Source organism: Williamsia sp. Y853, from assembly GCF_056786495.1.
The window spans coordinates 287,632-344,509 of sequence record NZ_JBXCJC010000003.1 but is presented as its reverse complement, the minus strand read 5'-3'; the positions used below and the strand labels follow the sequence as shown (position 1 = coordinate 344,509).

Sequence of the window (56,878 nt, the reverse complement as noted above, 5' to 3'; positions counted from 1 at the left end):
GTGTCGCCGATGATCTGGGACATCGCCCGACCTATCCCGACACCCGGATCGGCCAGCATCGGCCGGTCGGCGGGATGGATGTAGGCCGGAATCGCGAACTCGTCGCAGAGCTCGGCGGCATTCCAGGTGTGATCGAGGTGACCATGGGTCAACAGGACCGCCACCGGGTTCAGCTGATGCTCGGAAAGTATCTCGCGGACGCCTGGAGCCGCGTCCTGACCTGGGTCGATGATGATCGCATCGCTGCCGGGCCCGTTCGCCACCACGTAGCAATTGGTGGCGAACATACCGGCGGGGAAACCCGTGATCAGCATGGTCTGTTCTCCTGGGTCGTAAGGACGTGTTCGACCATCATCCCAGCACCGCCAAACCTCATGTGCCACGGCCACGTCATATTGTCCGGCGCGCCGGGGCAGCGCCCATATAACGTGCTCTCAGCAAGTGCTGGCAGACTCGCATCGGTGTCCCGCACCCGGGGCGCGGTCAGACGTACGACTTGACGGAGGTTCTCTGCAGTGTCGAGCAGCAACAACGAGCAACGCCGGCTAGCGGCCAAACGCAAGCTGGAGACGCGGTTGGAGCGGCAGCAGCAGGCCGCACGCAAGCGGAAGCTGATCATCATCGGCAGTTCGGTGGCGGTGGTTGTCATCGTTGCCGCGAGCGTGACCGCCTTCGCCGTCAAAAAGGTGTCCGACGACAACGAGAAGGCACGCTGGACCGCCTGCGCATACACCCCGAACGACGCCGACCCGCTGGCATCGCTACCGCCGATCGAACAGGTCCCGGCCGAGCAGCAGGCGGAGTACCTGAAGTACAAGGACGAGCTCACCGCGGGGATGGCAAACAAGCGCACCACCCCGATCCCCGGTGACAAGCAACTCAAGAACGGCATCGTCGACGCGTTGTTCACCACCAACCAGGGTGAGCTGCCCATGACGCTCGATCGTAAGGACGCGCCCTGCAACGTCGGCGCCTTCGAGACGATGATCAAGGCGGGCTACTACAACGACACCACGTGCCACCGCCTCACCACCGAAGGCATCAAGGTGCTGCAGTGCGGCGATCCGACGGCCACCGGCGCAGGCGGCCCCGGTTGGCAGAGCCCCGACGAGGCGCCCACGACCCTTGCGCCTGCAGCAGGCGACACGACCGGCCAGTCCGTCGTCTACCCTCGCGGCACGATCGCCGTCGCGAACAGTGGTCAGGAGAACACCGGCGCCAGCCAGTTCTTCATGGTCATCGAAGACAGCACGTTGGCACCGAGCTACTCGGTCATCGGCACGGTCGATCCCGCCGGACTCCAGGTCCTCGACAAGGTCCTGGCCGCCGGAGTCGAACCCGGCGCCGACGGTGCACCTTCCGCCGACGGCAAGCCCGTGCTGCCGGTCGAGATCCTCACCGCGACCGTCAAGAGCTGATCCACCGTCACGAACTGAGCAACAAAAAGACCCGGCCGCCCCGTTTGGGAGCGGCCGGGTTTTTTGTTCGGTTGATTCCGGACTGCAGGATCTGAGCACTGCAGGATCTGGGCAACGCCGAGATCTATACGGCCGAGATCTAAGCGGCCGAGGTCACCCGGTAGACGTCGTAGACGCCTTCGACATTCCGTACGACATTCAGAACATGTCCGAGATGCTTGGGATCGCCCATCTCGAACGTGAACTTGCTGATGGCCACCCGATCGCGACTGGTGGTCACCGAGGCGGACAGGATGTTCACCCGTTCGTCCGCGAGGACCCGCGTCACATCCGACAGCAGCCGCGACCGGTCGAGCGCCTCGACCTGGATCGCGACCAGGAAGACCGACGACGGTGACGGTGCCCATTTGACTTCGATGATCCGCTCGGCCTGCTCGCGCAGCGACCCCGCGTTGGTGCAATCGGTGCGGTGCACGCTGACACCGCCACCACGCGTGACGAAGCCCATGATCTCGTCGCCCGGTACCGGGGTGCAGCATTTGGCCAACTTGGCCAGAACACCATCGGCGCCGGGAACCACCACACCGGCATCACCGGTCTGACGGACCGGCGACGGCATGGTCGAGGGCGTCGACCGCTCGGCCAGCGCCTCCTGTGCGTCTTCGAGTCCACCGAGCTGGGCAACCAGGCGGCTGACCACATGTCGTGCCGACACATGGCCCTCACCGACGGCCGCATACAGCGCCGAGACGTCGGCGAAGCGCAATTCGCTTGCGATCGCACTCATCGAGTCACTGTTGAGCAGGCGCTGGATCGGAAGCCCGCCGCGGCGAACCTCTTTGACGATCGCGTCCTTGCCGGACTCGAGTGCCTCTTCGCGCCGCTCCTTGGCAAACCACTGCCGGATCTTGGCCGTGGCCCGGGGGCTGACCACAAAACTCTGCCAGTCCCGCGACGGACCGGCCGTTGCGGCCTTGGAGGTGAAAACCTCGACCACTTCACCGTTTTCGAGCTTGCGTTCGAGCGCGACAAGCCGTCCGTTGACCCGTGCGCCGATGCAGCGGTGACCGACCTCGGTGTGCACCGCATACGCGAAGTCGACCGGCGTCGACCCCATCGGCAGGGTGATCACATCACCCTTGGGGGTGAAGACGAAGATCTCCTTGACCGCGAGGTCGTACCGCAGCGATTCGAGGAACTCGCCGGGATCGGCTGCCTCCCTTTGCCAATCGAGCAGCTGGCGCATCCAGGCCATGTCGTCGATCTCGGCGGCTTCTGATCCAGGCTTGGTGCCGTTCTTGCCTCGCGTCTCCTTGTACCGCCAGTGCGCCGCGATGCCGAACTCTGCGGTCCGGTGCATGTCACGGGTCCGGATCTGGACTTCCAGCGGCTTGCCCTCGGGACCGATCACCGTGGTGTGCAGCGACTGGTACACGCCATACCGGGGCTGGGCGATGTAGTCCTTGAAACGGCCCGCCATCGGCTGCCAGAGCGAATGCACAACGCCCACAGCGGCGTAACAGTCGCGGAGGTCGTCACAGAGAATGCGCATGCCGACCAGGTCGTGGATGTCGTCGAACTCGCGCCCCTTGACGATCATCTTCTGATAGATCGACCAGTAGTGCTTGGGCCGGCCCTCGACCGTTGCCGTGATGCGCGAACCCTCGAGCGACTTGATGATGTCGGCCCGCACGCGCGCCAGGTAGGTATCGCGTGACGGCGCCCGGTCGGCGACGAGACGGACGATCTCTTCGTATCGCTTCGGGTGCAGGATCGCAAAGGCCAGGTCCTCGAGCTCCCACTTGACCGTTGCCATACCCAGGCGATGTGCCAGCGGGGCGATGACCTCCAGGGTCTCGCGCGCTTTTCGGGCCTGTTTCTCGGGCGGCAGGAAGCGCATCGTCCGCATGTTGTGCAGCCGGTCGGCCACCTTGATCACCAGCACCCGCGGGTCGCGGGCCATCGCGATGATCATCTTGCGGATGGTCTCTGCCTCCGCGGCATTGCCCAGTGTGACCTTGTCGAGTTTGGTCACACCATCGACGAGATGCGCCACCTCTTGCCCGAAGTCGTCGGAAAGCTCCTCGAGCGAATACCCGGTGTCCTCGACGGTGTCGTGCAGCAACGCCGCCACCAGGGTGGTGGTGTCCATCCCGAGGTCGGCGAGAATCGTCGCCACCGCCAGCGGGTGGGTGATGTACGGGTCGCCGGATTTACGAAACTGGCCGCTGTGGCGCGCCTCTGCGGTGTCGTAGGCCCGCTGCAGCACATGAACGTCGGCTTTGGGGTGAACATCGCGATGGAGAGCGACCAGGGGCTCCAGAACGGGCCTGATGGAACTCTTCGTCGCAGTCATCCGCCGGGCCAGGCGGGCACGCACCCGCCGAGAGGCAGACGTCGATACCGCTGCACCGCCGGTCTTCGCTTCGGACTCTTTCTCACCGGTGGTCACCGATGCAGCCCTGGGAGCCTCGTCAGCCATCTGTCACCTCCGTTTGTCGAATCAAGCCTAGTCGTCTCGGCCAGAACCCAGTCGCCTCAGCCCGGAGCCAGCGCCGAGAGTTCGACACCGGCGCAGGCCGCGCTGACGGCTTCGCGGCCGCCCAGTCCTTCGAGTTCCATCACCACGGCGATCGACACGGGGATCGCACCGGCCTGCCGCAGCAATTTCACCGCTGCGATGACCGTTCCACCGGTGGCCAGGACATCGTCGATCACGAGCACGCGGCGTCCGGTCAGATCCAGCCCATCGGCCGGGATCTCCAGGCTCGCGGAGCCGTATTCGAGTGAATAGCTCTCGGTGAGCACGGGCGGCGGCAGTTTGCCTGCCTTGCGCATCGCCAGCACACCGGTACCGAGGTGAAGTGCTACACCTGATCCCAACAAGAAACCGCGGGCATCGATTCCCGCAACCAGGTCGACGCCGTCGGCGCCACCAGCGGCCAGCCCGGCGATCACCGCACGCAATCCCTCCGGATCAGCCAGGACCGGTGACAGGTCCTTGAACTGGATTCCAGGAGAGGGGAAGTCGGCCACCCTGCGGGTGAGTCGCTCGATCGCCGCGAGAGCGTCGTGGCCGATCGGGGTCTTGCTGTCCATCTGGTATTTCCTCAATCTTGTTCGTTCAATTGTCGGTCAACAGCCAACGGTCGATGTTCCAGCCCGAGCCCGGTCTGGACATCCCCATCACCACATTGTTCACATTGTCCCCCGCGAGCCGAGTACGCGCCTCCGCAAACAGCGGCAGAACCGGCATGTCGCGCCACAGCAATGTCTCGATCTCCCGTAGCAGCGGAAGCCTTCCGGCAGACGGAACCGTCACCGCGAGCTGACCGATCAAAGCGGACACCCGACTGTTGTCGTAACCCCCGACGTTGATCGGTTCACCGCGCACGAACGCGTAGCTGTCCCGGGTCGGGTCGGCGGCCCCGGTGGCCGCAAAACCGTTGCCCGAGGCTGTGATCAGCACATCGACGTCGCGTCCGAGGCTTCCCGGACCGATGTCCGGACCCGCCGTATCGGTGACGGTCACATCGGCACGACCACAGCTCGCGGCGATGGCGGCGACCATCTGCGCCCGGCGACTGTCCGGCGCGACATAGCCGACCCGGACGACCAGCGGTGGCATCCCGGCGCGGGCGGCAGCCAATTGCGCTCGGGCCCGTTCGGGATCGGCCTGTAGGTACTGGCTGCCGAACTGTGCGTTCACCGCGTCGGACAACAGATCGTCCGGACCGAGTATGTGGTTGTTCACCACCGATGTTCCGCGGCCGAACTCGCGGGCCATGCTGTCTCGTGGGACGCAGGCGGCAAATGCCCGGCGGACGGCGGGATCAGCGAACACGCCACCACCGGAGAAGACGAGACGTTCGACACCCAGTGACGAGACGGGCGCCCGCCCGCCCGATGGAATCGGTACGGCCTCGCGCTGTTCGCGTGGCGCCGGGTCGACTCCGTAGGTCCCGGCCGCGATGTCGAGAACATCGATGGAACCGGCATCACCGGCGGCGATCTTCTCCGTCATCTCGGTCTGCCGTGGCCAGACGGTCAGCCGTGGCATGGCGGGCGGATCCCCCCACCAGCGGGTGTTCGCCACCAGGACCAGCCCGCCGTCGCGGGTGTACTCCTCGACACGCAGTGGTCCCAGCGCCGGATATCGATCGGCCGCGCCCTCGCCGGGCACCAACGTCCACGCCGTGTTCCATACCCGCGCGAGTTCGGCTCTGGCCTGCGGGTCGGACCCGGTGATGACGTCGACGACGGACGATATGCCCATCTGCTGGGTGATCACCTGCGGCGGCAGCAGCGTGCCTGCGCCGAAGAGCGCCTTCCAATCCTTGTATGCGCGACCGTGTTTGAACGTGACCATCGCGGTCCGCGCACCGGGTCGGCAATCGATGTCCTCGATGTCGCGGTACCCGGCGGTGCTGGCCACGTCGAAGCCGCCGACCGCACCGCTGTGCGCCGCCCAGGCCAACGTCAACGCGTCACACGTCAGCGGCACCCCGTCGCTGTACACGGCCTTGGGGTTGATCTGGTAGCGGACGACCAGCCCCCCGCCGTCGCTGTCCGTGACAACGGAGGTGCCGATGTCGGTGTCCGCAAGGGCGCCGCCGTCCGGCCCCAGGTAGCTGAAACCTGGTAGGACTCGCGACAGCGCCATCAGCGCACCCTCGGTGGACCCACCCAGCGAACTCGGGTTGTAGGTCGTCACCGCGCCATCGATGACGTAGTTCACGGCCTCCGCAGGCGGATCGGAGCAGGCGCTGACCGACCCGAGTACACACATCCCGGCGATTGCCATCGCCAGGTGCCCGCGGATTCTCATCAACCGTGAGGTTAGTGCTTGCGCCTGCGCTTACCCGACGGACGCACCCCGGGTTCCGGAGTGCTTCCGGGACGGGACGCACGCTTGGTGACCGGCGCGGTCTTGGTCAGCGTGGTCTTGGACCCTGCAGTTGCAGATCCAGCGGCCTCGGACCCGGCAGCGTCGGAGACGCTCGCGCGCTCTTCACGCTCCGCGCGGCGACCAAGGACCTTGCGGGTGTGCGCCCCGATGTCTTTACGACGCTCCTTGAGCGTGACCAGCAACGGTGTGGCGAAGAAGAGCGACGAGTACGTTCCGGTGATCACACCGACCATCTGGACCAGGGCCAGATCCTTCAGTGTTCCGACCCCGAGCAGCCAGACCGCGATGATCATCAGCGCCAGCACCGGCAACACCGAGATCACCGTGGTGTTGATGGACCGCATCAGTGTCTGGTTCACCGCAAGGTTCGCCTGCTCCGCGTACGTGCGGCGCGACGTGTGCATGACGCCTCGGACGTTCTCCTCGACCTTGTCGAAGACCACGACCGTGTCGTAGAGCGAGAAACCCAGAATCGCAAGGAAGCCGATGACGGTCGCCGGGGTCACCTCGAATCCGACCAGCGAATAGATACCAGCGGTGGTGATGATGTCGAAGATAAGGGCGGCCATCGCCGCCAGTGCCATCTCTCGGTCGAATCGGATGGCGATGTACACCGTCACGATGACCAGGAAGACAATCAGGGCGATGATCGCCTTCTTGGTGATCTCACCACCCCAGGTGGAGCTGACCTCGGACGAGCTCACGTCGTTCGGCGCCAGGCCGAATGCTTCTGCCAGCGCCGAGTTGACCTTGACCACTTCTTGCGCATTCAAGGTCTCGGTGCGGATCTGCACCGTCTTGCTCGAACCGGCACCGGCGGTCTGCACCGATTCGGGGGCACTGCCCATGGCCTGGGTGTATACGTCCTCGACGTCTCCGGTGCTCACCTCACTCGACATCGGGAGCGAGATCTGGGTGCCGCCCTCGAAGTCGATCCCGAGGGTGAAACCTCTGATACCGATACTGGCCAGTGAGATGACCACCAACGCCAGTGTGATGAGGTACCACATCTTGCGCCTGCCGACGATTTCGAAGGCACCGGTACCGGTGTAGAGACGTGAAAACAACGAACGATTGGTGGCCGCGACAAAGTTCGCGTCACTCGTGGGTGCCAGGCGATCGACCTCAGCCATTGCGCACTCCTCCTGAGGTCGAGGTCGGACGATCCGCCGCTGCCGCGTTGCGCCGCTCGCGCGCCACATCGGTGACAGCGCCCAGTCCGTTGACGTTGGGCTTGGACAGGAACTTCGAACGTGATGCGTAGACCACCAGCGGGTACGTCACCATGAAGACGACCGCGACGTCGAGGATGGTCGTGAGGCCGAGTGTGAAGGCGAATCCGCGGACGTCACCGATCGCCAGGAAGTACAGCACCGCAGCCGAGATCAAGCTGACCGCGTTGCCGGACCAGATGGTCCGTTTAGCGCGCGCCCAGCCGCGAGGCACGGCGGACCGGAAACTTCGGCCCTCGCGCATCTCGTCCTTTATTCGTTCGAAGTAGACGACAAACGAGTCGGCGGTCATACCGATACCGATGACCAGACCGGCAATACCAGCGAGGTCGAGCGAGAAGCCGATGTACCTGCCGAGCAGGACCATGATCCCGTAGACCATGATCCCGGACATCACGAGCGAGACGACCGTCAGGATTCCGAGCATGCGGTAGTACAGCAATGCGTAGATGAAGACGGCGATGAGCCCGACCAGACCCGCGATCAGACCTGCCTTGAGCGAGGACCAGCCGAGTGTTGCCGACACCGTCTCCGCATCGGAGGCCTCGAACGACAACGGCAACGATCCGTATTTGAGGACGTTGGCGAGGTCTTTCGCCTCGGTCTGGGTGAAGTCACCACTGACCTCGGTGGTGCCACTGATGGCACCGTTGATCTGGGGAGCGCTGACGACCTTGGAGTCGAGCGTGAATGCGGTTGCCTTGCCGATGTTCTGGGCCGTGTAACTCGCCCAGCGATCGCTGGCGCCACCCTTGTAGTCCAAGCGCACGATCCATGCACCGGCCCCCTGGGTGGTACCTGCCTCGGCCTTGTCGATGTCGCTGCCCTTGAGGATCTGCGGTTCCAGCAGATAGACCTGCGTCCCGTCCTCGGAACAGGTCACCAGGTACTGATCGGGATCGTCGTTGCCCTGCAACGGATCCGGAATCGAAGGATCACAGTTCATCTGGGACATGTACTCGGTCAGGGCGGTGGTGTCGGCATCGGCGGGAGCCTGCCGCAACCTCTTCGCCTCGGCGATCGCCTCTTCCGGCGTCTGGTTCTCGGGGGTGGTTGCCGCCGGCTGAGGTGTCGCCGCCTGAACGGTGGCGACGGGCCGTACGTACAGCAGGGCGGTCTGCCCGAGGGTGCGCGCCTGCTGACCGTCGTCGCCGGGCACCGTGATGACCAGGTTGTCACCGGTGATGACCACCTCGGACCCCGAGACACCGAGCCCGTTGACGCGCTGCTCGATGATCTGCTTTGCCTTGTCGAGCTGATCATTGCTCGGCGCGGCGCCATCGGGAGTACGCGCGGTCAGTGTGACCCGGGTACCACCTTGTAGGTCGATACCCAGTTTGGGTGTCGGATCTTGGTTGCCGGTGAAGAACACCAACCCGTACACCACGATCATCAATAAGAAAAAGACGATCAAAGACCGTAGAGGCGGTGCCTCACGGTTCGACGACGATGCCACGCTGCCTACGTCTCCTCGGTTGTCCTAGATACCCCATGCACACCGCAGGGGCGCCCGCCACGGTACGTGCCGCGACCACAGTTGTGTCGCGGCACCTCCATGGAGGCGCCCCGGTACGGGCTTCGTAATTATGCTTTGTCTTGGTCTTCGTGCGGCTTCTCCAGGCTGACATTTTTGTCGCCGCCGTCGGAGCTGCCCAGGTCTACGTCGTCATCGTGGATGCCGTTGTATTCGATCTCGGCATCGTTGTTGCCGATCAATCCGACACCCGGGTAGCTGTCGGCGAGGTCATCGGATTGAACGACCTCGCGAATGGCGAGGCGGTTCCAACGAGAGACGCAACCGTCGGTGATCTCGAGATCGACGGTGCCTTCGGCCAGTCCGGTCACGGTGCCGTAGACACCGGACGTGGTCTGGACGCGGACGCCGACCTGCAGGGATTCCTGCATGGTTTTGGCTGCTGCCACTGCCTTCTTCTGGCGGCGGACAGACAGGAACATCATGCCGACCAGGAAGACCAGCAGTAGGGGAAATAGCAATTCCATGAGGTGTGTTCAGTCCTTGGTTGTAATTCGTGGTCGCGAGAAGTGCTCGCAATCACTGACCAGTGTGCCATCTTCGCCGCGCTGCGCCAGATTCGGCGTCGAACGGCTGCTTGTCAGATCTCGTTCTCGCCGGAGGGATCGATGAGCGAAACCACCTCGGGGCCATCGTCCCGGGCGCGCACGCCGAAGCCCGCGCTGAGCGCTCCCGCAGGCGGGTTCAGCCCGAGGTGATGCCACGCGGCGGCGGTCGCAACCCGGCCGCGAGGAGTCCTGGCGATCATCCCGGCACGCACCAGGAACGGTTCACACACTTCTTCGACGGTGGCGGGTTCTTCTCCGACCGCCACCGCAAGCGTCGAAACACCCACCGGCCCGCCGCCAAAACCCCTGATCAGGGCCGCGAGCACAGCGCGGTCGAGGCGATCGAATCCGAGTTCGTCAACGTCGTACACGGCCAGTGCCGCGCGTGCAACGGCCAGGTCGACCACACCATCGGCCCGCACCTCCGCGTAGTCGCGGACGCGCCGCAGCAGCCGGTTGGCGATCCGGGGCGTGCCCCGGGACCGGGAGGCGATCTCGGCACCGGCGTCGGGGTGCATGGTGATCCCGAGAATCCCCGCCGCCCGGTTCAGAACCCGCTCGAGTTCACCGGTGTCGTAGAACTCCATGTGCGCGGTGAAACCGAATCGGTCACGCAGTGGTCCGGTGAGGGCTCCCGACCGCGTGGTCGCGCCGACCAACGTGAACGGCGCGACGTCGAGCGGGATCGACGTGGCACCGGGTCCCTTGCCGACGATCACGTCGACGCGGAAGTCTTCCATCGCCAGGTACAGCATCTCCTCGGCGGGCCGGGCGATCCGATGGATCTCGTCGATGAACAGCACATCACCCTCGACGAGGTTGGAGAGCATCGCTGCAAGATCGCCTGCCCGTTCGAGCGCCGGACCCGACGTCACACGCAGCGCCGCACCCATCTCGCTCGCGATGATCATCGCGAGCGAGGTCTTACCGAGTCCGGGTGGACCCGAGAGCAGGATGTGATCAGCTGTCCCGCCGCGTCCGCGGGCGGCTTGCAGCACGAGTTCGAGCTGTTCGCAGACCCGTGGCTGTCCGATGAAATCGCCAAGGCTCCGTGGCCGCAGGCTGTTGTCGAGATCACCGTCGGCCGTGATCCGACCGGCGTTGACGGTACGACTGGACGAGTCATCAGATCCGGCCTCGAAATCGTCGCCCTCACCGAAATCGTCGTTCCCGAAGTTGTCGTCCCCGAAGTTGTCGTCCCCGGCGCCGATCATGGCGACTCAGCCATCACTTGGTCTTACCCAGTGACGCCAGCGCGGCTCGCAGCACGGTTGCCGAATCGGCATCGGGCCGGTCGGCGAGGACCGCGATGACGGCCTTCTCTGCCTGCGGGGCGGCGAATCCGAGCCCGACGAGGGCCTCGGTCACCTGATCGCGAATCGTGAAACTCGACATCGAGGAATCACCCGCGGAGGCGGCATGTGGCCGCTCGACCTTGTCGCGCAGTTCGACGACGAGACGCTCGGCGACCCGTTTGCCGATGCCCGGCACGGTGATCAACGCCTTGGTGTCGCCACCGGCGAGTGCCTGACGCAATGCGTCCGGCTCGAGGACCGCAAGGGTGGCCATCGCCAACCGCGGGCCGACCCCGGTCACTGTCTGCAACAGCGTGAACAGCGATCGGGCGTCGGGTTCGGTGAAGCCGTACAACGTCATCGAGTCCTCGCGGACGATCATCGTCGTCAACAAGATGGCCTCGACGCCACGGCGTACCGATCCGGCGGTACTCGGGGTCACCAGGACCTGATATCCGACGCCGCCGCAATCGATGACCACATGGTCGAGCGCCACGTCGACCACCGGACCACGAACCGATGCGATCATCGCGCCGCCGCCTTCTTCGCCTGGGCGACTCGCTCGCGATACGCCTTCTGCTGGGCCAATGCCTTTGCCTGGGCCGCTTCCATGCGCTCGGCGATCGGCCCACGCCAGCAATGACAGATCGCCAACGCCAGGGCGTCGGCGGCATCGGCCGGTTTGGGAGCCTGCTGCATGCCAAGGATGCGGGTGACCATCGCGGTCACCTGTGCCTTGTCGGCACGACCGCTGCCGGTGACAGCGGCCTTCACCTCACTCGGCGTGTGAAATCGCACCGGGACACCCCGTTTGGCCGCGGCCAGCGCGATCACTCCCCCGGCCTGAGCGGTACCCATGGCGGTGCTGACCTGATGCTGCGCGAAGACCCGCTCGATCGCCACCACGTCCGGGCTGTGGACATCGAGCCAGTGCTCGGCGGCCGTGTGGATGGCGAGCAACCGGTTCTCCAACGGCATGTCCGGGGGCGTGCGGATCACGTCGACGTCAAGTGCCGTCACAGCGCGACCGGAGCCGGATTGAACCAGCGCGATCCCGCACCGGGTCAACCCTGGGTCCACACCCATCACACGCATGCATCTCCACCTTCGACAACGACCCACCAGAAACGAACAACTGTTCGATATCCTAGCGGCCGCGTCGAACAAGCCGAGGCAGCAACACGCCGGGTCAGTCGTCCTGTTCGAGTTCGGCGAGCACGTCGTCGCTGATGTCTACGTTGGAGTAGACGTCTTGCACATCGTCGGAGTCCTCCAGTGCATCGATCAGGCGAAAGACTTTCCGGGCGCCGTCGGCGTCGACCGGTACCGCCACTGATGCACGGAAGCTGGCATCAGCTGATTCGTAATCGATTCCGGCTTCCTGCAGCGCAGTTCGGACGGCAACAAGATCCGTTGGCTCACTGACTATCTCGAAACTCTCGCCGAGGTCGACCACATCTTCGGCACCTGCCTCGAGGACCGCCATCAATATGTCGTCCTCGGTTTGGCCGGCCTTCTCGAGTGTCACCACACCCTTACGGGTGAACAGATACGCCACCGAGCCCGGATCAGCCATGTTGCCGCCGTTGCGACTCATCGCGGTACGCACCTCGGTGGCAGCCCGGTTTCGGTTGTCGGTGAGGCACTCGATCAGAATTGCCACGCCATTGGGGCCGTAACCCTCGTAGGTGATGTTCTGCCAATCGGAGCCGCCGGCCTCTTCGCCGCCACCACGTTTACGGGCGCGTTCGATGTTGTCGTTGGGCACCGACGACTTCTTTGCCTTCTGAATGGCGTCGTACAACGTGGGATTACCAACCGGATCGCTGCCACCCATGCGCGCGGCAACCTCAATGTTCTTGACCAGCTTGGCAAAGTTCTTGCTGCGCTTGGCATCGACCACCGCCTTCTTGTGCTTGGTGGTGGCCCATTTGGAGTGGCCGCTCATTGGCGCAAGCCCCTTTCGTACAACTCTGGTGTTCTGGCGTGGAGGTGCGGATCGATCCTACTCGCAGTATCAGCGGGTATTTCTGACCATCTCGGCAAAATACTCATGGACCCGTAGATCGCCCGTCACCTCGGGATGAAATGAGGTCGCCAGGACATTGCCCTGACGTACCGCCACCACCCGACCGGCGGCCGGACCGTCGGGGACTGTTCCGAGCACCTGCACGCCCTCCCCCGTCGACTCCACCCACGGCGCGCGGATGAAGACCGCACGCATCGGACCGCCGGGGATGCCGACGAGTTCGAGGTCGGTCTCGAACGAGGCGACCTGACGTCCGAATGCGTTGCGGCGCACGGTGATGTCAAGGGCGTCGAGGTGCTGGGCATCGGGACGCGTATCGAGGATGTTGCTGGCGAGCATGATCATCCCGGCACAGGAACCGTAGGCGGGCAGTCCCCCGGCGAGCGCCTTGCGCAGCGGTTCGAGCAGGTCGAGGATCACCAGCAGCTTGCTCATCGTCGTCGATTCGCCACCGGGGATGACGATCCCGTCGATCTGGTCGAGCTCACCGGGCCGGCGGATCGAGCAGCTCTCGGCCCCCGCCTTGGTCAGCGCGTCGTGATGTTCACGCACATCACCTTGCAGTGCGAGGACGCCGATCCGGGGTGCGCCGCTCAACTCGGCCGCTTCGCATGCTGGTCGGCCGGTACCGGACGTCCGGTCCTGGTGAGGCCCTCCTGCGTCACCGCGGCCACCATCACGCCCCGATGGTCATAGATCCGGCCCTGGGTCAACGAGCGACCACCACTGGCCGAGGGTGACGTCTGGTCGTAGAGCAGCCACTCGTCGGCGCGGAACGGGCGCAGGAACCACATGGCGTGGTCGAGTGAGGCGAACTGCGCGTCTTCGTCCGGATGCGGGACCTTCGCCGAACCCAGCAACGTCATGTCGCTCATGTACGCGAGTGTGCAGACGTGGAAGACCTGGTCATCGGGCAACGGCGTGCGGTAGCGGAACCACACCTGCTGCTGCGCCGCGAGATCCCGGCTGCCGATCAGATCCTCACGCGGAACGATCCGGACGTCGAAGTTCTGCCATTCGCGGTAAGGCGCCTTCAATTCCGGATCGTCAACCGTCAGCAGGTCGACGAGTTCTTCGGGCCGCTTGACCCGCGGCATCGTGTCCTGGTGTTCGTAACCCTGGTCATCGACATGGAACGAGGCCGACATCGTGAAGATCGCCAGACCATCCTGGATCGCGGTGACCCGTCGGGTGCAGAACGACCGGCCGTCGCGGATCCGGTCGACGAGGTACACCGTCGGCTCGAGCGGATTGCCCCCGCGGAGAAAGTAGCCATGTAGGGAGTGCACCTGGAAACGGGACTCGACACTCCGGGTGGCCGACACCAGCGCCTGACCCGCGACCTGCCCGCCGAAGGTGCGTACGAGAAAGCTCTCGTGGACGCGCCCCCGGTAGATGTCCTTCTCGATCTCCTCGAGCTGGAGGATCTCTTCGATCATCGCCATGTGGTTGACCCCTTTCTGACCACGATTATTGCCCACGTGTCGTCAGAGACCGACCACCCGCTCCCGCGGGCGACTACTTCACAGATCGTCGATGGAGACGATCCCGTCCTGGATGGCCCGCGCCACCAGAGCCGCCTTGGTCGATGCTCCGCGCCCGACCTCGTTGTACTTCACACGGATTCGCGCGAGGTGCGTGTTGACCGTGCCGAGCGAGATGAAGAGCGATTCGGCGACAGCCGATTTCGAGTCGAGGTTCAGCCACGCCCGGAGCACCTCGATTTCACGTTGCGACAACTTGGGCTTCGGGTACGCCCGGGTGGCGACCGAATCGGCCTGGCCCGCCGCCGGTCGGGCCGGTGACATCGGAGCACCCGGTGTGGTGCAGGTGGTCGGCTGCCGGCCCGGAAGCGGCATCGTGCGCTGCGCCAGCCGGGCCAACGCCTCTTCACGGGTCAGCCGGGCCGGGGTCGCCGGCCGGTAGCCGATGCGGGGACGGGTCGGCGCGTGAAAAGTGTTGTGCAATACGGTCATCACGGTCTCCTACTAGGTGTTGGGCCAACTCACTGCGCTGCGGCGCGGCTGTGGAATGTCACAACACTAAAACCGCTGCGAGCGAAGTGTCGATGGGGAGAACTACCCACCTCATCGATGCAGGTAAGACCACCTTTTCACGACGACCACCCGGAGCGCGTGCCCCATCGGGCACACTTGCGGGCGTTCAGCTGCCCGTCACACCACTGCGCCGGGCCTCTGCCTCGATCATCGGGAGGTCGGCGCGGGTCACCACCCGGGAGGCGACGGCGTACTCGACGAGTTTGACCCGGCGATTGCTGGCGAGCCGACCCGAGCCGCCCCGCATCCCGGAGACACCGATCTGATCGAATTTGTCGCAGACGTTGTCGAGTTTGCGATTGAACTTGGTGAGCGACCAGCCGAGCCGGTGCGCGGCCCGCGCGGATGACGGGATCGAACTCGCTCCGGTGCCGTTGCGGCGCAACACCTCTTCGGCGAGTACGACGATGAGCAGCTTCTGGCTCTCCGTCAGGGATACGACACCGATGGTCGTCTCACCACTGCCCGTCGGTTCGCCAGGCGGTTCCAGGGTCACCAGAGGGGTTGTGCCCGAATGGATGTCGAGTTCATACGTGGTGGGCCCGGCGGTGAACACGACCGCGGTCACCCCGGATGTCAACGGCACCCTGGCGCCAGGTGCCAGGGTCGCCTGGAATCCCGCCTCACCGGCGACAACACCCGCCGACAGATGCGAGCCGACATTGGACAGCCACCAGAGACCCTGTTCGAAATGGATCATCAGGAACTTGCGATGCAGATACGGGTTGTCGTCGACGTCAAGGTCGGCGTCACGGCCGATGTGGAAGGGTTCGTCCGGATCCAGCGGGTGCCGCTCGCCGCAATAGTCGACGAACGACTCCGGCGGCGCACTCATCGGAACGCTCACCGAATGGGGGGTTCGACAAGTTCCGGAACCGCGGTGACATCGGCAATCGCCACGGTCACGTTGTCGCGGCCGCCCGATTCGAGTGCGGCCGCGACCATCGTGGTCGCGGCCAGTGTCGGATCGGGGTTGTCGGCGAGGATCTGCGCGATCACGCTGTCGGCGAGCTCTCCGGTCAGACCGTCCGAGCACACCAGGATGCGATCACCGATCGCGACCGGGAACGTGAAGAAGTCGGCCTCTTGTTCCATGCCGGCACCCAACGCCCGCGTGATCACATTGCGCCGCGGGTCAACTCGGGCCTGTTCGGCGGTCAGATATCCGGCGTCGACAAGTTCTTGCACCTGAGAGTGGTCGACGGTGACCTGTTCGAGCTTGCCTGCGGAGAACCGGTACGTCCGCGAATCGCCGATATTCAGCACCAGCCAGTGCGGCACACCGTCGTTGTCGGCCAGCAGCGCACCGGTGACCGTTGTGCCCGCATGGCGGTTGGACTCGGTGTCGATCCGCTCGATCTGCCGTTGCGCCTCGGTGAGGAGTTCGATGACGGAATCGCGGGTGCGGTTGATCCCGCTGATGGCGGTGGCCGACAACGCGGTCAGCGCCGCCTCACTGGCCAGCTCGCCACGGTCGTGTCCGCCCATGCCGTCGGCGACAAGGACCATCCCGGGGGCCACCAGTACCGCGTCCTCATTGGTCTCGCGCATCAGGCCGACGTCGCTCACAACCGCCCAGGAGATCGAGACCTGGCCGAACTCACCTGTACCGCTGCGGGTTACATCCCGAACCGCCCCGGTTGTCTCCATGCTCATCGAGCTCCGCCTTCAGGTCTTTTGGTCGAACGCGCCAACACGTATCAATCTGCCACGTCAAAGCTTCTTTCGCCCAGCGCAGCAACCTTGCCCGGTCTGATCATCCACAATCGACCCGCCGGGCGCAGTGAATTGGATATGCGTGTCGGCAGAAACCAAAGAGGCCACCGGGCCCGCACGTGCGGGCCCGGTGGCTCCTGAGGTGTGAGCAACACCCGGACGATCGCAGACGCAGCCCTGGCAGCGCTCGATCAGTCAGCGGACGTGATCACCAGCCGCGCTCTGCGAGGCGGTGCGGCTCCGGGATCTCGTCGACGTTGATACCGACCATCGCTTCGCCGAGTCCGCGGGAGACCTTGGCCAGCACATCGGGATCGTCGAAGAAGGTGGTGGCCTGCACGATGGCGGCGGCACGCTGCGCCGGGTTGCCGGACTTGAAGATGCCCGACCCGACGAACACGCCCTCCGCGCCGAGGTGCATCATCATCGCGGCGTCGGCCGGGGTGGCGATACCACCGGCGGTGAACAGCGTGACCGGCAACTTACCGGCCTCGGCGATCTCGACAACCAGGTCGTACGGCGCTTGCAGCTCCTTGGCCGCGACGAACAACTCGTCCTTGGGCAGCGAGGTCAGCCACCGGATCTGGTCACGCATCTTGCGCATGTGGGTGGTGGCGTTGGAGACGTCACCGGTTCCGGCCTCACCCTTGGACCGGATCATCCCGGCACCCTCGGTGATACGGCGAAGCGCCTCACCGAGATTGGTGGCACCGCAGACGAACGGGACGGTGAACTGCCACTTGTCGATGTGGTTGGCGTAGTCGGCCGGGGTCAGGACCTCGGACTCGTCGATGTAATCGACGCCGAGGCTCTGCAGGATCTGCGCCTCGACAAAATGTCCGATACGGGCCTTGGCCATCACCGGGATCGACACCGTGGAGATGATCGCATCGATCATGTCCGGATCGCTCATCCGGGACACGCCGCCCTGAGCGCGGATGTCGGCGGGAACCCGCTCGAGAGCCATCACGGCAACCGCACCGGCGTCCTCGGCGATCTTGGCCTGCTCCGCGTTGACCACATCCATGATCACGCCGCCTTTGAGCATCTCGGCCATACCGCGCTTGACCCGCGCAGTGCCGGTGCCGGAAGCGTCCGGAGTCACCGAAGAACCAAGGTCTGAAGCACTGCTCACGTCAATTACTCCTACACAACTAGTGGATACACAGTCAGTAAAGTCCTGGACTTTCAGTCTATGCTCTGGGCTTTTGGCGTGCATACACGCCTCGGCGAGAGGTCAGCGTCCAGTCCGTCGACAGGGGGTCGATCAGGCCGCTGCGCGTTCGACGATCTCGAAGTAGGTCGGGAGTGGCGCGGTACCACCGAGGTGAAGCCACCGCACCGGGCGCCGATGTCGCAGCGCCAAGGTATCGCGGACGGCGTCGTTGTAGAACCGCCTGGCGATCATCACCCTGGTCTCGGCGTCCGCGAGCTCGGTGACCAGTTGTGAACGCAGCGAGCCACTGTCGACCTGGGCCAGCGCAGCAGACACCACGTTCTCGGCGTCTTCGCGTTCGCCGGGCGATGCACCTTCGGCCCGGTCGGCGGCCGCGATCAGCGCTTTGCCGTCACCACCGAGGCCTGCCCCGATCGACCGGGCAACCACGGCCCGGCGGGCCAGCGCCGCATCAAGTGCCTGCCAGGACAGATCGACCCGCACGTGCAGGCGATCGAGCCGGTTGGCCGTCTTGTACGACCAGCCGAGCCCGGCCAGCACCACCACCGCGACAATTCCCAGAATCAGAATTGTCAGAGCTGAAATCGTCATTCTTCGACTACCACCTTGCCGGCCCCGATTGTGACCGCGTCATAAACCCGCAGGATCTGGTCAGCGACATGCGACCAGTCGTATCGCGCCGCGCGCTGCTCTGCGCGCTCCACCATGGCGGAGCGACTCGCGTCGTCACCGAGGGCCGCGATGATCCCGAAGGCGAGCTCCTCCGAATCACCGACCTCCACCAGGACTCCGGAGCGTCCGTCGTCGAGTACCCGGCGGAAGGCGTCGAGCTTGCTCGCCACCACCGCAGCGCCTGCGGCCATCGCCTCGACGAGCACGATGCCGAAACTCTCGCCGCCCAGGTTCGGCGCGCAGTACACATCGGCCGACCGCAGGGCCCGGGCCTTGGTCTCGTCGTCGACCTGTCCGAGTAACACCAGACGATCGGCGAACTCCCCGGCCTTACCGCGCAGCGTGCGTTCGTGACCGCCCCCGACCACCAGGACGCGGACGTCGGGATACCGGGCGACCACCGCGGGCAGCGCGCCGATCAGCACGTCCATCCCCTTGCGGGGTTCGTCGTAGCGACCCAGGAACAGGATCGTCTTGCCCCGTCGCGGATAGCCTTCGAACGGCTCCGCGTCGGAAAAGGACCGCACATGGACACCGTTCGGGATCTCCACCGCGTCGGAACCGAGGGATTCCATCTGCCACCGGCGGGCCAGTTCGGACACGGCGATCTTGCCGGCGATCCGTTCGTGATAGGGACGCAAAATACCCTGAAAGAGACTGAGCCACAACGACTTCGTGGTCGCGGCATGGAATGTGGTGACGATCGGGCCCTGCGCCACCATCAAGGAGAGCATCGAGATACTCGGCGAATTGGGTTCGTGGACGTGCAGTACGTCGAACTTTTCTTCCCGCAACCAGTTCCGCAGGCGCCCATACGCTTTCGGACTGAAGTTCAGGCGGGCCACCGAGCCGTTGTACGGAATCGCAACTGCCTCACCGACCGACACCACATAGGAGGGCAATACGGTGCCCCGGCCGGCGGGCGCGAGCACACTGACGGTGTGTCCACGGTTGATGAACACCTGCGCGAGTTCCATCACGTGGGCCTGGACGCCGCCTGGGATGTCGAACGAGTACGGGCAGATCATGCCGATCTTCACTGGCTTCTCCCCTCCTCGATCATGCGACGCCGGTTGTGCGACCAGTCAGCCTCCCACAGCGGTTGCAGCATGTGCCAATCTTCGGGATGGGCAGCGATATTGGCCTCGAACACCGTCGCCATCGCCTGCGTGGTCGCCTCGACCCCGCCCGCGGTGTCGATCACCTCGCTGCAGGAGAGCTCTGAGGTGTCGGGTCCGGTGAACCAGTGGTGGACCGCGATCAGCGCGGCACCGGTGTCGATCGCCAACTTGGCAGGCCCGGCCGGCATGCGGGTCTGTTCCCCGAAGAACGTCACCGGGACGCCGCGTTTGGCGAGATCTCGCTCACCGAGCAAGCAGACCACACCTCCGGACCGCAGGCGCGCCGCGAGCTGTTGAAAGGGCGGTGCCTCTCCACCGCTGAGCGGGAAGATCTCGAAGCCCAGGCTCTCCCGATACCGGACGAACCGCTCGAACAGCGATTCGGGCTTCAGCCGCTCGGCGACGGTGGAGAACTCCCCCAGCAAGTCGACAAGCCAGACACCGGCCATGTCCCAGTTGCCGGAGTGGGGCAAGGCCAGGATCACGCCGTTGCCCTTGTCGAGGGCGGTCTGAATGCGGCCACGGTCGATGTCGGGCATATGTACCCGCGAGGCCGCGGCGGCCAGATCCATGGACGGAAGCCGGAACGACTCCCGCCAATAGCGCGCATACGACCGCATTGCGGCCTTCATCACGTCGTCGGGGACCTGTTCGGGTTCGCAATGCAGGACCCGGGCCAGGTTCTTGCGCAACTGATCGGGACCGCCTTTACGACCGCCCACCACCGTGCCGACGCCGTCGAAGACACTGCGGGCGACACCTTCCGGGAGATGCCGGACCAGAGACCAGCCGGCCGCGTAACCGAGGTCCGCGAGCCGTTCTGCGGCCCCGGTCACTCCGTCGGCCCGCCGGGGTCCGGTGTCGGCGACGGGGCTGCGATCGGGAGCAGATCGGTGGCGCCGGGCGACTTGTACACCGACCACATCCGCTGGAAGACCGTGATCACGCTGCCCGCGGCCAGTGCCCACATCGCGATGTGGATGGCCCACGGCAATCCGAGGCCGGTCAGACCGGTGCCGGCCAACACGATGACCAGGCGGTCCGGACGTTCGATCAGCCCGCCATCGCCGTTGAGACCGCTGGCCTCCGCACGCGCCTTGGCGTAGGAGATCACCTGCGAGGTGACCAGGCAGATCATCGTCGCGATGAACAGGGGCTTGCTCGGTTCCTCCACCAGGGCCCACCAGGCGAGTCCGGCGAAGATGGCACCGTCGGCGAGCCGGTCGCAGGTGGAGTCGAGCACGGCACCGAACTTGGTGCCACCACCGCGGGCCCGGGCCATCGCACCGTCGAGCATGTCGAACATGACGAAGAGCCAGATCGCCAGTGTCCCGACGAACAGGTAGCCCATCGGGAACAGCGTCACCGCCGCCGCGATCGTCGCGACGGTGCCGATGATCGTCATCGCATCAGGGGTCAGACCGGTCTTGATCAGCACTTTCCCCAGCGGCAGGGTGATCTTGGACACCGATGCCCGCCCCAGCACACTCAACATAGATTTAGCACGCTCTCCATTGGAAACATCTTCATCATGTCGTCAGCCGTCAATCCTGCAGCTTCAGCCAGGCTTCTGCCAGCAGAGCCCTGGTGTCGCGGAGCAATTGCGGCATCACCTTGGTCTCGCCGATAACCGTGATGAAGTTGGCATCACCACCCCATCGGGGCACAACGTGCTGGTGCAGGTGCTCGGCGAGCGAGCCACCCGCGGCGGTCCCGAGATTGAGACCGACGTTGAACGCATCGGGATTGGAAACCGACTTGATGGCGCGGATCATCTTCTGCGTGAACACCATCAGTTCACGGCTTTCGGCCTCGGTGAGATCTTCGAGATCTGCGACCTGACGGTAGGGCACGATCATCGCGTGGCCGGGGTTGTAGGGATACAGGTTCAGGACCGCGTAGACCGTCTCACCGCGGGCGACCATCAGGCCGGCCTCGTCGGACATCCTGGGGATGTCGATGAAGGGATGGACCGATGCCGCCGACGACTCGGAGTCGTCGCCGTTGCCGGACGCGGTGCGCGGGGCGGCGGTGATGTACGACATGCGGTGTGGGCTCCACAACCGCTGCAGGCGATCGGGTTGCCCCGGCCCCACGTCGCGGATCACGCCGGCGCCTCGATCAACCCTGAATCCTCGATCAAGCCTGCAGTCGGCGACTCGTTGCGGCGATCACGGACCCACTCGGTGATGATGCGGACCGCATCGGCGACCGGCACACCGTTGACCTGGGTACCGTCCCGGAACCGGAAGCTCACCGCGCCCGCCTCGACGTCGCGCTCACCGGCCAGCAACATGAACGGCACCTTGCCCGTCGTGTGGTTACGGATCTTCTTCTGCATCCGATCGTCACTCTGATCGACCTCGGCGCGGACACCGTTCGACTTGAGTTGCGCCACAACATCTTCCAGATGTGGAACGAACGTGTCGGCGACCGGGATACCCACCACCTGCACCGGCGAGAGCCAGGCCGGGAACGCGCCCGCGTAGTGCTCGGTCAGCACGCCGAAGAACCGTTCGATGGATCCGAACAGCGCCCGGTGGATCATCACCGGACGATGCTTGGAACCGTCGGGACCGGTGTACTCCATCTCGAAACGCTCGGGCAGGTTGAAGTCGAGCTGGATGGTCGACATCTGCCAGTTGCGGCCGAGTGCATCCTTCACCTGGACGGAGATCTTCGGGCCGTAGAACGCGGCGCCGCCCGGATCGGGCACCAGGCGCAGGCCGGACGCCTCACCGACCTCGGCGAGGGTGGCCGTCGCCTCTTCCCAGATCTCATCGGACCCGACGGACTTGTCCGGGTTGCGGGTCGACAGTTCGAGGTAGAAATCGTCGAGGCCGTAGTCGTTGAGAAGGCCGAGCACGAACTTCAGCGTGCTGGTCAGCTCGCCGCGCATCTGCTCTTTGGTGCAGTAGATGTGGGCGTCGTCCTGCGTCATGCCCCGCACCCGGGTCAATCCGTGGACGACACCGGACTTCTCATACCGGTAGACCGAACCGAACTCGAACAACCGCAGCGGCAGTTCGCGGTACGAGCGACCCCGGGCGTTGAAGATCAGGTTGTGCATCGGGCAGTTCATCGGCTTGAGGTAGTAGTCCTGGCCGGGTTTGCGCACCTCACCGTTCTCGTCGAGTTCGGCGTCGAGGTGCATCGCCGGGAACATCCCGTCCTTGTACCAATCGAGGTGGCCGGAGATCTCGTAGAGATTGCTCTTGGTCACGTGAGGGGTGTTGACGAAGTCGTAGCCCTCTTCGATGTGGCGTGAGCGCGAGTAGTCCTCGAGTTCCTTGCGGATGATGCCACCCCTGGGGTGGAACACCGGCAGGCCGGAACCGAGCGCGTCCGGGAAACTGAACAGGTCGAGTTCGGCGCCGAGCTTGCGGTGGTCGCGGCGTTCGGCCTCGGCCAGCAGTTCGAGATAGCCGTCCATCGCCTCGGCCGACTCCCAGGCGGTGCCGTAGACCCGCTGCAGGTCGGCGTTGTCCTGGTTGCCCCGCCAGTAGGCCGCCGAGCTGCGGGTCAACTTGAAGGCGGTGATGTATTTCGTGGTCGGCACGTGCGGGCCGCGGCACAGATCGCCCCAGATCTTTTCGCCCGTGCGCGGGTTGAGGTTGTCGTAGGCGGTGAGCTCTCCCCCACCGACCTCCATGACCTCGGGGTCGTCGGCCGAACCCTTGTCTTCGACGAGTTCGAGCTTGTACGGCTCGTCGGCCAGTTCGGCCTTGGCCTGATCGACCGATTCGTAGACGCGACGCGAGAAGCGCTGACCCGACTTGATGATCTGCTTCATCTTCTTCTCGAGCGCGGTCAGATCCTCCGGCGTGAACGGTTCTTCGACGTCGAAGTCGTAGTAGAAGCCGTTCTCGATGGGCGGTCCGATGCCCAGCTTGGCCTTCGGGTTCAGGTCCTGGACGGCCTGGGCCAGTACGTGGGCCGCCGAGTGCCGGATGACGCTGCGGCCGTCTTCGGTGTTGGCGGCGACGGGCTCGACCACGGTGTCGGAGTCAGGGGCCCAGGACAGGTCACGCAGGGTGCCGTCGGCGTCGCGAACGACAACAATCGCCTCGGGACCCTTGTTGGGGTGCCCGCTCTCGCGTAGCGCCGCACCCGCGGTGGTCCCGGCCGCCACCGTGATCGTGGCTGATGGTCCGGGAACGGGATTTTCTGGCACCTGGGCACTCCTTGTCGAATGAAACCACCCGACCGAGGCCGGCCGGGTTCCATGTCAATCCATGATCGTAATGCCGACCACCCGGCCGACCCACGTCCGGTTGCCTGCGGCGGGAGCAGACGCGGTCAGAAAACGGGGCTCGCCAACCACGTCCACTCGATGCCAACCCAGCCGGCGGCCATCGCCAGGGCGCCGAGCACCCACAGGGTTCCCACGACGATGGCACAGGTCAACAACCAAAATATGGCCTGAACAGACCAATGCTGCGCCGAGATCCAGTCCATCCATTTGTCGTACTTGCCCTTGGCAAACGTCAACAGACGGTGGGCCCACGCGAACTCCGTCGCCAAGATGCCCAAGCCGGCGAAGACGATCAGCCAGCCCGGACCCGGATACGGGATGGCCACGATCCCCAGTGCCAACACTGCGGCGCCGATGACCCCGACCGCGCAGCGATAGACCAGGTTGAGCGTGCGCCGATGCCGAATGTCTTTGCGCTTGTTCGATATCGCCTGCAGGAAGCCCTTGGCGTCACGTTGCTCCACAGTGCCCCCACTTCGATCCATGGTGACAGCTTACGTAAGCAGTTGTGCGCCGGTTCAGCTGCCGGAGCGACCCCTCGGCACGTCGCGGAATGCCAGGTTGACGTCGTGAGTCTGCTCACGCGGCATCCCGAGCAGTCGCTCGCTGATCGCGTTGCGGGCCATCTCGGTGGTGCCGCCTGCGATCGTGGAGACCTGCCGCATGAGGTTGTCCACGCCGCGTTCGGCGACGGCGCCGTCGTCGCTGTCCCACGCGGCACCGGAGGCATCGGTCAGCTCGTATCCGATAGACGTGGAGCGTACGGCGGCCACACCGGTCATCAACCGGGCGATGCTGGCCGCCTGATCCGACACGGTCTTCTTGGCAATACCGCGCGAAATACGCTGTTGCAACGCATCTTTGACCACATCGAACATCCGCGCCTCGCCGATCAGATCGCGACTGATCGGATCGTCGGCCCGGCCGGAATCCTGCAGCACCTCGACCAGCTCGGGCACGCGCGAACCACCGCGGGCCGAACCGGCAGGCATCGTCGTATACGGCGAGTGATGGGCCATCCGCTCATGGAACATCCAGCCGGTGCCGACCTTCCAGCCGTTGTCGATGTCACCGACCCGGTCGCTGTCCGGGACCCTGACGTCGGTCAGGTATTCCTGGCAGAACTCCCGCGACCCGTTCAGGAGTTCGATGCGATGCACCTCGATGCCGGGCTGGCGCAGCGGCAGCATGAACACCGTCAGACCCCGATGCTTGGGGACGTCCCAGTTGGTGCGGGCCAGGCACAACGCCCAGTCCGACCACCAGGCGCCGGTGGTCCAGATCTTCGACCCGTTGAGCACCCACTCGTCACCGTCACGCACCGCGGTGGTCAACGCGCCTGCCACATCCGACCCACCGCTGGGTTCGGAGAGGAACTGCATCCAGATCTCCTCGCCCTTCAAGATGGCGGGGATGTGCTGCTTCTTCTGCTCTTCGGTGCCGTAGTCGAGGATGACACCCACACAGGGCGCAAACGTGGGCGACTGCAGACGGGCCGGATACTCGTAACCGCCGAGCGCGTCGTCGAGGGCTTTCAGGTGGGCCCGGGTGAGTCCGCGCCCGCCGTACTCGCGCGGGATGCAGATGCCGGCGAATCCGGCGTCGTAGAACATGCGCTGGACCTCACGCTCGCGCGCGACGAGGGCGACTTCCTCTTCGTCGCTGCCCTCATTACGCATGACTCCGATGTGGGCGGCGGGGTCGGAACGCTTGAGATTGTCCTGAACCCAGGCCCGCGCGCGGGCGCCGAACTCCTCGACGGATTCGATCTCGGTGTCTGTATTGGGGGCGGTCATACCGTGGCCTCCTGGCGCAGGACGATGTCGGCGATGCGTTGACGGTGATCGGCAGGTACACCGAAGGTGGATCGATTGGCACTCGCGCGCCTGCTGTACAGGTGCAGGTCGTGTTCGAACGTGACACCGATGCCGCCGTGGATCTGCACACAGTCCTGCATCAGTTCTTCGCCGTACTGACCGATGTAGGCCTTGGCGGCACTGACGACTTCCGCAACGTTCGGGACCTGCGCAGCGACTGCCGCTGCGGCGGCGTCGGCAACGGCGTGACTGGCTTCGAGCCACATCTTCATGTCGGCGAAGCGATGCTTGATCTCCTGGTAGGAGGCCAGGGCCCGGCCGAAGGAATAGCGGTCGAAGGCCCACTCGAGTGTCATGTCGAACACCGACTGCATCGCGCCGACCGACTCGGCGCAGCTGATCACGATCGCCACCTGACAACCGCGGGTGACGGCCTCGCGAGCCTGCCCCGGCTCACCGACCAGCGCCGAACGCGGCACGCGGACATTGTCGAAGTCGACGGCCGCGTAGCGCCGGGTCAGGTCGATCGATTGCAGGGGCTTGACCGTGACGCCGGTGGCGGTCCGCGGGACGAGCACCTGCGACAGGCCTTCACCGGTCCGCCCGACCACGAGCAGGTGGTCGGCGGCCGCAGCGCCTTCGACGGGGCGCTTGGTCCCGTGGACCACCACCTCGTCGCCGTCGATGGTGATCGAGGTCGCGGGGACGGCCACCAATGATTTCGGGTTCGGCCGGGCCAGTGCCCAGGCCGCGGTCGCCGTGCCTGCCAGAAGTGCTTCGAGCACCGCAACGTGATCATCGGAGCCGTCGGTATTCAGAAGTGAGGCAACGACGTTCGTGGGCAGCAGCGGGCCCGGCGCAGCGTGGCGGCCGAACTCGTGGGCCACCAACGTGAGGTCGGCGAGCCCCGACCCACTGATGGATCCACCACCGTGCCGCTCGTCGACCAGCAGGCTGGTCCAACCCAGCTCGGCGCCTTTGCGCCAGTAGTCCGACGGATACCCGACCGGGTCGTCCCGAAGACGACGGAGTTCGGCAACCGGCACCTTGGCGGACAGGAACCGGTCCGTGGTGTCCCGGAAGAACTCTTGATCGTCAGTCAGTTCCAACAACATGGGCGTGGACGTCCTCACCTCGGTCGCACCTGCGGATACACAAATCTCTCTGAGCGAGAACGTAATTCTCATCCAGAATTCAATTAGTAGCCGCTCGGGGCCTACCGGGGCAAGTGGAGGTCACCGGCGAATCACGCCCACGTAGAATTCGACGATGAGCTTTCAGGGCTTCCCCGAGGCCGCACTCGACTTTTACGACGACTTGGAGCAGGACAACTCCAGAGCGTTCTGGGATGCGCACAAAGAGACGTACCAACTCGCTGTCGCAGGTCCGATGAACGAACTCACCGAAGCGTTGAGCGACGAGTTCGGTGCGCCCAAGGTGTTTCGTCCCTACCGCGACGTTCGGTTCGCCAAGGACAAGACGCCGTACAAAACGCACCAGGGAGCGTTCGTGGCCGTCGGACCGGCGACCGGCTACTACGTACAGATCGGCGCTCCGGGTGTGAAGGTCGCCGTCGGCTACTACGACTCGCCTGCTGAACGACTGGCGAATCTGCGGTCCGCGATCGACAACGACCTCTACGGCCCCGAACTGGAACATCTCGTCGATGCCATGCGGGCGAACGGTTGGGACATCGGCGGGAGCCAACTCAAGACCGCGCCCCGCGGGTGGGACGTGAACCATCCACGGATCGCGTTGCTGCGCCACAAGACCCTCACCGCCACCCGCGACTTCGGGTTCGACGAGTTCATCCATACCCCAGCACTGGTCGACCGCGTGCGTGCGGAGTGGCGAGCGGGCACACCACTGGTCGAATGGGCGATGCGCCACGGATAACGGCGCGACGTCGAATCCTGGATGGTTGACTGATCGGAACCTGAACCCCGTCCATGGGCTACCACCAAGGATTCTGATGACAACCGGATCGTTGCGGCCACGTGCCGGCACCATGGTGTCCCTCGTCGTGATGCTGACCATCGCGACACTGCTACTCCCCGCGGCCGGATCCAGCGCCGATCCGCGGATGTCCTCGGCCGGCACGGATGGGGTCAGCACGGATGGACGGTGGCTGATCGACGCCCGCGGACGCACGATCTACCTCCACGGATTGCAGATCGCCCACAAGAAGCCTCCCTATCACCCGCCTGCAGAAGCGGTCACCGATCGCGATGCCGAGCTGCTGACGTCGTTGGGCGTCAACTCCGTTCGGCTCGCCTGGTTCTGGAAGGGTTTGGAACCCACCCGCGGCGTTATCGATCAGGCCTATCTGAACGAGATCCTCCGCGAGATCGACGTGCTGACCCGGAACGGGATCTGGGTGCTGCTGGAGTTCCATCAGGACAACTACAACGAAAAGGTGAACGGCGCCGGATTCCCGGACTGGGCCACCTTCACCGACGACTGGCCGAATCCACCGGAGATCACCCAAGGTGCCTCGGCTTTCACCAACCCCGCACTGCAGCGGACGTTCGACAATCTCTACGCCAATCGGGACGGCATCGCTGATGCGATGGCGGGCGCGTGGCGCACCCTCGCGCAAGCGGTCCAGTCCGAGGACGTCGGCAACGATCATCTCCTCGGCTACGACCTGTTCAACGAGCCATGGCCGGGGACGGCGTTTCCGAGCTGTCTGCCGCCGGGTGGGTGTCCGGACTTCGACAAGAACCAGCTACAACCGCTGCAGGACAAACTCGCCCTCGCGGTGCGTTCGGTCGACCGCGCCACCCCGGTGTTCTATGAGCCGCATCTGATCGCCGACATCGGATCGCCGACGTTCCTACAGCCGCCACCGGCCGAAGTCGAGCCGGTGGTGTTCGGCTTCCACGATTACTGCGGTACCTCGCTGGCGACCAAGAGCGCCGACCAGGAGTCCACAGCGCTCGGGTATCCGGCCTGCCCCGAGCTGGACAACACCGTCTACCGCAATGCGATCAGTGCGGCCGACCGGATGGGTGCGGCGGTGGTGCAGACCGAGTTCGGCGACACGCAGGACGTGGTCGAGATCGAACGCATCATGCAACTGAGCGACAAATACCTGACCGGCTGGATGCTCTGGGGCTACAAGGACTGGATCGACTATCCGGGCGGCATCGGCGACGGCGACCTGTTCGACGATCCCGATGACATGAGCACCATTCGGCAACCGATGGCGGATGTGATCGCACGTCCGTCTCCGCAGGCGATCTCTGGGGTGCCCACCCGCTATTCCTACGATCCGGCAACGGGACGCGTGGTGCTGGACTGGACGCCACGTGCGGGCGTGCGCGCACCAACCGAGATCTTCGTCCCCGTCGACCGCCACTATCCGGGCGGCTACACGGTCCGGGTGACCGGCGGACAGGTGACCTCAGCACCGAACGCGCAGTTGCTGGAAATCGAGAACACCGGAGGCACGGTCACTGTGGAACTCACTCGCTGATGAGGCCCGGGATCTCCACGGGACTTACACGACTACCTGCAAATAACGCCTGACCTTGTGGTCCCGGCTGGGATCGAACCAGCGACCTTCCCGGTGTGAACGGGACGCTCTTCCACTGAGCCACGGGACCAGATTGTCGTGACCGAAATCCTTCGGTTGCGACCGGAAGACATTAACACGATGACCCCGCGCGTAACCAAATCGCAAGGTCGATCCCACCAACCCCACCGACACCACCCGAAACTCGATCAACACGGGCGCCGCCTTCACCGAAAACCGGGCTGATCAGGCGATTTGTGACTTTGCGGGTCGGTCCGATAATGTTTGTCCTCGTTGCCAGGACAGCATGACCAAGACCCTGGTTCCGAATGCGGATGTGGCGCAGTGGTAGCGCATCACCTTGCCAAGGTGAGGGTCGCGGGTTCGAATCCCGTCATCCGCTCGATCGAGATTCACCGTGGCGGTGTGGCCGAGTGGTGAGGCAACGGCCTGCAAAGCCGTGCACACGGGTTCGATTCCCGTCGCCGCCTCCACAAGTTGGATAGGCTAAAACTAAACAAGTCTCGCGCGATTAGCTCAGCGGGAGAGCGCTTCCCTGACACGGAAGAGGTCACAGGTTCAATCCCTGTATCGCGCACCATCGTTGAAGAAGCCCCGGTTTGTACCGGGGCTTCTTCAACGAATGCGGATGTGGCGCAGTGGTAGCGCATCACCTTGCCAAGGTGAGGGTCGCGGGTTCGAATCCCGTCATCCGCTCCAAAAAGAACGAAGTCCCCCGTGAACAAGCGCGATTAGCTCAGCGGGAGAGCGCTTCCCTGACACGGAAGAGGTCACAGGTTCAATCCCTGTATCGCGCACCATCGTTCGAAAGGAAAAACCCAGCCCTGCGGCTGGGTTTTTCTTGTGCACTACCACCTACAGCCACAGCCGGGCCGCTCATGCGGTCCGGCTTTTTGCATACTTCGAAGGAATTCGCTTGACCGTCACTCAAGTCAGTGCTTGAGTGGCAGTCAAATGAAAATGACACGTACGTACACCCAGACCGGCCGCGCCGAGAGCAAAGTTGCCACGCGGGAGCGAATCCTCGCCGCCGCGAAGGACCTCTTCATGGAAAAGTCCTTCGAGGACGTGACGCTGGCGTCGATCGCCAAGGCATCGGGTTGCTCACACCAGACCGTGCTCAATCATTTCGAATCCAAGGCCGGAGTGGTCCTCGGATTGGCCGAGTCGCTGGCGGAACAGACCAACGTTGCCCGTCACGCCGCGCGGCCCGGCGACATCAGTGGTGCCATCAGCGCACTGGTCGGCGAGTACGAGCTGATGGGCGATGCGAACGTCCGGTGGGCGATGTCCGCCGATCGCTTTCCCGACCTGGCCGCCGCATTGGACAAAGCCCGGACCTTTCACCAGCAGTGGTTGGCAGCGATGTTCGGCGACCACCTGCCCACCGAGCCGGACGCACGCGCGCATGCACTGAACACCTTGCACGCGGCCACCGATGTCTACGTCTGGAAACTGCTGCGGCGCGATCTCCGTCTGAGCCGATCGGCAACCGAACAATCGATGGCCGATCTGGTCGTCGGCGTCCTGAAAGGAACCAGAACATGAATGTTCACACGTATCTTTTCGCGCTGGTCGACGGCGGCGGCACGGTACCCCCTGAACTCGGTGCCGCCCGCAGACTCATCGAACGTGGCCACCATGTCACCGTCCTCGCCGAGGATTCGATGATCGCCGATGTCGAAGCCATCGGCGCGACTTTTGTGCCCTGGACATCCGCACCGAATCGTCCCTCACGCAGCGCGCAGGACGATCCTCTGCAGGATTGGGAATGCTCGAACCCGATCGCGTTGTTCACCCGGCTCCGCGATCGTCAGTTCGTCGGCCCGGCTCCCGCCTACGCCCGCGACATGGTCGCGGCCATCGACAAGGTGCATCCCGATCTGGCGATCTGCTCGTTTTTCGCGGTCGGCGCGATGGTCGCAGCGCAGGCCCGCGGAGTTCCGTTCGATGTGCCGTTTGCCAACGCCTATCTCCTGCCCGCGAAAGACATGCCGCCGTTCGGCCTCGGACTGCGGCCGGCCGACGGCCGGCTGACCCGACTCCGTGATCGCATCGTCCGGACACTGACACTTCGGCAGTGGAACAAGGGCACCGAGGCGCTGAACGCACTGCGGGTGGCCTATGGACTGGCTCCGGTGCCGGAGTTCTTCGATCAGGTGCACGCGGCACGCAAACACCTTGTGCTCACCTCTGCCGAGTTCGACTTCCCCGCGCAGATGCCGGACCACGTGCGGTACGTCGGAGCTGTCCTCGACGACCCGGCATGGACCGTCTCGACTCCGTGGACGCCTCCCCCAGGTGATGCCCCATTGGTCCTGGTGGCCCTCTCATCGACATTTCAGGACCAGGTGGACTGTTTGCAGCGCATCATCGACGCGCTCGCGCAGATGCCGGTTCGCGGCTATGTGACCACCGGACCGGCGATCGATCCCGCCTCCCTGGACGCCCCCGACAACGTCACCGTGGTCACCGCGGCGCCCCACTCTGCGGTCCTGGAACATGCCCACGCGGTCATCACCCACGCCGGCCACGGCACAGTTGTCCGCGCCCTGGCTGCCGGTGTACCGATCGTCGCGATGCCCCATGGCCGGGACCAGGCCGACAACGCCGTCCGCGTCAGCGCCCGGGGCGCCGGGATCACGCTGCCGCGCAAAGCAACACCACAGAAGATCGCGGAGGCCACACGGCGTGTCCTGGAGGTTCCGTCGTACGGCGAGGCCGCAACCGAACTCGGCGCGATCATCAGGCGCGACGCGGCAGCGGGCACCCTGGTCGCCGAACTCGAGGACATCGAGGACACCGCGGACACCGGAACCGTCGACTCCGAACCGTCGACGTCGGGGCGTCAAGGGTGATGAACTAAAGGGTGCGCTCGAGAACTACGCGGCCGAGGTCCTATTCCGACGCCCCGCACGGGAGGAACACCATGAGCGAGAGCCCCAACGGCACCCCGGACGAGGTCGCCGAGATCATTGCATTCCTCCTCACCCGGCCACAGCACCTGGCCATCAACGAAATCCTCCTCCGCCCAGCCGACCAACAAGGATGACCGGCCACATGCCCGAATACGACACGGCGCAGATCCTCATCGCCGCGCCAGAAGACGCCGCGGAGATCGCGGCCGTTGCGGCCGTGACCTTCCCTCTCGCGTGCCCGCCAGAACTCACGATCGCCGACATCGACGACTTCGTGGCCCACAACCTCACGACGGAACATTTCCTGGCATTCATGGCCGAGCCCACACACCACGTCTTCAAGGCCGTCGACCCGGCCACCTCGGCGATCACCGGGTACGCACTTGTCATCGACGAAGAGCCCACTGATCGCGACGTGCTGGCCACCATCACCGAACGCCCGGTGACCATGCTGTCGAAAATGTACGTGCTGCCCGGCCATCACGGCCGCGACACGTCGGCCGGGTTGATGGCCGCGACGCTGGGCCACGCAGCGGAGGCCGGTAGTGCGCTGGTCTGGCTCGGCGTCAACCAGAAAAACATACGGGCACAACGCTTCTACCAAAAAATGGGATTCGGCATCGTGGGCCACAAGACCTTTCAGGTCAGCGGCACCAGGTGTAACGACTTCATCTTCGCGCGCAGGCCAGAAGACGGTTCCGTCTGAGCCGACACCCGGTCAGGGCCGCTCGCCCCTGGCAGCTTTCTCGACGATCGAGGCGATGCGCCTACGCTTCGTCTCCGGCCTCTTGGCCATGGCGATCTGCGTCAGCGCGAACTTCCGCACGCTGGGCGGGAATCCGTCCCAGTGACCGCGGGCCGTCGGAGCGGCGTCGAGCGCAGATGCCAGCTCCGCCGGTTCGATGAGAGCCTCGGCGTCCTCGAGGAGGTTCCACAAGCCGGTGGCCTTGGCATCGTCGATCACTGCTTGTCCCGGCGGCCGCATTCGGCCTTCCGCGATCAGATCGGCGACTCGCGCCTTGTTCGATGCCGCCCACGCACTGCTGCGCCCTCTGCGGGTGAACCACAATCCACGACGCTCATCGTCGATGGATCGGGTGTGGCCGTCGATCCAGCCCCAGCAGAGTGCCTCTCTGACGGCCCCGTCGTAGTCGAGGGGCACTTTGCCGGACTCTTTGCGCCAGAACACAAGCCACACACCTGGTGACGTGTCGTGGTTGTCTGCGAGCCACCGACTCCACGCCGCCAGATCGGTGGGGTGCACGTGGGGTGCCTCGGGGTCAGCCATCTGACCAGCCTAAGGCCAGGACGACCCACCCCGGATCGAGTCGCTGCCGGCTACCTGGATTCGGCGAACCGCGAGAGCGCCAGCAGACGAGAGGTCGCTCGCAGGTACTTCTTGCGGTAACCACCGTTCAACATCTCTTCGGTGAAGATCTCGTCGAGCTTCGAGCCCGAGACCATCAGCGGGATACCCGCGTCATACAACCGGTCGGCCAGGACGACGATCCGCAATGCCACCGTTTGATCGGCGGCCGGGTGCACCCCGGAGACGCAGGCGACGCTGACGCCTTCGACCAATGCCTTGTACTTCGACGGGTGCAGTTTGGCCAGATGCGCGCACAGCTCGTCGAAGTCGTCGAGGGTGGCGCCCGGAGTGTTCTCCGCCAGTTCCCGCAGTTCGGCATCCGAGTGCGGATCGGGCGCGGGCGGCAGGTCACGATGGCGATAGTCGGGGCCGTCGACGCGAATGGATTCGAAGACCGCCGACAGCTTCTTGATCTCCCGCAGGAAGTCCTGGGCTGCGAAACGGCCCTCACCGAGCTGTCCGGGCAACGTGTTCGACGTCGCGACGATCGAGACGCCCTTCGCCGAGAGTTCGGTCAGCAACCGTGACACCAGCATCGTGTCACCGGGATCGTCGAGTTCGAACTCGTCGATGCACAGCACCGTGTGGTCCGAGAGTCGCTCGAGGGCGTTGACGAAACCGAGGGCACCCACCACGTGCGTCACCTCGACGAACGTCGCGAACGCCTTGGGTTCGGGCATCGCGTGATAGATCGAGGCCAGCAGGTGGGTCTTACCGACACCGAATCCGCCGTCGAGGTAGAGCCCGATTCCGGCCTGCGATGCGGACTTGCGTCCGAACAGGCCTTTCTTGCCGCCCTTGACCTTCTTGGCACGTTCGACGAATGCGCGTGCAGCAGCAACCGCCTGAGCCTGGCTCGGCTCGTTGGGATCGGGTATGTAGGAATCGAAACTGACCTCGTCGAACATCGACGGCGGGACCATCTCACCGATGAGGGCCTCGGGTGCGACCTGCGGCGTGCGGTCGCTCAGACGTGCTGGCATGTCGAGAGCCTAGTCAAGTGGTCAGAATGGTTCCGTGCACCCATTGACGAAAGCGACCCAGCTCACAGGAACCCGGGGCAACGACAGCGCGGAAACCACGGTGGCGGACATCGGTTCCGAGGCTCTCGCGGACCTCTACGCCTATCCCCCGGCGCCGGCCGACGGCGTGGTGATGCGCGCGAACATGATCGGTTCCATCGACGGCGCCGCGGTGGTCGACGGCCTTTCCGGTGGCCTCGGCGGCGACGGCGACCACCAGTTGTTCATGGTGCTGCGCGGGTTGGCCGACGTGGTCGTCGTCGGGGCTCGAACCGCGATCGCGGAAGGCTACGGGCCGGTGCAGGCCAACCCCGACCTCGCCGAGCGTCGCACCGGATTGGGTCAATCCCCGAGGGCGACACTGGCATTGGTGAGCAGCTCGCTCAGCATCCCCTCCGACAATCCGCTCATCACCGATGCCGACACCGAAATCCTCACCTGCCGCAACGCTCCCGTTGACGCGCGCGCACGCCTTCTCGAGGCCGGTGCCACGCTCGTCGATTGCGGCACCGACAGTGTCGACATGACCGCGGTTGCCGCCCACCTGGCCCGCAGTGGCAGGCCGCGGGTCCTCTGCGAAGGCGGTCCGTCGCTGCTCGGCACACTGCTCGAACAGGATCTGCTCGACGAGTTGTGTGTCACGGTCGCACCGCTGCTCACCGCCGGAGATACCAAGCACCTCACCGCGGGCGGCACCGCCGGCCGCCGGATGCGACGGGCACACGTCCTCGCCGACGACCAGGACTACCTGTACGTGCGCTGGGTGCGCGATCCGCGATGACACCGGCGGCCAGTACCCTCGCCATCATGCGACGCCCCACCGTGATCCGCCGCCGGCTCCGACTGTGCGCGGTTGCCATGGCGGTGACGATCGGCACGCTCGCCGGTTGTTCCGCCGGTCCGGACCCCGGCCCCGATCTGGTGATCAAGCAGGACGGAAATGGGGAGCAGGCGCCATCGACCGCGAAGGCCCCGCCTCCACTGGACGCGCCCGCATCGGACCTCAACTGGAGCGAATGCACCGACCAAACGGTCGATCGTTTCGGCGTCGCCTCGCTGCCCGACGGCATCACCCTCGACTGCGCGAACTACACGAACTCGGTCACACCCGGTGTCCAGAGCATGGATTCTGTCCTGGTGTCCGCGGTGCGGGCCCGATCATCGGCGACTCCTGCCGACGCGCCACCGCTGGTCCTGACCTCTGGCACCGATCTCGCCTCGGCCCGAACCCTGGTGTCGCTGGCCTCCGGAGACGGCGCCGCCCTACTGGCAGGCAACCCGGTGGTCGCCGTCGACCGTAGGGGCACCGGCGAGTCGCTCCCCCTCGACTGCATGACCAACCTCGAACGCAACACGCTCCTGAGCAACGGCTTCAGCGTGCCTGCCGATGCGACCGCGGACCGCGAACGCCGCCTCACCGCCGCCGCGACGTCGGCATCCGACGGCTGCACGGAGACCCTGAGCCCCCACCAGGTGCAATTCACCACCAACAACGCAGCCGCGGACCTCGAGCAACTGCGCGTCCTGTGGGACGTCGAGCGCATCGGGATCATCGGGGTCGGGAACGGCGCCGCTGTGGCACTGGCGTACGCCGGTCTGTACACCGACCACGTTGCACGGCTGATCCTCGACACCCCGGCCCCATACGGCGCCAACGCCCAGAGCTCGGGCCAGCAGATCGCGGAGGGAACCACTGCCGCCCTGCGCACCTTCGCCGAACAGTGCCGGGCGGTGAGCTGTTCACTCGGCGCCGATCCCGCGGCCACCATCGCCGGGCTCCTCGACCGGGCCCGTGCCGGTGAGGTCGGCGGGCTCTCCGATACCGACATCCTGCTCGCGCTGACCACCACCATCGCGCTGACACCCGGTGACCGGCCCGATGTCATCGCGGCCACCTCCGACATGCTGAGCAAGGCCGACGACGGCACTATCGGTCCGTTGCGCGCGGCGATCGAGCAGGCCAGGGAGCTGCGCGGCAGCGACGGTCAGCTGCTCTCGCGCTGCAACGACACCACCGAACCCGTCGGCCAGAACCAGGTCGCGGACCTCATCACCCAGTGGAGTCAGCAGTACCCCCTGACCGGAGGCAATACGGCGCTCGGTCTCCTGCGATGCAACGGATTCCCCTCCGGCGACGCCGCGCCGTCCCTGCGCGAGCTGCCGGTGCCCGTCCTGGTCCTCCGGGGCGCAGGCGACCCGATCAACGGTCCCGTGGCGACGGACGGCGTCAACGGCGGTTTGGTGGCGGCCGGCGCCGACTTCTCGATGCTGACGTGGGAAGGGCTCGGGTACTCGGTGACCGCCCACTCCGACTGTGCAGGCGAGGCGGTCATGTCGTACGCCCGCTCCGGGGAGCCCCCGACGACGGGCGCATGTCCGGCCTGAGTCCCGTGTCGGCCGCCGCGACCACCGGCGACCGTAGTACGGTGCGGCAGTGCCGATGAATGACACCCGCGACGACGAACATGTGACGACCAGCCCTGCAACGATCCGTGATCGGCTGCTGTTTCCGCAGGTCGACATCGGCCGCATAGTGACGATGGTGCTGTGGCCTGCGGCCATCCTGATGGTGATCCAGCGGTCTCTGATCCTGGGTGTCAACGGCGATCGAACCGACGATTTCGCACCGGTGTACCAGGCCGCGCTCGCGTTTCTGCGCAACGAACCCGTCTACGACGGCAACTACAACACCGTCGATCCGCATTACCTGTATCCGCCGTCCGGCACCATGCTGATGGCGCCGCTGGGGTATCTCGACCCGGAAAAAGCCCGCTGGCTTTTCATCTTCGCCTCGGCGGCAGTCCTGGTCTTCTGCGCCTTCCTGATCACCCGGATGTTCGGGTATTCGTGGCGCTCCCCGGTGATGCCGGTGGTGCTGTTCGTGTTCTTCCTGTCCGAGAGCGTCGCGCACACGCTGATCTTCGTGAACTTCAATTCCTTTGTACTGCTGGGTGAATTGCTGTTCATGACCTGGGCACTCAAACGCAAGGATCTGTGGGCCGGTATCCCGTTGGGTATCACGATCGCGGTCAAACCGGTTCTGGCCGTGCTGCTCCTGTTGCCCCTGCTCAACCGGCAGTGGAAGGTGTTCATCGGCGCGATCGGAATGCCGATCCTGCTGACCGCGATGGCCTGGCCGCTGTCGGCCGACCCCATGGACTTCTTCACCCGCACAGCGCCGTACCTCTTCGAGGCCCGCGACTACTACAACAGTTCGATCGTCGGCAGCGGCGCCTACTTCGGGGTCGACACCTGGTTGGTCTGGCTGTTGCGTCTGGCCTTTGTGGCGATGGCGGCGTTCAGTCTCTGGTTCCTGTACCGCTACTACCGGAAAACCGACGAATTGCTGTGGATGGCAACCTCGTCCGGCGTTCTGCTGTGCACCTCGTGGCTGGTCGGTTCACTCGGCCAGGGCTACTACTCGATGCTCCTGTTCCCGCTGCTGATGACCGTGCTGATGCGTGGCTCGGCCATCCGGAACTGGCCGGCCTGGCTGGGCATCTACGGCTGCTTCACCTTCGACGCCTACTACTCGATTCGGTGGGAAGCACTCGGTCGGGCCATCGAATACAACAAGGTCACCTGGGGCTGGTCACTGCTGATGATCGCGGTGTTCTGTTCGCTGCTCTTCCGGTACCTCGATCTTCGAAAGCGAGATCAACCGATCCAGGCCGAACAACTGGCCTGACGCCACGGCCACAAACCTGACACCACCGGCGCAAACGAGCCGGATATACGAAGACGAGCCACATATGTGTGGCTCGTCTTCGTATATCCGGCTCGTCTATGTGTGCCGCCAGATCAGGGCAGGGAGGCGATCAACTTGTCGACCTCGACCCGCGGCCCGGTGTAGAACGGTGTCTCCTCGCGCACGTGCATGCGGGCCTCGGTGGCCCGCAGATCACGCATGAGGTCGACGATCCGGTGCAGTTCGGGTGCCTCGAAGGCCAGCAACCATTCGTAGTCGCCCAGAGCGAACGACGAGACCGTGTTGGCGCGCACGTCCTTGTATCCGCGGGCTTCCTTGCCGTGGTCGGCGAGCATCTTGCGACGCTCCTCGTCGGGCAGCAGGTACCACTCGTACGAACGCACGAACGGGTACACGCAGATGTACTTGCCCGCTTCCTCACCGGCGAGGAAGGCCGGGATGTGGCTCTTGTTGAACTCGGCCGGGCGATGCAGGGCCACATTGCTCCACACCGAGTTGCTGGCCTTGCCCAGGATGGTGGTGCGGCGGAAGTCGGCGTAGGCGGCCTGGATCTGTTCGACCTCTTCCGAATGCCACCAGATCATGAAGTCGGCATCAGCTCGCAGGCCGGCGACGTCGTAGAGACCGCGGACCACGACGCCGCGCTCTTCCAACGAATCGAAGAACTTGGTGGCGTCGGCAATCGCCTCGGTCCGATCGTCACCCAGTTCTCCGGGGCGAACCGAGAAAACTGAGAACATCAGATAGCGGACGGTGGCATTGATTTCGGCATAATCCAGGCGGGTCATGGATTTCATACTGCCACCCACCGACACCGTCTCGGCAGCCCAGGGGCACCGATGCGCGGAAGGTCAGGCGGTCAGGTCGGCGACGAGTTGGCGCGCGGCCAGGTCGGCCCGGCCGACACAGGCCGGGACCCCCACCCCGTTGTAGCTGGCACCGGCCAGGGCCAGGCCGCGCGGACGTCTGCGATCGAGCTCGGCGATCAGTTCGGCATGCCCGGTCCCGTAGCGCGGCAGCCCGGAAGGCCATCGCTGCACCACGGCGTCGACCGGACGCAGAGGTTCGCCGCGGCCACCGGAGATCCCGATGACGGTGGACAGGTCGCGCCTGGCCCAGTCGATGAGCTGATCGTCGTCGATGTCGGTGACGGACGCGCCGAACCGGCCGTAGGACGCGCGGACGAGGGCGCCGTGGCCTGCCAGATGCGGCCACTTCTGACTGCTGAAGGTGAACGCCTTGGCCCGCACCACGGTTTCATCGCTGGCCACCAGCACTCCGGACAACTCCGGCAAGATCACCTCCGGCCCCAAAGCCAGTGCCACCACGGCGGATCCGGAGATGTCGACGCGCGACAGCGGCTTCGCAAGGTCGGGCTCAGAGTTCATGACCCGGGCTGCGGCTGGCGCGGTGAGCGCACAGACGACCCCGTCGTAGGCGACGCCGTCGACAAGCCAGCCGCCGTCGCCGCGACGGATGTCGGTGACGATGGTCCCGGTGCGCAGCGTCGCCGCGGACCGCTCGATGAGAACGTCGATGAGTTCGGGGTATCCACCCGCCATTGCACCGAAGATCGGCCCCTGCCCCGATGCGGCGCCGAGCAGGTCGGTCACAGCTGCGGTGAGACTGGATACCCCGGCATCCAACTTCGCGGCAAGCGCGGGCAGCACCGCACGCAGACCCAGATCGTCGGCCCGCGCCGAATAGACGCCGGAGAGCATCGGATCGACACTGCGGTCGACCACCGAGCGGCCGAAACGCTGCGCGACCAATCCCCCGATGGAGACGTCCTGACCGGACGTCCACTCGAGCGGGCGGGAGGATTCGTCGGTCATCAACGCCAGATCGGCGGGTTCGGCGAGGTGCGCGACCACGGCCGGATCGGCGGGGATGCCCATGAGTGTGGGCCGCGCCATCGGTTCCAGGACCGAACGCGCCAGAATCCGGGGACCGAGGGTGCCCGGATGCACCATCCGCGACGAGATGCCGAGTTCGGCCAGCAGCGCCGGGACTTCCGGGCGACGCACCAGGAACGCTTCGGCGCCGACATCAAGCCGCACGCCGGCCAGGTCGACACCCTTGAGGGTGCCGCCGAGCCGGTCGGTGGCCTCGAAAAGGTCGATGGTGGCGTTCGGCCCGAGCAGTGCCCGCAGACGATACGCAGCCGTCAGACCCGAGATACCGCCACCGATCACTGCCAACCGCGATGGGCTCACAGCGAATGCACCAGCTCCACCACCCGCGTCAGCATGGTCGGGTCTGTGGTCGGCAGTACGCCGTGACCGAGGTTGAAGATGTGGCCCGCAGCACCGGCGGCCATTGCGGCGTCGGCTTCCGCGGCGATGCGACGGACGTGGGTTTCCACGACCTCCCACGGCGCGAACAGCAACGCCGGATCAAGATTGCCCTGCAGTGATTTGCCGGGTCCGACGCGACGCGCAGCCTCGTCGAGCGGGATCCGCCAGTCGACACCCACCACATCGGCGCCCGCGGTACCCATGTCGTGCAGCAATTCACCCGTTCCGACACCGAAGTGGATGCGCGGTACGTCGTAGGACGCGAGTTCGGCGAACACCCGAGCCGAATGTGGCCTGGCGTAGGTGCGGTAATCGGCGACCGACAGGGCCCCGGCCCAGGAGTCGAACAACTGGATGGCATCGACGCCGGCTTCGAGCTGTACCCGCAGGAACGCGATCGTGATGTCGGCGAGTTTGCCGACCAGTTCGTGCCACACCGCGGGCTCGGAGTACATCAGCGCTTTGGTGTTCTCGTAGTTGCGGCTCGGACCACCCTCGATCAGATACGACGCCAGGGTGAACGGTGCACCGGCGAACCCGATCAGCGCGGTGTCACCGAGCTCTGCCTTGAGGAGCTTGACCGCTGACGAGACCGCACCAACGGCCTCCGGCCTCAGGATCGGCAGGGCCTGTATATCGGCGTGGGTGCGCACCGGATTGGCGATCACCGGACCGACACCGGAGACGATGTCGAGGTCGATGCCTGCGGCCTTGAGTGGAACAACGATGTCGGAGAACAGGATTGCGGCGTCAACACCGTGGCGGCGGACCGGCTGCATCGTGATCTCACAGACCAGCTCCGGATCGAAGCAGGCCTCGAGCATCCCGCGACCGGCGCGGATCTCCCGGTACTCTGGAAGCGAACGCCCAGCTTGGCGCATGAACCACACCGGACGGCGACTGGGAACCTGCCCCCGGGCAGCCGCAACCAGCGGAGAGACAGTGCGAGCATCATGTTCAGACATCACCTCCACATGCTGCCATGCGCCCCTCGGCGCGCCTCCGCTGCGTCCGACCTGATCGGCCCTACGGTCGAGCAGTGACCACATCCGGAGCCTCGACCGAGCCTGCGGTCTTTCGCAGCGCAATCGAATCGATGCATGCGGCCAAGGTCCGGTCGGAGATCGAACTCGGCAGCATACGTCCACCACAACGACTTGCGCCTTACAGTTACGCCGTCGGCGCAGAGGTGACCCAACCTGACGACGGCGACATCGCTACAGATTCCGACGGGACCGCATTCGGCCGATTGATCCTGCTTTACGACCCCGACGGCCATGAGGCCTGGAACGGCACGATGCGCCTGGTGGCGTTCATCCAGGCCGAGATGGAGGCGGATCTTGCCACCGATCCACTTCTGCCCGAGGTTGCCTGGAGCTGGCTGACCGAGGCGCTCGAGAAGTCGGACCGCGTGGACGTGACCGCCCTTGGCGGCACCGTCACGTCAACGACCTCGGTTCGCTACGGCGACATCGCCGGTCCCCCGCGTGCGCATCAGCTGGAACTGCGCGCGTCGTGGACAGCCACCAACGACGACCTCAGTGGCCACGTCGAAGCCTTCTGCAATGTGCTCTCACTCGCTGCCGGACTCCCGCCGACCGGCGTGACACGTCTCGGGTTTGCCGAAGCGTGACCGATCCCGACACACCGGAGCCGGCGGCAGAACCCGCCGGGCCTCCGGCCATCCCGCTGACTGCACCGGCCGACGGTGTTCCGCCGGTCCTGACCACACCGCAGGAGTTTGCCGACGCCGCACAGCGGCTGGCCGACGGAACCGGCCCGATCGCCCTCGACACCGAACGCGCATCGGGTTTTCGCTACTCCGGACGCGCCTACCTGATCCAGATCCGGCGCAACGGCAGCGGGACGATGCTGATCGACCCGATCGAGCACCCCGAGGCACTCGGTCCGGTGGCCGACGTCCTCGACGGTCCGGAGTGGATCCTGCACGCCGCCGACCAGGACCTCCCGTGCCTGCGCGAGTTGAACTTCCGGTGCGCGGCGCTCTACGACACCGAGCTGGCAGGCCGGCTCGCCGGCATCCCCAGGGTCAACCTGGCCGCCATGGTCGAACACTTCCTCGGCCTCGGACTGGTCAAGGGTCACGGCGCCGCCGACTGGTCCCGTCGCCCACTGCCGGACGAGTGGCTGAACTATGCGGCGCTCGACGTCGAGGTCCTGATCGAGTTGCGGGACGCAGTACAGGCAGCACTGGTCGAGGCAGGTAAAGACACTTGGGCCGCACAGGAATTCGAGGCGATCCTGGCCCGGCCCGATCCTGTACCCCGCCCTGATCGCTGGCGGCGGGTCTCGAAGATCCACACCATCAAGTCACCCCGGACCCTGGCCGCGGTGCAGCAATTGTGGAACACGCGGGAAGACCTGGCCCGTCGGCGCGATACCGCGCCGGGTCGCATCCTTCCGGATTCCGCGATCGTGGCCGCCGCGGTCGCAGACCCGAAAACCCTGGACGAACTCTACAAACTGCCGGTCTTCGGTGGTCCTCGCCAACGCCGGCTCGCCGGACGCTGGATGGACGCGCTCGAGACCGCACGCACCCTGCCCGACAGCGAACTCCCCTCGCGACGGCCGCCGACCACCGGTCTGCCGCCGGTCAATCGGTGGGAAGGCAAAGAACCAGCGGCCGCAGCGCGCTATACGGCTGTTCGCGCCGGGTTGACCGAACTCGCCGAACGGGTCGATGTTCCGGTTGAGAACCTGTTGCTGCCCGAGCTCGTCCGCCAATTGTGCTGGGAGGGTATCGCTTCGCCGTCGACGGACACGGTGGCCGAGCGATTGACGGCAGGCGGCGCTCGCCCCTGGCAGGTCGAACTGACCGCACCCGTGATCGCCGAAGCGCTGACCGCTCCTCCCGCGACCGTTCCTCCCGCGACTGCCCCACCCGCCGAATAGATTCGCTCCACTTACGCACAAACGCTCCGGTTGCAACCGGAGCGTTTGTGCGTAAGTGGAGCGAATCTCCGCTCAGCTGATGTCGTTGAGATCTTGTTCGTCGGCGCTCGACAGCGGTGCCTGCATACTCGAGACCATGGCGGTGATGGCGCGGGCCACATCCTGTGCGGTCAGGCCGAGTTCGTCGAGCAGCTCACCCCGCGAAGCCTGGGTCAAGAACCTCTGCTCGATGCCCACATCCCGCACCGGCGTCGAAATGTTCTCGGCCCGAAGCTTTTCCGACACCGACGAACCGACACCGCCGTGCACGCCACCGTCCTCGACCGTCACGACCAATCGATGCGCCTGTGCCAGTCCGGCAATCGACTCGGGCACCGGCAGCACCCAGCGAGGATCGACCACAGTGGTACCGATCCCCTGCTGCGAGAGTCGGGCCGCGGTGTCCAGCGCCAATGACGCGAACGGTCCGACCGCGACGATCAACACGTCAGCGCTTTCACCGCGTGCGGGCCGGTGCAGCACATCGGTGCCGTCGGAAAGTCGTTCCACCGCGCGGATGTCCTCCGGGACTGCACCTTTCGGGAATCGCAGCGCGGTGGGTCCGTCGTTGGTCTCCAGCGCTTCAGCCAGTTCCTCACGCAGACGCGCCGAGTCGCGGGGCGCGGCCACGCGCATCCCCGGCACGATCGACATCAGCGACAGATCCCACATGCCGTTGTGACTCGGACCGTCGGGTCCGGTGACCCCGGCCCGATCGAGCACCAGCGTCACCGGCTGCTTCAACAGGGCAACGTCCATCAGCAACTGGTCGAAGGCCCTGTTCAGAAATGTCGAATAGAGCGCCACCACGGGATGCAGACCACCGAGGGCGAGGCCGGCGGCCGAGGTCAGCGCATGCTGCTCGGCAATACCGACGTCGAACATCCGATCCGGGAAACGCTCACCGAACGCCGCGAGACCGGTAGGACCTGGCATGGCCGCGGTGATCGCGACGACGTCCTCGCGATTGCTGCCCGCCTCCACCAGCGCGGCCGAGAAGACCGAGGTCCAGTCCGGCGCCGAGACGCTGGTCGACTTGCCGGTCTCGGGATCCATGATGCCGGTCGCGTGCATCCGGTCGGCGACATGGTTCTCGGCATGGTGATACCCCATGCCTTTACGGGTGACGGTGTGCACGATCACCGAACCACCGAACGACTTGGCCTGGCGGAGCGCGTTTTCCAGCGCTTCCTGATCGTGTCCGTCCACCGGCCCGACGTACTTGATGCCGAGGTCGGTGAACATCGCCTGCGGTGCCAGTGCATCTTTGATGCCGGTCTTGAGGCCGTGTAGCGCGGCGTAGGCGATCTGGCCGAGCAACGGCAGTTTCAGCACTGCCCGCCGGCTCTCGTCGAGGACACGCTCGTAACCGGGCTGCAGGCGCAGGCCGGACAGGTGCCGTGCGAAACCGCCGATGGTCGGCGCGTAGGACCGTCCGTTGTCGTTGACGACGATGACAACCGGGCGATCGCCGGCCGCGATGTTGTTGAGGGCCTCCCAGCACATGCCGCCGGTGAGTGCGCCGTCGCCGACCACGGCAATTACGTGCCTGTCCTGCTTCGTCAGCTCGAAGGCCTTGGCGAGTCCGTCCGCGTAGGACAGGGCCGCGGACGCATGCGACGATTCGATCCAGTCGTGCTCGCTCTCGGCACGTTCCTGGTAACCGGTCAGACCACCACGTTGACGAAGGGTGTCGAAGCGATCTTTGCGGCCGGTGACGATCTTGTGGACGTAGCTCTGGTGTCCCGTGTCGAAGAGCACAGCATCGTTCGGTGAATCGAAGACCCGGTGGATGGCCAGGGTCGTCTCGACGACACCGAGGTTGGGTCCGAGGTGACCACCCGTGGCGGAGACCTTCGCGATCAGGAACTCGCGGATCTCGCCGGCCAGATCCTGCATCTGCGCAACGGTCAGTTCGCGCAGGTCGGCGGGCGAATCAACCGAATCCAGCACGCTCATCCAACATCCTCTCAATGATGTATCTCGCGGCGAAAGACGTACTTCGCCACCGGTGCCATCGGGCTGCGACGACTTGTGATCTTCCACTCTACGGATTCTTCGAGACCGCGAGCAGTAGGGATTGGTTACGCGCTCGCCCCAGTTGCGGGGCGCAGCAGCGCCACCGCCTCCATGTGGTGGGTCAGTGGAAACGCGTCGAAACCGAGCAACGTGTCGACCTCGTATCCACCGCGGCGGTAGTCGCTGAGGTCACGGGCGAATGTCGCCGGATCGCAGCCGACCGCGATGACGGCTGCGGGCCCGGCCGCCGTGATCCGTTCGACGACCTCACGGCCGGCACCTGACCGCGGCGGGTCGACGATGACCACGTCGGGCGAGGGCAGGTCGGTCACCGTTGTCAGCACACTGCCCCGATGAACCTTGACTCGATGGTCGTCGGCGAAGGTGAGGTCGGCGGCGGCGGTCGCGCCGCGGTCGGCCTCGACGATGTGAACGCGGGCCGTACCCCAGGACTCGTCGTTCTCATCGAGCACAGCCCCCGCCAGCACCCCGGCCCCGCCGTACAGATCCCACGCCACCACCGAGCGCGGCAACCCGGACGACCTCAGCAGGCTGCGCACGGTGGCGCTGTAACCGGATGCCGCGAGCCGGTGGGCCTGCCAGAATCCGGTCACGGGGAGCTCCCAGGTGCGTCCACCGACGGTTCGACGCACGGTCGGCTCCCCCGCCAGCAACACCTCACGGCGCACGGTCGAACGTTGTGCCCGCTGCTGCTGTGTCCGTCGTCGGCCCGACTGCGGCCGTTTTCCGCGTCCACCGCGGTGCGGTTCGTTCGCGGCGGCGATGTGGACCACGTGGCGGCTACCGTCGTCGCCGACGGTCAGCATCAGTTCGGAACCGGGCTCGAGGTTGCCGAACTCGTCGAGGCCGTCGACCATCCCGACAACGGGCTGCGCGCAATCCAGACGCGGGATGACCGAATGTGATTGGTATCCGCGCACTCCGGGACGCCCCTGTGCATCGATGAAGAGGCGTTCACGCACCCGCCAGTTGGTTTCGGGGGCCTCGGTGGCGTCGGGGTCGAGCGAGACCACCTCGCCGTTCCACTCGATACCTGCCATCCGGCCCAGCAGCTCGGACAGGACCTGCGATTTCAGTTCGCGGGCATACGCACCGGTGGTGTGCGAGAGATCACAGCAACCCGCACCGGCACCACCGGCATACGCCGGGGCACCCACCTGGCAGACCGCGTCGATGCGGTGCGGTGAGTCCTGCAGGATCTCGCGGATCTCTGCGCGGCAGAAACCCTTGCCACGATCCTCGGTCACCACCACCCGCAGTGTTTCGCCCGGCAATGCGTGGCGGATGAACACCACTCGGCCATCGCGCCGGCCGACCCCGATTCCACCGTGACCGAAGCGGTCGACGGTGATCTCGAATTCGGTACCCAGCCAACCTTTGCCGGCTCCTACGGAAGCATGGGCGGGTCGATCGGGGTCTTGATTGGGCTCATCGAGGTCCTGATTGAGCCCATTGACGTCTTTGTTGGGCCCATTGACGTCGTTGTTGGGCCCATTGACGTCGTTGTTGGGCACTGAGCCGGTCACTACAAACCTGTTTTCTCTGTTGGTGTCGGACCGGCAGGGGGCGAGCCGACACCGCGACGGGTGTCGCCTGGTGCGATGTAGGTGCGGTCACGCTTTCGCCGATCCGAGGAGCTGAGCTGCCATGGTACCGACGTCACCATCACACCCGGTTCGAACAGCAGGCGGCCCTTGAGCCGCAGCGCGGACTGGTTGTGCAGGATCTGCTCCCACCAGTGACCGACCACATACTCGGGGATGAAGACTGTCACCACGTCCCGCGGCGACTCGCGCCGTAGCCGCCGGACGTACTCGATGACCGGACGGGTCACCTCGCGGTACGGCGAGGCGATCACCTTGAGCGGAACTGTGATGTCACTGTCCTCCCACTGCGCCACCAGCTTTCGGGTGTCCCGCTCGTCCACGTTCACCGTGATGGCCTCGAGGGTGTCCGGACGGGTGGCGCGGGCGAACGCCAGCGCCCGTCGGGTCGGCAGATGCAGCGTCGAGACCAGCACGATCGAATGGGTCCGGCTCGGCAGCACGGCTTCGTAGTCGGAATTGTCGAGCTCGGCCTGCACCGACGCGTAATGCCGGTGGATGAGTTTCATCAGGCCGAAGATCGCGACCATCGCCAGGATCGCAATCCAGGCTCCGGCAAGGAACTTCGTGACGAGCACGATGATCAGCACCGACCCGGTCATCACCAGTCCGATGCTGTTGATGATCCGCGAACGGATCATCCGGGTCCGGGCCCGGGGGTCACCTTCGGTTTTGAGGTGCCGGGTCCAGTGCCGGACCATTCCGATCTGACTGAGGGTGAACGACACGAAGACACCGACGATGTAGAGCTGGATGAGGGCGGTCACCTCGGCACCGAAGGCGACGATGAACGCAATGGCGGCAACGGCCAGGAACAGGATGCCGTTGGAGAAGGCCAACCGATCGCCGCGGGTGTGAAGCTGCCGTGGGAGGTAACGATCCTGCGCGAGCACCGATCCGAGTACCGGGAACCCGTTGAATGCGGTGTTCGCGGCCAGCACCAGGATCAGTGCGGTGACCACGGTCACGAAGTAGAAACCGGGGCTGAATCCGCCGAACACCGCATGTGCCAGTTGCGCGATGAGTGATTTCTGCTCGTAGTCAGCCGGTGCGCCGATCAGATCCTTGGCCGGATCGGAGACGTACTTCACACCGATTTCCTTGGCCAGCAGGATGATCCCCATCAGCAGGACGATCGAGATGGTTCCCAACAGCAGCAGCGTGGTCGCCGCGTTGCGCGACTTGGGCTTCTGGAAGGCCGGCACGCCGTTGGAGATGGCTTCCACCCCGGTCAGCGCGGCACAACCGGACGAAAAGGCGCGTGCGACAAGGAAGACAAATGCGATTCCGACGAGGTGGTTCTCTTCGGCGACGATCTCGTAGCCCGCAGTTTCGGACTCGATGTTGTCCCCGAACACGAAAACGCGCAGGAACCCCCAGAACAGCATCACCACCATGCCGACGATGAAGGCATAGGTGGGAATCGAGAACGCGGTACCCGATTCTCGCAGCCCGCGCAGGTTGATCGACGTCAACAGGACGATCGCGACCACGCAGAACCAGACCTTGTGTTCCTGCACGAAAGGTACCGCCGAGCCGACGTTCTCCGCGGCCGAGGCGATCGAGACCGCAACGGTCAGCACATAATCGACAAGCAATGCGCTACCGACGGTCAGGCCCGCAGTGGGTCCGAGATTGGTGGTGGCCACCTCATAGTCGCCACCGCCCGACGGATAGGCGTGCACGTTCTGCCGATAACTCGCGACGACCACCGCCATCACCAGCGCGACCGCCAGTCCGATCCACGGGGTGTAGGTGTACGCCGACAGCCCGGCAACCGAGAGCACAAGGAAGATCTCTTGCGGCGCATAGGCAACCGACGACATCGCGTCCGACGCGAACACCGGCAACGCGATCCGCTTGGGAAGCAGCGTATGACCGAGCGTGTCGCTGCGGAATGGACGCCCGAGCAACAACCGTTTCGTCGCCGTTGAGGCCTTGGACACCGTGGACACCAGGCAACAATAGGGCCTGCGGTGACGTAAGGCCACGCCGGTCGCGGTACCGTTCCGGAGAGCATCTGCTCGGGTGAGATCAGCGAGGAGTCAGCATGCGTGTTGTGGTGATGGGATGCGGTCGCGTCGGGGCGTCCCTTGCCGGCCAGTTGCAGGATGCCGGGCACGCGGTCGCGATCATCGATCGAGATCAGACGGCATTTCGCCGTCTGCCCGATGGATTCACGGGCACCACCGTCAAGGGTGTCGGTTTTGATCAGGAAGTACTTCGACGAGCCGGTATCGAAGGTGCGGATGCGTTCGCAGCCGTCTCGTCGGGAGACAACTCCAACATCATCGCCGCGCGCGTCGCGCGCGAAACATTCAGCGTGCCCAAGGTGGTCGCCCGGATTTACGACGCCAAACGCGCGGCCGTCTACGAACGTCTCGGTATCCCGACCGTGGCCACCGTGCCCTGGACCACGGATCGGTTCATGTCGGCACTCGGCGGGGCCGCCGACACCGGCGACGTCGCCTGGACCGAACCTTCCGGCCAGGTCGCGCTCGTCCAACTGAACATCCACGAGTCCTGGGTGGGTACCTCGTTCACGCTGTTCCAGGAGCAGACGGGTTCGCGGATCAGCTTCGTCAACCGACTCGGCAAGCCGCTGTTGCCCGGTCCCAAATCCGTTCTGCAACAGAATGATCAGGTCTTCGTTGCAGCGTTGATCGACAATCTCGACAAAGTTCGTGCTGTGGCGGGCACCCTCGCCCCAGAAACCGACTGACCCGAAGCCCCCCGCAGACCGAAGGAAGAAACATGAAGGTCGCGATAGCAGGCGCAGGCGCTGTCGGGCGATCGATCGCCCGTGAGCTGCTCGCCAACTCGCACGAGGTGCTCCTCCTCGAACGCAATCCCGATCACATCGACGAAGAAGCCGTGCTCGGAGCCCGCTGGGTCGGCGGTGATGCCTGCGAACTCGACAACCTCGAACGGGTCGAGCTCCACAAGTTCGACGTCGTCATCGCCGCCACGGGTGACGACAAGGCGAATCTGGTGGTGAGCCTGCTCGCCAAAACCGAGTTCGCGGTCCAGCGGGTGGTCGCCCGGGTGAACGACCCCCGGAACGAGTGGCTGTTCGACGAGGACTGGGGTGTCGATGTGGCGGTGTCCACCCCGCGAATGCTCGCCTCGCTTGTCGAAGAGGCGGTCTCGGTGGGCGATCTCGTCCGGCTGATGACCTTCCGGCGGGGTCAGGCCAATCTGGTGGAGATGACCCTGCCCGACAACACTTCACTGGCAGGCAAGCCGGTCCGGAAACTCAACCTGCCGCGCGATGCCGCACTCGTCACCATCCTGCGCGGTGGCAGGGTGATCGTTCCGCAACCCGACGACGCCGTCGAAGGCGGCGACGAACTGGTCTTCATCGTGCCGGCAGAAGCAGAGGGTGAACTCCGGGCCGCCATCATCGAGCCGGCGGCGCCTGCTCGCTAGTCTCGCCCGGGCCCTCGGCTTCCGGCAGTGCCGCTGCCTCGTCTTCTTCGTCGTCTTCGTTCTTCTGGGCCCAGCGAACCAGGAGCACCGTGGCAAGGGCGGCGGCAGCGGTCAGGGGCCAGCCCATCGCGATGCGCGCCACGGCCAGGCCGCCGGTCTGGTCATTGTCGTAGAGAAATGACTGCACCAGGTAGCGGACACCGAACAGTGCCGCCCACACCGCCGTGGCGATGTCGTAGGCCAGCAGGGTCCGACGATGGCTGCGCCAATGAGTTCCGTTGCCGTTCACGCCGTTCCAGATGACCCCGACCAGGGGCCACCGGAACAGGATCGACACCGCGAACACCCCGGCATACAGCAGTGTGGTCCAGATGCCGAAGAGGAAGAAGCCCTTGGCGTCGCCGGTTCGGTGGGCGATGAACGCGCACACCGCAACTCCGATGACACCGGAGATGGCCGGTTGGATGGGCTCGCGCCGGACCAGCCGGAGTACGAAGATCGCGAAAGCGACGGCGAGTGCCGCGTAGATCGCGACTGTCAGACCCCACAGCGAGTTGGCCGGGACGAACGCCACGATCGGCAATGACGAATAGATGAGTCCGGAGACCCCACCCATCTGTTCGAGAACGGTCTGGGCAGGCGGTTCGTCGACCTCTGCCGAAACTTCCCGATGCCCGCCGGGCTCAGCTATCACCGAGCAACTCGTAATCGGGGTTGAACATGACCTTGCGGCCGTCGTGCTCGCCCATCCGGCCCCGGACGATCATCTTGCGTCCCGGCTCGATACCCGGGATGCGATTGCGTCCGATGAACTTGAGCGTGACCACGTCGGTGCCGTCGAAGAACTCTGCGGCGACACCTGATTTCACCGTCTTGGCGCAGGTCTGCACGGATCGTAGTTCGCCCTGCATGGTGACTTCGTCACCGGCTGAACAATCACAGGCGCGCTGGGCACCGTTCTGCTGGGACTGCTCGGAGATCTTCTCGGCGTCGAGCTGCTCGAGGTCTTCGGTAAGTCTGCGCGTGAGGCGTTTGAGATATCCGCCTGCGGTCATGGCGCTACGCACCCTTTCGCCAATTCAATCGTGCCGCCACATCACCAGATGTACGTGGTCGGCGGGCTGTTGCTCTCGCCAGGGTAGACCCCGGCAGTGCCGAGTTCCACTCGCCGCGGCAAGATCATCACATGCCGCTCACGCCTGTGTCGCAGACCACCGCCGCAAACCGGGATCTGGTGATCGTGGCCCTGCCCGGAACAGGTTCTGACGGCGATTTCGCCGGTCGCGCGTTTGCCGACGCGACCATCCCGGTGATTGCCGTCGACCCGACATCCAACGGTCTGATCAGTAGCTATGAGCAGGCACTCGACGAGGCCGCAGCGGCAGGCCACCGGGTCCTCGCCGCCGGCGTGTCCATCGGCGCCTGTGTGGCGGTCCGGTGGGCGCTGCAGAACCCGACCCTGTGCGCAGGCGTACTGGCCGCGCTGCCCCCGTGGCTCGGAGATCCGGCGACTGCGCCGGCCGCACACAGCGCACTGTTGACGCGTGACCAGCTCGCCCGAACCGGTCTCGACGCCACCATCGAAGCGATGACGGCGGGCACACCCGGCTGGCTGGCCTCCGAACTGGCGCGGTCGTGGCGGGCCACCGCGCCGGTCCTGGATGCGATGCTCGGCGAGGCCGCCGGCTACCACGCTCCGATCGCCGCAGATATCGCCGAACTGTCTGTGCCGCTGTCGATCACCGCGACCATCGACGACCCGGTCCACCCGTTCGAGGTGGCACAGGCTTGGTGCGACGTGGCCCCGCAATCGCTTCTGCAGACGATCACCCTCGACGAACTGGGCGCAGATCCCGCCGTGCTGGGCAGGCGATGCCTGGCCGGCTGGCGTCAACTGACCGCTTGACGCTTTCAGACCTTCGGACCTTCAGCGCTTCGGGCGATTACCCAACTGCTGCATCGCCGAACCTCGCGAACCGGTTCCCGGCGGCGGGGTCTCGGTCGCTTTCTCTTCCGGCTCTGCTGCGGCCGGCTGCGGCTGGCCCTGTATCCGCACCGTCGCCTGCGCGGACTGGGCCTGCGCATTGTCTGCCGCAGGCGCGGGTGCCGCGTTCGCGTCCATCGTCCCGGAGGTCACCATCTCCTGTTGCGCGGCGGCCACCTGCTCGGCGAGTACCGGCGGCAGGACGATCGGCAACGGGGTACGCGGCGGGTGCGGGTCGTCGCCGCGCCGGACCACGGTCTCGCTGACCACCGCGCGAGCCACCTTCGCCAGGCTCTCGGCGCCCGCGGTCGGCGCGCTCGCCACGCAACGGATCATCCAGCGCGGACCGTCGACACCGATGAAACGATGCACTCCACCGGAAACGGTCGCCACCACCTCGCGACCCCAGAAGCCGGTTTCGATGGCCGTCTCCGCGCCCTCCGCCTTGAGGGATTCGGTGAGTTCGCTCACCACATCGCGCCACTGTCCACTCGTCTTGGGGGCAGCGAATGCGGCAACGGTGATCCGTCCGTGAGGTGTCACCAGGAACACCGACTGCGGCTGATGGTCGACCGACATCTCGACGGTCACCTGCCCGCCCTCGACCACCGGAACGAGGACCGAACCGAGATCGAGATGTGAGTTGTCGAATGTCGAGCCGGAGGCCAGATCATCGATGTCGTACGGACCCTGACCACTGCCGATCTGCTTGGGCCCGGTGCTCGTGTCGGGTTCCTCGGTGGGGTGTCCCCGCCTGATACCCCGAGTTCGTTTTTCGCGTGCCATTTCTCAGCTGCTTTCCGACGCGTTCGCGTCCAACCTCGCGTGACCGCCACTCGAACCGTAACCGCCTGCGCCGCGGCTCGTTTCGTCCAGTTCGTCGACTTCGACGAAGTCGACGAGTTCGACCCGCTGAACCAGTAGCTGCGCAATGCGGTCACCTCGCGCGATGACAATCGGTTCGTGTGGGTCCAGATTGATCAGGCAGACCTTGATCTCGCCGCGGTATCCCGCATCGACGGTGCCCGGCGTGTTGACGATCGACAGACCGGCGCGCGCGGCGAGTCCCGATCGCGGATGGATCAGGCCCACCGTTCCGATGGGCAGAGCGATGGAGATCCCGGTCGGCACGAGTGCCCGCTGCCCGGGCGCGAGTTCGATATCGATCGCGCTCGACAGGTCGACGCCGGCATCCCCGGGGTGTGCCCGCCGGGGTAGTTCGATGCCCGGATCAAGTCGCCTGATGGCGACCTGTCCGGATGGCTGGACGGCGAGGAATGGTGCGTCGGCAGGGGTGCTGCCAGGATCGGTTGCCACACGGGAAGACTACGCTGGCGCCGTGCCTCCATTCCCATCACCCGACACAGCCGGAGACCCTTTCCAGACCCATGACAACGGCAGCGACGACAGCCGGGCGATCCTTCACGACGAACGCCTGCACGTACCGCTGTGGTGGTGGCTGGTCGCGGCAATCGTCATCGGCCTACTCGGCTACGAGATCCAGCTCGCCCTGCATGACAGCACCTTCAGCCCGATCGCCTACGTCATACTCGCGCCGCTGGCCGCCTGGCTGCTCTGGTCGATGGGCCGCACCCGCATCCGGGTCACCGACGGCGAATTGTGGGCAGGCAATGCCCATCTGCCGATCGACCTGATCGACCGGGCCGCGGTCATCCCGGCCAGCGCGAAGAGCGCGGCCCTCGGCCGCCAGCTCGACCCGGCCGCATTCCTCGCCCACAAGTTCTGGGTCAAGACCATGGTGCTGCTGGTTCTCGACGATCCCGACGACCCGACGCCCTACTGGCTCGTCAGCACCCGCCACCCGGCCGAGCTGGTCACCGCACTCGGGATGACCGACGCGGCGTCTGAATCATCCGACTGACCCGGGTCCCGGGCGGTCGCACGTTTCGGACCCGAACTCGTCGCTGCCCCAAAACACAACCGCGTCGGTGGTGTCCCCAGGCCACTTGCCTGGGTGACACCACCGACGCGGTGTTGTTGTCTATCAGTCTGCTGCAGGTGATTACGCGCAGTCGACGCAAATGCGCGAGTTGCCGTTCTCCGTTGCCAGCCGACTTCGGTGGTACACAAGGAAGCAGCTGGTGCAGGTGAACTCGTCAGCCTGCTTCGGGATCACCCGAACAGAGAGTTCCTCGCCGGACAGGTCAGCGCCCGGGAGCTCAAAGGACTCGGCGATATCGCCTTCGTCCACATCGACCGAGGCCGCCTGCGCTTCACTCCGACGTGCCTTCAGTTCCTCGAGTGAGTCCTCGGAGACCTCGTCGGATTCAGTGCGCCGGGGCGCATCGTAATCAGTTGCCATATTTCCGCCTTAGGTAGAAGCACCTGCGACCCGAGGTACCCGATGTGAGCAGGTCCCGCGTGTCCCAACAAGCCGCGCACGTTCCTCGTCTGCAAAGTCCGCGACAGTGCCCTTTGATCAACAACTCCTACGAAGGGATTCGTTGCTCATGAGGGCAAGTATATTGTGATGTTCGCCACAGTTTATTGAATGCCCGAGTTTCGGGTTATCCAAGCTGAGGCGGCTGAATCCTAGCCCAGCCGCTCCATGGAGTCAACAACACTCCCACGGTGAAAACATTCCCGGTCGGTCGCTGCCGAACGCGGGGGTCGCGACCGTTTAGAGTTTGACTCGCTCGTCCACATCTGAAGCGGAAGGCACCAGCAGCCCATGGTTTCGCAGATCACCTATGGCTATCCCACCGACGACCACGGTCGCCCGTTCCGTCGGCGGCGCTACCTGCCCGCGATCATCGTCGCCGTGGTGTTGGCACTGATCACAGCGATCGTATGGATCGGTGCGCTGTCATCGAGCGGTACCGAGGCCGCGCCGGTCGACTGCCCGCAGCCTTCCGCACCGTCAGCAACACCCGGATCACCGGCGCCGGTGGTCGGCACACCTGCCGATCGTGAAGAGATGCTCCGAGTCTCCCCCGCGGCACTGTCCGGATTCCAGATCAGAGTGCTCAACGCCACTGACGAGCAGGGCAAGGCGCAGACCGTCCTCGATGATCTGACCTCCCTGGGATTCCAGGGAACCCCCGAGGGCGCCTATGGCGACGACCCGCTCTATCCGGACCGCAATCTGGACTGCTTCGGGCAGATCCGCTTCGGGGACGCGGGCAAAGCCGCCGCCGCCGCATTGTGGATCGCCGCGCCCTGCACCCAGTTGATCAACGACGGGCGCCCCGACACGGTCGTCGACCTGTCCATCGGCGAGTCCTTCAGCGACAACGGGCAGAGCCAGGATGCACTGGCCGTCCTCGACACCCTGCGCAGCGCGAACCCACAAGACCCCAACACCGGATCCGACCCGGCCTTGGTCTCAGCGGTTCACGAAGCGTCCTGCTGAACCGGGATCGGCTCCAACGCGCCGATCTCGGCCAGCAACGCCCGCAGGTCGTCGGCGATGCCCGGCGCCATCGCCAGCGTCACGTCCCCGGCGCTGCCGCGTGATGTCGCGGCGGGTATCCGGACGATCGCACCCGCCTCTTCGGCGATCAGGGATCCGGCCGCCCAGTCCCAGGGGCTCAGACCGTGTTCGTAGTGCGCGTCGACGGCCCCACAGGCCACCATGCACAGGTCCAGAGCCGCCGAACCGATCCGCCGCAGATCCCGGACCTGTGGCAACAGTCGTGCGATCAAGGCGCCCTGCACTTCGCGGCGCGAGGCTGCGTAACCGAATCCGGTCGCCACCAGCGCCAGGCCCACCTCGTCGACAGCGTTGCAGCGCAATCGCACCGGTCCCGATCCGTCGTCCGAAAAGGCACCGCCGCCGCGGGTTGCCGAATACGTCACACCGCGGGCGACGTCGACAACCGCACCCGCGACGGTCCGACCGTCCACCTGCGCACCGATCGACACCGAGTAGGCCGGGATGCCGTAGAGAAAGTTCACGGTCCCGTCGATCGGATCGACCACCCAGCGCACCCCGGCCGGGACCGTCACCGATCCGCCTTCTTCTTCACCGAGAATCGAATCGCCGGGACGCCTGGCGGCCAGCACGTCCCGGATCAACGACTCCGATTCCGTATCGACGATCGTCACCGGATCCGTATCAGTACTCTTGGTCGACACCGACTGCGGCGCAGATGGATTCACGACGCCGTGCCCGAAGACCTCCGGTCGCCTGGCTCGGACGTGTCGCGCGGCCTCTTCGGCCACCGCAATGGCGACAGCGGTCAGTTCATGTGGATCGAGTTGGGGCACACCTAC

At 65.2% G+C, this 56,878-nt stretch carries 56 protein-coding genes, 6 tRNA genes and 1 pseudogene (1 of these 63 cut by a window edge); 22 read left to right on the top strand and 41 right to left on the bottom strand.

Translation table 11 applies throughout. The features are described 5' to 3' along the window. Positions 1-314, bottom strand: partial view of an MBL fold metallo-hydrolase gene (locus tag AC1TPF_RS17800; RefSeq protein ID WP_482144878.1) — the beginning only. 403 nt of this gene lie to the left of the window's left edge; only the first 314 of its 717 coding nucleotides appear in the window; it begins with the start codon at positions 312-314; its stop codon lies off the left edge, out of view. Positions 315-515: 201 nt separating this feature from the next. Here AC1TPF_RS17800 and AC1TPF_RS17795 point away from each other — a divergent pair, with 201 nt between their 5' ends. Continuing rightward, positions 516-1,418 (top strand): peptidylprolyl isomerase, encoded by a 903-nt coding sequence (locus tag AC1TPF_RS17795; RefSeq protein ID WP_482144877.1) that lies wholly within the window; start codon positions 516-518, stop codon positions 1,416-1,418. A 139-nt stretch (positions 1,419-1,557) separates the two neighbouring features. Here the strand turns inward: AC1TPF_RS17795 and AC1TPF_RS17790 are convergent, their stop codons facing one another. From AC1TPF_RS17790 to AC1TPF_RS17670, 25 genes and pseudogenes are all read right to left on the bottom strand, one after another. Continuing rightward, a complete protein-coding gene (locus AC1TPF_RS17790) occupies positions 1,558-3,900 on the bottom strand; it encodes a RelA/SpoT family protein (protein ID WP_482139305.1) in 2,343 nt (780 codons plus the stop codon). Positions 3,901-3,956: 56 nt separating this feature from the next. Then, complete coding sequence (locus AC1TPF_RS17785; protein WP_482139304.1) at positions 3,957-4,517, bottom strand: adenine phosphoribosyltransferase; 561 nt, start codon at positions 4,515-4,517, stop codon at positions 3,957-3,959. Between the two features lie 25 nt (positions 4,518-4,542). Further along, a complete protein-coding gene (locus tag AC1TPF_RS17780; RefSeq protein ID WP_482144876.1) occupies positions 4,543-6,246 on the bottom strand; it encodes an ABC transporter substrate-binding protein in 1,704 nt (567 codons plus the stop codon). An 11-nt stretch (positions 6,247-6,257) separates the two neighbouring features. Beyond that, positions 6,258-7,460 carry a protein translocase subunit SecF gene (gene secF / locus AC1TPF_RS17775; protein WP_482139302.1) on the bottom strand — a complete coding sequence of 401 codons (1,203 nt, stop codon included), beginning with the start codon at positions 7,458-7,460 and terminating at the stop codon, positions 6,258-6,260. Further along, positions 7,453-9,015, bottom strand: coding sequence for a protein translocase subunit SecD (secD, locus tag AC1TPF_RS17770; protein ID WP_482139301.1), 1,563 nt, complete (start codon positions 9,013-9,015; stop codon positions 7,453-7,455). Before secD ends, secF begins: the two co-directional genes overlap by 8 nt. A gap of 128 nt (positions 9,016-9,143) precedes the next feature. Then, positions 9,144-9,560 (bottom strand): preprotein translocase subunit YajC, encoded by a 417-nt coding sequence (yajC, locus tag AC1TPF_RS17765; protein WP_482139300.1) that lies wholly within the window; start codon positions 9,558-9,560, stop codon positions 9,144-9,146. Positions 9,561-9,673: 113 nt separating this feature from the next. After that, positions 9,674-10,855: a Holliday junction branch migration DNA helicase RuvB gene (gene ruvB, locus AC1TPF_RS17760; protein WP_482144875.1), complete on the bottom strand. Its 1,182-nt coding sequence runs from the start codon at positions 10,853-10,855 to the stop codon at positions 9,674-9,676. A 13-nt stretch (positions 10,856-10,868) separates the two neighbouring features. Next, the gene (gene ruvA, locus AC1TPF_RS17755) at positions 10,869-11,465 is read right to left on the bottom strand and encodes a Holliday junction branch migration protein RuvA (protein ID WP_482139298.1); all 597 of its coding nucleotides are present in this window, start codon (positions 11,463-11,465) and stop codon (positions 10,869-10,871) included. Continuing rightward, positions 11,462-12,031, bottom strand: coding sequence for a crossover junction endodeoxyribonuclease RuvC (gene ruvC / locus AC1TPF_RS17750; protein ID WP_482139297.1), 570 nt, complete (start codon positions 12,029-12,031; stop codon positions 11,462-11,464). The genes ruvA and ruvC overlap by 4 nt, the downstream gene beginning before the upstream one ends. Before the next feature lie 94 nt (positions 12,032-12,125). Further along, positions 12,126-12,884, bottom strand: a complete 759-nt coding sequence (locus AC1TPF_RS17745; RefSeq protein WP_482144874.1) for a YebC/PmpR family DNA-binding transcriptional regulator — start codon at positions 12,882-12,884, stop codon at positions 12,126-12,128. Positions 12,885-12,953: 69 nt separating this feature from the next. Continuing rightward, entirely contained in the window at positions 12,954-13,562 is a 609-nt protein-coding gene (gene pdxT, locus AC1TPF_RS17740; RefSeq protein ID WP_482144873.1) for a pyridoxal 5'-phosphate synthase glutaminase subunit PdxT, read from the bottom strand. After that, positions 13,559-14,410 carry an acyl-CoA thioesterase gene (locus tag AC1TPF_RS17735; RefSeq protein WP_482139294.1) on the bottom strand — a complete coding sequence of 284 codons (852 nt, stop codon included), beginning with the start codon at positions 14,408-14,410 and terminating at the stop codon, positions 13,559-13,561. Before AC1TPF_RS17735 ends, pdxT begins: the two co-directional genes overlap by 4 nt. A gap of 78 nt (positions 14,411-14,488) precedes the next feature. Next, positions 14,489-14,941 (bottom strand): response regulator transcription factor, encoded by a 453-nt coding sequence (locus AC1TPF_RS17730; RefSeq protein WP_482144872.1) that lies wholly within the window; start codon positions 14,939-14,941, stop codon positions 14,489-14,491. A gap of 187 nt (positions 14,942-15,128) precedes the next feature. Further along, positions 15,129-15,857 (bottom strand): FHA domain-containing protein, encoded by a 729-nt coding sequence (locus AC1TPF_RS17725; RefSeq protein WP_482139292.1) that lies wholly within the window; start codon positions 15,855-15,857, stop codon positions 15,129-15,131. Between the two features lie 8 nt (positions 15,858-15,865). Then, on the bottom strand, positions 15,866-16,672 hold the full coding sequence (locus AC1TPF_RS17720; protein ID WP_482139898.1) for a PP2C family protein-serine/threonine phosphatase: 807 nt from the start codon (positions 16,670-16,672) through the stop codon (positions 15,866-15,868). A gap of 274 nt (positions 16,673-16,946) precedes the next feature. Further along, positions 16,947-17,873, bottom strand: coding sequence for a pyridoxal 5'-phosphate synthase lyase subunit PdxS (gene pdxS / locus AC1TPF_RS17715; protein ID WP_482139291.1), 927 nt, complete (start codon positions 17,871-17,873; stop codon positions 16,947-16,949). Between the two features lie 138 nt (positions 17,874-18,011). Beyond that, positions 18,012-18,506 (bottom strand): annotated as a pseudogene (locus tag AC1TPF_RS17710) (LemA family protein); the annotation flags it as partial. Next, positions 18,503-19,627, bottom strand: coding sequence for a glycosyltransferase family 4 protein (locus tag AC1TPF_RS17705; RefSeq protein WP_482139290.1), 1,125 nt, complete (start codon positions 19,625-19,627; stop codon positions 18,503-18,505). The gene AC1TPF_RS17705 and the pseudogene AC1TPF_RS17710, both read right to left, overlap by 4 nt. Then, entirely contained in the window at positions 19,624-20,544 is a 921-nt protein-coding gene (locus AC1TPF_RS17700; protein WP_482139289.1) for a phosphatidylinositol mannoside acyltransferase, read from the bottom strand. The genes AC1TPF_RS17705 and AC1TPF_RS17700 overlap by 4 nt, the downstream gene beginning before the upstream one ends. Continuing rightward, a complete protein-coding gene (gene pgsA / locus AC1TPF_RS17695; RefSeq protein WP_482139288.1) occupies positions 20,541-21,203 on the bottom strand; it encodes a phosphatidylinositol phosphate synthase in 663 nt (220 codons plus the stop codon). Before pgsA ends, AC1TPF_RS17700 begins: the two co-directional genes overlap by 4 nt. Before the next feature lie 49 nt (positions 21,204-21,252). After that, entirely contained in the window at positions 21,253-21,816 is a 564-nt protein-coding gene (locus AC1TPF_RS17690) for an ATP adenylyltransferase (protein WP_482139287.1), read from the bottom strand. Beyond that, a complete protein-coding gene (thrS, locus tag AC1TPF_RS17685) occupies positions 21,813-23,882 on the bottom strand; it encodes a threonine--tRNA ligase (RefSeq protein WP_482144871.1) in 2,070 nt (689 codons plus the stop codon). The genes AC1TPF_RS17690 and thrS overlap by 4 nt, the downstream gene beginning before the upstream one ends. A 125-nt stretch (positions 23,883-24,007) precedes the next feature. After that, complete coding sequence (locus AC1TPF_RS17680) at positions 24,008-24,448, bottom strand: TIGR02611 family protein (protein ID WP_482144870.1); 441 nt, start codon at positions 24,446-24,448, stop codon at positions 24,008-24,010. Positions 24,449-24,481: 33 nt separating this feature from the next. Beyond that, positions 24,482-25,759, bottom strand: a complete 1,278-nt coding sequence (locus AC1TPF_RS17675) for an acyl-CoA dehydrogenase family protein (protein WP_482139284.1) — start codon at positions 25,757-25,759, stop codon at positions 24,482-24,484. Beyond that, entirely contained in the window at positions 25,756-26,895 is a 1,140-nt protein-coding gene (locus AC1TPF_RS17670) for an acyl-CoA dehydrogenase family protein (protein ID WP_482139283.1), read from the bottom strand. The genes AC1TPF_RS17675 and AC1TPF_RS17670 overlap by 4 nt, the downstream gene beginning before the upstream one ends. 154 nt (positions 26,896-27,049) lie before the next feature. Between AC1TPF_RS17670 and AC1TPF_RS17665 the strand changes: the two genes are divergently transcribed. Both AC1TPF_RS17665 and AC1TPF_RS17660 read left to right on the top strand, forming a co-directional pair. Further along, positions 27,050-27,676 (top strand): DUF2461 domain-containing protein, encoded by a 627-nt coding sequence (locus AC1TPF_RS17665; RefSeq protein WP_482144869.1) that lies wholly within the window; start codon positions 27,050-27,052, stop codon positions 27,674-27,676. Positions 27,677-27,752: 76 nt separating this feature from the next. After that, positions 27,753-29,258: a cellulase family glycosylhydrolase gene (locus AC1TPF_RS17660; protein WP_482144868.1), complete on the top strand. Its 1,506-nt coding sequence runs from the start codon at positions 27,753-27,755 to the stop codon at positions 29,256-29,258. 58 nt (positions 29,259-29,316) lie between these two features. Here AC1TPF_RS17660 and AC1TPF_RS17655 read toward each other — a convergent pair. Beyond that, positions 29,317-29,388: transfer RNA gene (locus AC1TPF_RS17655), tRNA-Val, on the bottom strand. 240 nt (positions 29,389-29,628) lie between these two features. On the opposite strand from AC1TPF_RS17655, the gene AC1TPF_RS17650 reads away from it, so the two are divergent. The 9 genes from AC1TPF_RS17650 to AC1TPF_RS17610 all read left to right on the top strand — a co-directional run bounded on the left by AC1TPF_RS17650 (position 29,629) and on the right by AC1TPF_RS17610 (position 32,942). Next, positions 29,629-29,700, top strand: a tRNA-Gly gene (locus AC1TPF_RS17650). 17 nt (positions 29,701-29,717) lie between these two features. Beyond that, positions 29,718-29,791 (top strand) — tRNA-Cys (locus AC1TPF_RS17645). Between the two features lie 32 nt (positions 29,792-29,823). Continuing rightward, positions 29,824-29,898: transfer RNA gene (locus tag AC1TPF_RS17640), tRNA-Val, on the top strand. A gap of 44 nt (positions 29,899-29,942) precedes the next feature. Then, positions 29,943-30,017 (top strand) — tRNA-Gly (locus AC1TPF_RS17635). Positions 30,018-30,043: 26 nt separating this feature from the next. Continuing rightward, positions 30,044-30,118 (top strand) — tRNA-Val (locus AC1TPF_RS17630). Between the two features lie 160 nt (positions 30,119-30,278). After that, positions 30,279-30,866, top strand: coding sequence for a TetR/AcrR family transcriptional regulator (locus AC1TPF_RS17625; protein ID WP_482144867.1), 588 nt, complete (start codon positions 30,279-30,281; stop codon positions 30,864-30,866). Next, positions 30,863-32,176 (top strand): glycosyltransferase, encoded by a 1,314-nt coding sequence (locus tag AC1TPF_RS17620; RefSeq protein ID WP_482144866.1) that lies wholly within the window; start codon positions 30,863-30,865, stop codon positions 32,174-32,176. The genes AC1TPF_RS17625 and AC1TPF_RS17620 overlap by 4 nt, the downstream gene beginning before the upstream one ends. A gap of 71 nt (positions 32,177-32,247) precedes the next feature. Next, positions 32,248-32,370 (top strand): hypothetical protein, encoded by a 123-nt coding sequence (locus AC1TPF_RS17615; RefSeq protein ID WP_482144865.1) that lies wholly within the window; start codon positions 32,248-32,250, stop codon positions 32,368-32,370. Between the two features lie 8 nt (positions 32,371-32,378). Then, the gene (locus AC1TPF_RS17610; protein ID WP_482139277.1) at positions 32,379-32,942 is read left to right on the top strand and encodes a GNAT family N-acetyltransferase; all 564 of its coding nucleotides are present in this window, start codon (positions 32,379-32,381) and stop codon (positions 32,940-32,942) included. Positions 32,943-32,954: 12 nt separating this feature from the next. Here the strand turns inward: AC1TPF_RS17610 and AC1TPF_RS17605 are convergent, their stop codons facing one another. After that, positions 32,955-33,524 (bottom strand): YdeI/OmpD-associated family protein, encoded by a 570-nt coding sequence (locus tag AC1TPF_RS17605; protein WP_482144864.1) that lies wholly within the window; start codon positions 33,522-33,524, stop codon positions 32,955-32,957. A 50-nt stretch (positions 33,525-33,574) separates the two neighbouring features. Next, entirely contained in the window at positions 33,575-34,588 is a 1,014-nt protein-coding gene (gene zapE, locus AC1TPF_RS17600; protein WP_482139275.1) for a cell division protein ZapE, read from the bottom strand. 34 nt (positions 34,589-34,622) lie between these two features. Here zapE and AC1TPF_RS17595 point away from each other — a divergent pair, with 34 nt between their 5' ends. Genes AC1TPF_RS17595 through AC1TPF_RS17585 form a run of 3 tightly spaced genes read left to right on the top strand, consistent with a single transcriptional unit; the run spans position 34,623 to position 38,315 of the window. After that, the gene (locus AC1TPF_RS17595) at positions 34,623-35,408 is read left to right on the top strand and encodes a dihydrofolate reductase family protein (RefSeq protein WP_482144863.1); all 786 of its coding nucleotides are present in this window, start codon (positions 34,623-34,625) and stop codon (positions 35,406-35,408) included. 26 nt (positions 35,409-35,434) lie between these two features. Next, positions 35,435-37,012, top strand: a complete 1,578-nt coding sequence (locus AC1TPF_RS17590) for an alpha/beta hydrolase (RefSeq protein ID WP_482144862.1) — start codon at positions 35,435-35,437, stop codon at positions 37,010-37,012. A gap of 55 nt (positions 37,013-37,067) precedes the next feature. Then, positions 37,068-38,315, top strand: coding sequence for a glycosyltransferase family 87 protein (locus AC1TPF_RS17585; protein WP_482139896.1), 1,248 nt, complete (start codon positions 37,068-37,070; stop codon positions 38,313-38,315). Positions 38,316-38,428: 113 nt separating this feature from the next. On the opposite strand, the gene hemQ is transcribed toward AC1TPF_RS17585, so the two are convergent. The 3 genes from hemQ to hemE all read right to left on the bottom strand — a co-directional run bounded on the left by hemQ (position 38,429) and on the right by hemE (position 41,598). Continuing rightward, positions 38,429-39,124, bottom strand: coding sequence for a hydrogen peroxide-dependent heme synthase (hemQ, locus tag AC1TPF_RS17580; protein WP_482139272.1), 696 nt, complete (start codon positions 39,122-39,124; stop codon positions 38,429-38,431). Between the two features lie 63 nt (positions 39,125-39,187). Beyond that, positions 39,188-40,552, bottom strand: a complete 1,365-nt coding sequence (hemG, locus tag AC1TPF_RS17575; RefSeq protein ID WP_482144861.1) for a protoporphyrinogen oxidase — start codon at positions 40,550-40,552, stop codon at positions 39,188-39,190. Then, positions 40,549-41,598, bottom strand: a complete 1,050-nt coding sequence (gene hemE, locus AC1TPF_RS17570) for a uroporphyrinogen decarboxylase (protein WP_482139270.1) — start codon at positions 41,596-41,598, stop codon at positions 40,549-40,551. Before hemE ends, hemG begins: the two co-directional genes overlap by 4 nt. 74 nt (positions 41,599-41,672) lie before the next feature. Between hemE and AC1TPF_RS17565 the strand changes: the two genes are divergently transcribed. Continuing rightward, complete coding sequence (locus AC1TPF_RS17565; protein ID WP_482139269.1) at positions 41,673-42,266, top strand: DUF3000 domain-containing protein; 594 nt, start codon at positions 41,673-41,675, stop codon at positions 42,264-42,266. Continuing rightward, positions 42,263-43,546: an HRDC domain-containing protein gene (locus tag AC1TPF_RS17560; RefSeq protein ID WP_482144860.1), complete on the top strand. Its 1,284-nt coding sequence runs from the start codon at positions 42,263-42,265 to the stop codon at positions 43,544-43,546. The genes AC1TPF_RS17565 and AC1TPF_RS17560 overlap by 4 nt, the downstream gene beginning before the upstream one ends. A 72-nt stretch (positions 43,547-43,618) precedes the next feature. Here the strand turns inward: AC1TPF_RS17560 and dxs are convergent, their stop codons facing one another. The 3 genes from dxs to AC1TPF_RS17545 form a co-directional block, all read right to left on the bottom strand. After that, complete coding sequence (gene dxs / locus AC1TPF_RS17555; protein WP_482139267.1) at positions 43,619-45,544, bottom strand: 1-deoxy-D-xylulose-5-phosphate synthase; 1,926 nt, start codon at positions 45,542-45,544, stop codon at positions 43,619-43,621. Between the two features lie 125 nt (positions 45,545-45,669). Next, positions 45,670-47,151, bottom strand: coding sequence for a class I SAM-dependent RNA methyltransferase (locus AC1TPF_RS17550; RefSeq protein ID WP_482144859.1), 1,482 nt, complete (start codon positions 47,149-47,151; stop codon positions 45,670-45,672). Continuing rightward, complete coding sequence (locus AC1TPF_RS17545; protein WP_482139265.1) at positions 47,151-49,184, bottom strand: APC family permease; 2,034 nt, start codon at positions 49,182-49,184, stop codon at positions 47,151-47,153. Before AC1TPF_RS17545 ends, AC1TPF_RS17550 begins: the two co-directional genes overlap by 1 nt. 95 nt (positions 49,185-49,279) lie before the next feature. Here AC1TPF_RS17545 and AC1TPF_RS17540 point away from each other — a divergent pair, with 95 nt between their 5' ends. Then, positions 49,280-49,951 carry a potassium channel family protein gene (locus tag AC1TPF_RS17540; protein WP_482139264.1) on the top strand — a complete coding sequence of 224 codons (672 nt, stop codon included), beginning with the start codon at positions 49,280-49,282 and terminating at the stop codon, positions 49,949-49,951. Between the two features lie 32 nt (positions 49,952-49,983). After that, positions 49,984-50,658, top strand: coding sequence for a potassium channel family protein (locus tag AC1TPF_RS17535; protein WP_482139263.1), 675 nt, complete (start codon positions 49,984-49,986; stop codon positions 50,656-50,658). On the opposite strand, the gene AC1TPF_RS17530 is transcribed toward AC1TPF_RS17535, so the two are convergent. Together AC1TPF_RS17530 and AC1TPF_RS17525 are read right to left on the bottom strand one after the other, a co-directional pair. Next, the gene (locus AC1TPF_RS17530; RefSeq protein WP_482139894.1) at positions 50,630-51,274 is read right to left on the bottom strand and encodes a DUF3159 domain-containing protein; all 645 of its coding nucleotides are present in this window, start codon (positions 51,272-51,274) and stop codon (positions 50,630-50,632) included. The two genes, AC1TPF_RS17535 and AC1TPF_RS17530, sit on opposite strands and share 29 nt — an antisense overlap. A gap of 67 nt (positions 51,275-51,341) precedes the next feature. Further along, positions 51,342-51,713 (bottom strand): OB-fold nucleic acid binding domain-containing protein, encoded by a 372-nt coding sequence (locus AC1TPF_RS17525; RefSeq protein ID WP_482144858.1) that lies wholly within the window; start codon positions 51,711-51,713, stop codon positions 51,342-51,344. A 131-nt stretch (positions 51,714-51,844) separates the two neighbouring features. On the opposite strand from AC1TPF_RS17525, the gene AC1TPF_RS17520 reads away from it, so the two are divergent. Next, a complete protein-coding gene (locus tag AC1TPF_RS17520) occupies positions 51,845-52,564 on the top strand; it encodes an alpha/beta fold hydrolase (protein WP_482144857.1) in 720 nt (239 codons plus the stop codon). 21 nt (positions 52,565-52,585) lie between these two features. Here AC1TPF_RS17520 and AC1TPF_RS17515 read toward each other — a convergent pair whose 3' ends face one another. Beyond that, positions 52,586-53,428: a DUF3710 domain-containing protein gene (locus tag AC1TPF_RS17515; RefSeq protein WP_482144856.1), complete on the bottom strand. Its 843-nt coding sequence runs from the start codon at positions 53,426-53,428 to the stop codon at positions 52,586-52,588. A 3-nt stretch (positions 53,429-53,431) separates the two neighbouring features. Then, positions 53,432-53,887, bottom strand: a complete 456-nt coding sequence (gene dut, locus AC1TPF_RS17510; protein ID WP_482139892.1) for a dUTP diphosphatase — start codon at positions 53,885-53,887, stop codon at positions 53,432-53,434. Positions 53,888-53,936: 49 nt separating this feature from the next. On the opposite strand from dut, the gene AC1TPF_RS17505 reads away from it, so the two are divergent. Continuing rightward, on the top strand, positions 53,937-54,524 hold the full coding sequence (locus AC1TPF_RS17505; RefSeq protein WP_482139259.1) for a DUF3093 domain-containing protein: 588 nt from the start codon (positions 53,937-53,939) through the stop codon (positions 54,522-54,524). A 141-nt stretch (positions 54,525-54,665) separates the two neighbouring features. On the opposite strand, the gene AC1TPF_RS17500 is transcribed toward AC1TPF_RS17505, so the two are convergent. Then, positions 54,666-54,965 (bottom strand): DUF4193 domain-containing protein, encoded by a 300-nt coding sequence (locus AC1TPF_RS17500; RefSeq protein ID WP_482139258.1) that lies wholly within the window; start codon positions 54,963-54,965, stop codon positions 54,666-54,668. 369 nt (positions 54,966-55,334) lie between these two features. Between AC1TPF_RS17500 and cei the strand changes: the two genes are divergently transcribed. Next, entirely contained in the window at positions 55,335-56,015 is a 681-nt protein-coding gene (gene cei / locus AC1TPF_RS17495) for an envelope integrity protein Cei (protein WP_482139257.1), read from the top strand. On the opposite strand, the gene AC1TPF_RS17490 is transcribed toward cei, so the two are convergent. Next, on the bottom strand, positions 55,997-56,872 hold the full coding sequence (locus AC1TPF_RS17490) for an inositol monophosphatase family protein (protein WP_482144855.1): 876 nt from the start codon (positions 56,870-56,872) through the stop codon (positions 55,997-55,999). The genes cei and AC1TPF_RS17490 overlap by 19 nt on opposite strands. Between the last annotated feature and the right edge of the window lie 6 nt (positions 56,873-56,878).

What these genes read in the sequence shown, in the direction of transcription:
- AC1TPF_RS17745 (WP_482144874.1), bottom strand. Translation starts at nt 12,884, where the DNA reads ATGAGCGGCCACTCCAAATGGGCCACCACCAAGCACAAGAAGGCGGTG.
- AC1TPF_RS17590 (WP_482144862.1), top strand. Translation starts at nt 35,435, where the DNA reads ATGCGACGCCCCACCGTGATCCGCCGCCGGCTCCGACTGTGCGCGGTT.
- ruvB (WP_482144875.1), bottom strand. Translation starts at nt 10,855, where the DNA reads ATGATCGGCGCCGGGGACGACAACTTCGGGGACGACAACTTCGGGAAC.
- AC1TPF_RS17605 (WP_482144864.1), bottom strand. Translation starts at nt 33,524, where the DNA reads ATGGCTGACCCCGAGGCACCCCACGTGCACCCCACCGATCTGGCGGCG.
- AC1TPF_RS17780 (WP_482144876.1), bottom strand. Translation starts at nt 6,246, where the DNA reads ATGAGAATCCGCGGGCACCTGGCGATGGCAATCGCCGGGATGTGTGTA.
- AC1TPF_RS17660 (WP_482144868.1), top strand. Translation starts at nt 27,753, where the DNA reads ATGACAACCGGATCGTTGCGGCCACGTGCCGGCACCATGGTGTCCCTC.
- AC1TPF_RS17680 (WP_482144870.1), bottom strand. Translation starts at nt 24,448, where the DNA reads ATGGATCGAAGTGGGGGCACTGTGGAGCAACGTGACGCCAAGGGCTTC.
- AC1TPF_RS17610 (WP_482139277.1), top strand. Translation starts at nt 32,379, where the DNA reads ATGCCCGAATACGACACGGCGCAGATCCTCATCGCCGCGCCAGAAGAC.
- ruvA (WP_482139298.1), bottom strand. Translation starts at nt 11,465, where the DNA reads ATGATCGCATCGGTTCGTGGTCCGGTGGTCGACGTGGCGCTCGACCAT.
- zapE (WP_482139275.1), bottom strand. Translation starts at nt 34,588, where the DNA reads ATGCCAGCACGTCTGAGCGACCGCACGCCGCAGGTCGCACCCGAGGCC.
- AC1TPF_RS17785 (WP_482139304.1), bottom strand. Translation starts at nt 4,517, where the DNA reads ATGGACAGCAAGACCCCGATCGGCCACGACGCTCTCGCGGCGATCGAG.
- AC1TPF_RS17720 (WP_482139898.1), bottom strand. Translation starts at nt 16,672, where the DNA reads ATGGAGACAACCGGGGCGGTTCGGGATGTAACCCGCAGCGGTACAGGT.
- hemQ (WP_482139272.1), bottom strand. Translation starts at nt 39,124, where the DNA reads ATGACCCGCCTGGATTATGCCGAAATCAATGCCACCGTCCGCTATCTG.
- AC1TPF_RS17725 (WP_482139292.1), bottom strand. Translation starts at nt 15,857, where the DNA reads ATGAGTGCGCCGCCGGAGTCGTTCGTCGACTATTGCGGCGAGCGGCAC.
- AC1TPF_RS17625 (WP_482144867.1), top strand. Translation starts at nt 30,279, where the DNA reads ATGACACGTACGTACACCCAGACCGGCCGCGCCGAGAGCAAAGTTGCC.
- hemE (WP_482139270.1), bottom strand. Translation starts at nt 41,598, where the DNA reads ATGTCTGAACATGATGCTCGCACTGTCTCTCCGCTGGTTGCGGCTGCC.
- AC1TPF_RS17530 (WP_482139894.1), bottom strand. Translation starts at nt 51,274, where the DNA reads ATGGGTGGGGTCTCCGGACTCATCTATTCGTCATTGCCGATCGTGGCG.
- AC1TPF_RS17735 (WP_482139294.1), bottom strand. Translation starts at nt 14,410, where the DNA reads ATGGCGATGATCGAAGAGATCCTCCAGCTCGAGGAGATCGAGAAGGAC.
- AC1TPF_RS17540 (WP_482139264.1), top strand. Translation starts at nt 49,280, where the DNA reads ATGCGTGTTGTGGTGATGGGATGCGGTCGCGTCGGGGCGTCCCTTGCC.
- AC1TPF_RS17665 (WP_482144869.1), top strand. Translation starts at nt 27,050, where the DNA reads ATGAGCTTTCAGGGCTTCCCCGAGGCCGCACTCGACTTTTACGACGAC.
- AC1TPF_RS17515 (WP_482144856.1), bottom strand. Translation starts at nt 53,428, where the DNA reads ATGGCACGCGAAAAACGAACTCGGGGTATCAGGCGGGGACACCCCACC.
- AC1TPF_RS17525 (WP_482144858.1), bottom strand. Translation starts at nt 51,713, where the DNA reads ATGACCGCAGGCGGATATCTCAAACGCCTCACGCGCAGACTTACCGAA.
- AC1TPF_RS17585 (WP_482139896.1), top strand. Translation starts at nt 37,068, where the DNA reads ATGAATGACACCCGCGACGACGAACATGTGACGACCAGCCCTGCAACG.
- secF (WP_482139302.1), bottom strand. Translation starts at nt 7,460, where the DNA reads ATGGCTGAGGTCGATCGCCTGGCACCCACGAGTGACGCGAACTTTGTC.
- AC1TPF_RS17675 (WP_482139284.1), bottom strand. Translation starts at nt 25,759, where the DNA reads ATGACCGCCCCCAATACAGACACCGAGATCGAATCCGTCGAGGAGTTC.
- pgsA (WP_482139288.1), bottom strand. Translation starts at nt 21,203, where the DNA reads ATGTTGAGTGTGCTGGGGCGGGCATCGGTGTCCAAGATCACCCTGCCG.
- AC1TPF_RS17620 (WP_482144866.1), top strand. Translation starts at nt 30,863, where the DNA reads ATGAATGTTCACACGTATCTTTTCGCGCTGGTCGACGGCGGCGGCACG.
- AC1TPF_RS17535 (WP_482139263.1), top strand. Translation starts at nt 49,984, where the DNA reads ATGAAGGTCGCGATAGCAGGCGCAGGCGCTGTCGGGCGATCGATCGCC.
- AC1TPF_RS17730 (WP_482144872.1), bottom strand. Translation starts at nt 14,941, where the DNA reads ATGACCGTATTGCACAACACTTTTCACGCGCCGACCCGTCCCCGCATC.
- AC1TPF_RS17790 (WP_482139305.1), bottom strand. Translation starts at nt 3,900, where the DNA reads ATGGCTGACGAGGCTCCCAGGGCTGCATCGGTGACCACCGGTGAGAAA.
- AC1TPF_RS17670 (WP_482139283.1), bottom strand. Translation starts at nt 26,895, where the DNA reads ATGTTGTTGGAACTGACTGACGATCAAGAGTTCTTCCGGGACACCACG.
- ruvC (WP_482139297.1), bottom strand. Translation starts at nt 12,031, where the DNA reads ATGCGTGTGATGGGTGTGGACCCAGGGTTGACCCGGTGCGGGATCGCG.
- AC1TPF_RS17500 (WP_482139258.1), bottom strand. Translation starts at nt 54,965, where the DNA reads ATGGCAACTGATTACGATGCGCCCCGGCGCACTGAATCCGACGAGGTC.
- AC1TPF_RS17615 (WP_482144865.1), top strand. Translation starts at nt 32,248, where the DNA reads ATGAGCGAGAGCCCCAACGGCACCCCGGACGAGGTCGCCGAGATCATT.
- dxs (WP_482139267.1), bottom strand. Translation starts at nt 45,544, where the DNA reads ATGAGCGTGCTGGATTCGGTTGATTCGCCCGCCGACCTGCGCGAACTG.
- yajC (WP_482139300.1), bottom strand. Translation starts at nt 9,560, where the DNA reads ATGGAATTGCTATTTCCCCTACTGCTGGTCTTCCTGGTCGGCATGATG.
- cei (WP_482139257.1), top strand. Translation starts at nt 55,335, where the DNA reads ATGGTTTCGCAGATCACCTATGGCTATCCCACCGACGACCACGGTCGC.
- AC1TPF_RS17520 (WP_482144857.1), top strand. Translation starts at nt 51,845, where the DNA reads ATGCCGCTCACGCCTGTGTCGCAGACCACCGCCGCAAACCGGGATCTG.